The 52,556-nt window shown below is 72.0% G+C and carries 71 protein-coding genes and 2 pseudogenes (2 of these 73 cut by a window edge); 22 read left to right on the top strand and 51 right to left on the bottom strand.

Annotated features, from left to right (window positions below):
• The 5 genes from ACFYNO_RS33205 to ACFYNO_RS33185 all read right to left on the bottom strand — a co-directional run.
• A protein-coding gene (locus ACFYNO_RS33205) for a hypothetical protein (protein WP_388021202.1) crosses the window boundary here: on the bottom strand, positions 1 to 146 show its 5' portion. Its footprint begins 52 nt before the window's first position; the window shows 146 of its 198 coding nt (coding positions 1–146); its start codon is at positions 144 to 146; the stop codon falls past the left edge of the window.
• A 96-nt stretch (positions 147 to 242) separates the two neighbouring features.
• Positions 243 to 983, bottom strand: a complete 741-nt coding sequence (locus tag ACFYNO_RS33200; RefSeq protein WP_388021200.1) for a hypothetical protein — start codon at positions 981 to 983, stop codon at positions 243 to 245.
• The gene (locus ACFYNO_RS33195) at positions 980 to 1,606 is read right to left on the bottom strand and encodes an RNA polymerase sigma factor (protein ID WP_388021198.1); all 627 of its coding nucleotides are present in this window, start codon (positions 1,604 to 1,606) and stop codon (positions 980 to 982) included. Before ACFYNO_RS33195 ends, ACFYNO_RS33200 begins: the two co-directional genes overlap by 4 nt.
• Complete coding sequence (locus ACFYNO_RS33190) at positions 1,603 to 1,779, bottom strand: hypothetical protein (protein WP_388021196.1); 177 nt, start codon at positions 1,777 to 1,779, stop codon at positions 1,603 to 1,605. The genes ACFYNO_RS33195 and ACFYNO_RS33190 overlap by 4 nt, the downstream gene beginning before the upstream one ends.
• Positions 1,780 to 2,092: 313 nt before the next feature.
• Positions 2,093 to 3,316: a hypothetical protein gene (locus ACFYNO_RS33185; protein WP_388021194.1), complete on the bottom strand. Its 1,224-nt coding sequence runs from the start codon at positions 3,314 to 3,316 to the stop codon at positions 2,093 to 2,095.
• Between ACFYNO_RS33185 and ACFYNO_RS33180 the strand changes: the two genes are divergently transcribed.
• The 3 genes from ACFYNO_RS33180 (at position 3,315) to ACFYNO_RS33170 (ending at position 6,721) form a co-directional block, all read left to right on the top strand.
• On the top strand, positions 3,315 to 3,917 hold the full coding sequence (locus ACFYNO_RS33180; protein ID WP_388021192.1) for a hypothetical protein: 603 nt from the start codon (positions 3,315 to 3,317) through the stop codon (positions 3,915 to 3,917). The two genes, ACFYNO_RS33185 and ACFYNO_RS33180, sit on opposite strands and share 2 nt — an antisense overlap.
• A gap of 522 nt (positions 3,918 to 4,439) precedes the next feature.
• Entirely contained in the window at positions 4,440 to 5,723 is a 1,284-nt protein-coding gene (locus tag ACFYNO_RS33175; RefSeq protein ID WP_388021190.1) for a ParA family protein, read from the top strand.
• Positions 5,720 to 6,721, top strand: coding sequence for a ParB/RepB/Spo0J family partition protein (locus tag ACFYNO_RS33170; RefSeq protein ID WP_388021188.1), 1,002 nt, complete (start codon positions 5,720 to 5,722; stop codon positions 6,719 to 6,721). Before ACFYNO_RS33175 ends, ACFYNO_RS33170 begins: the two co-directional genes overlap by 4 nt.
• 255 nt (positions 6,722 to 6,976) lie before the next feature.
• Here the strand turns inward: ACFYNO_RS33170 and ACFYNO_RS33165 are convergent, their stop codons facing one another.
• The 41 genes and pseudogenes from ACFYNO_RS33165 to ACFYNO_RS32965 form a co-directional block, all read right to left on the bottom strand.
• On the bottom strand, positions 6,977 to 7,495 hold the full coding sequence (locus ACFYNO_RS33165) for a hypothetical protein (RefSeq protein WP_388021186.1): 519 nt from the start codon (positions 7,493 to 7,495) through the stop codon (positions 6,977 to 6,979).
• 20 nt (positions 7,496 to 7,515) lie between these two features.
• The gene (locus ACFYNO_RS33160) at positions 7,516 to 7,740 is read right to left on the bottom strand and encodes a hypothetical protein (protein ID WP_388021184.1); all 225 of its coding nucleotides are present in this window, start codon (positions 7,738 to 7,740) and stop codon (positions 7,516 to 7,518) included.
• A gap of 19 nt (positions 7,741 to 7,759) precedes the next feature.
• The gene (locus ACFYNO_RS33155; protein ID WP_388021182.1) at positions 7,760 to 8,470 is read right to left on the bottom strand and encodes a GGDEF domain-containing protein; all 711 of its coding nucleotides are present in this window, start codon (positions 8,468 to 8,470) and stop codon (positions 7,760 to 7,762) included.
• A 27-nt stretch (positions 8,471 to 8,497) separates the two neighbouring features.
• Positions 8,498 to 9,028: a hypothetical protein gene (locus ACFYNO_RS33150; protein ID WP_388021180.1), complete on the bottom strand. Its 531-nt coding sequence runs from the start codon at positions 9,026 to 9,028 to the stop codon at positions 8,498 to 8,500.
• 2 nt (positions 9,029 to 9,030) lie between these two features.
• On the bottom strand, positions 9,031 to 9,888 hold the full coding sequence (locus ACFYNO_RS33145) for a hypothetical protein (RefSeq protein ID WP_388021178.1): 858 nt from the start codon (positions 9,886 to 9,888) through the stop codon (positions 9,031 to 9,033).
• A gap of 5 nt (positions 9,889 to 9,893) precedes the next feature.
• Positions 9,894 to 10,304: a hypothetical protein gene (locus ACFYNO_RS33140; RefSeq protein WP_388021177.1), complete on the bottom strand. Its 411-nt coding sequence runs from the start codon at positions 10,302 to 10,304 to the stop codon at positions 9,894 to 9,896.
• Positions 10,301 to 10,528 carry a hypothetical protein gene (locus tag ACFYNO_RS33135; protein WP_388021176.1) on the bottom strand — a complete coding sequence of 76 codons (228 nt, stop codon included), beginning with the start codon at positions 10,526 to 10,528 and terminating at the stop codon, positions 10,301 to 10,303. Before ACFYNO_RS33135 ends, ACFYNO_RS33140 begins: the two co-directional genes overlap by 4 nt.
• On the bottom strand, positions 10,525 to 10,806 hold the full coding sequence (locus tag ACFYNO_RS33130) for a hypothetical protein (RefSeq protein ID WP_388021175.1): 282 nt from the start codon (positions 10,804 to 10,806) through the stop codon (positions 10,525 to 10,527). The genes ACFYNO_RS33135 and ACFYNO_RS33130 overlap by 4 nt, the downstream gene beginning before the upstream one ends.
• Before the next feature lie 148 nt (positions 10,807 to 10,954).
• Complete coding sequence (locus tag ACFYNO_RS33125; RefSeq protein ID WP_388021173.1) at positions 10,955 to 11,695, bottom strand: hypothetical protein; 741 nt, start codon at positions 11,693 to 11,695, stop codon at positions 10,955 to 10,957.
• A 40-nt stretch (positions 11,696 to 11,735) separates the two neighbouring features.
• On the bottom strand, positions 11,736 to 12,242 hold the full coding sequence (locus tag ACFYNO_RS33120; protein ID WP_388021172.1) for an AAA family ATPase: 507 nt from the start codon (positions 12,240 to 12,242) through the stop codon (positions 11,736 to 11,738).
• Between the two features lie 70 nt (positions 12,243 to 12,312).
• Positions 12,313 to 12,618, bottom strand: a complete 306-nt coding sequence (locus ACFYNO_RS33115; RefSeq protein WP_388021170.1) for a hypothetical protein — start codon at positions 12,616 to 12,618, stop codon at positions 12,313 to 12,315.
• A gap of 157 nt (positions 12,619 to 12,775) precedes the next feature.
• The gene (locus ACFYNO_RS33110; RefSeq protein ID WP_388021168.1) at positions 12,776 to 13,555 is read right to left on the bottom strand and encodes an OB-fold nucleic acid binding domain-containing protein; all 780 of its coding nucleotides are present in this window, start codon (positions 13,553 to 13,555) and stop codon (positions 12,776 to 12,778) included.
• Positions 13,556 to 13,593: 38 nt separating this feature from the next.
• Complete coding sequence (locus tag ACFYNO_RS33105) at positions 13,594 to 13,806, bottom strand: hypothetical protein (RefSeq protein ID WP_388021166.1); 213 nt, start codon at positions 13,804 to 13,806, stop codon at positions 13,594 to 13,596.
• A gap of 108 nt (positions 13,807 to 13,914) precedes the next feature.
• Positions 13,915 to 14,361 carry an NUDIX domain-containing protein gene (locus ACFYNO_RS33100; RefSeq protein WP_388021164.1) on the bottom strand — a complete coding sequence of 149 codons (447 nt, stop codon included), beginning with the start codon at positions 14,359 to 14,361 and terminating at the stop codon, positions 13,915 to 13,917.
• A gap of 131 nt (positions 14,362 to 14,492) precedes the next feature.
• Complete coding sequence (locus ACFYNO_RS33095) at positions 14,493 to 14,978, bottom strand: hypothetical protein (RefSeq protein WP_388021162.1); 486 nt, start codon at positions 14,976 to 14,978, stop codon at positions 14,493 to 14,495.
• Positions 14,979 to 15,107: 129 nt separating this feature from the next.
• Entirely contained in the window at positions 15,108 to 15,347 is a 240-nt protein-coding gene (locus ACFYNO_RS33090; protein WP_388021160.1) for a hypothetical protein, read from the bottom strand.
• Positions 15,348 to 15,442: 95 nt separating this feature from the next.
• Positions 15,443 to 16,138, bottom strand: coding sequence for a hypothetical protein (locus ACFYNO_RS33085; protein ID WP_388021158.1), 696 nt, complete (start codon positions 16,136 to 16,138; stop codon positions 15,443 to 15,445).
• A gap of 62 nt (positions 16,139 to 16,200) precedes the next feature.
• Positions 16,201 to 16,605, bottom strand: a complete 405-nt coding sequence (locus ACFYNO_RS33080; RefSeq protein ID WP_388021156.1) for an RRQRL motif-containing zinc-binding protein — start codon at positions 16,603 to 16,605, stop codon at positions 16,201 to 16,203.
• Positions 16,606 to 16,621: 16 nt separating this feature from the next.
• The gene (locus tag ACFYNO_RS33075; RefSeq protein ID WP_388021154.1) at positions 16,622 to 16,882 is read right to left on the bottom strand and encodes a hypothetical protein; all 261 of its coding nucleotides are present in this window, start codon (positions 16,880 to 16,882) and stop codon (positions 16,622 to 16,624) included.
• A gap of 126 nt (positions 16,883 to 17,008) precedes the next feature.
• On the bottom strand, positions 17,009 to 17,338 hold the full coding sequence (locus ACFYNO_RS33070; RefSeq protein ID WP_388021152.1) for a hypothetical protein: 330 nt from the start codon (positions 17,336 to 17,338) through the stop codon (positions 17,009 to 17,011).
• A gap of 126 nt (positions 17,339 to 17,464) precedes the next feature.
• Positions 17,465 to 17,896, bottom strand: a complete 432-nt coding sequence (locus ACFYNO_RS33065) for a hypothetical protein (protein WP_388021150.1) — start codon at positions 17,894 to 17,896, stop codon at positions 17,465 to 17,467.
• A gap of 71 nt (positions 17,897 to 17,967) precedes the next feature.
• Positions 17,968 to 18,195, bottom strand: a complete 228-nt coding sequence (locus ACFYNO_RS33060; RefSeq protein WP_388021148.1) for a hypothetical protein — start codon at positions 18,193 to 18,195, stop codon at positions 17,968 to 17,970.
• A 23-nt stretch (positions 18,196 to 18,218) separates the two neighbouring features.
• The gene (locus tag ACFYNO_RS33055; protein WP_388021146.1) at positions 18,219 to 18,863 is read right to left on the bottom strand and encodes a hypothetical protein; all 645 of its coding nucleotides are present in this window, start codon (positions 18,861 to 18,863) and stop codon (positions 18,219 to 18,221) included.
• 147 nt (positions 18,864 to 19,010) lie between these two features.
• Entirely contained in the window at positions 19,011 to 19,766 is a 756-nt protein-coding gene (locus ACFYNO_RS33050) for a hypothetical protein (RefSeq protein WP_388021144.1), read from the bottom strand.
• Between the two features lie 88 nt (positions 19,767 to 19,854).
• Positions 19,855 to 20,199, bottom strand: coding sequence for a hypothetical protein (locus ACFYNO_RS33045; RefSeq protein WP_388021142.1), 345 nt, complete (start codon positions 20,197 to 20,199; stop codon positions 19,855 to 19,857).
• Positions 20,200 to 20,266: 67 nt separating this feature from the next.
• On the bottom strand, positions 20,267 to 22,393 hold the full coding sequence (locus ACFYNO_RS33040; protein ID WP_388021140.1) for a hypothetical protein: 2,127 nt from the start codon (positions 22,391 to 22,393) through the stop codon (positions 20,267 to 20,269).
• 22 nt (positions 22,394 to 22,415) lie between these two features.
• A complete protein-coding gene (locus ACFYNO_RS33035; RefSeq protein ID WP_388021138.1) occupies positions 22,416 to 22,550 on the bottom strand; it encodes a hypothetical protein in 135 nt (44 codons plus the stop codon).
• Positions 22,551 to 22,635: 85 nt separating this feature from the next.
• Positions 22,636 to 23,004 (bottom strand): hypothetical protein, encoded by a 369-nt coding sequence (locus ACFYNO_RS33030; RefSeq protein WP_388021136.1) that lies wholly within the window; start codon positions 23,002 to 23,004, stop codon positions 22,636 to 22,638.
• A 44-nt stretch (positions 23,005 to 23,048) separates the two neighbouring features.
• Entirely contained in the window at positions 23,049 to 24,200 is a 1,152-nt protein-coding gene (locus ACFYNO_RS33025) for a hypothetical protein (protein ID WP_388021134.1), read from the bottom strand.
• 16 nt (positions 24,201 to 24,216) lie between these two features.
• Positions 24,217 to 24,762 carry a hypothetical protein gene (locus ACFYNO_RS33020; RefSeq protein WP_388021132.1) on the bottom strand — a complete coding sequence of 182 codons (546 nt, stop codon included), beginning with the start codon at positions 24,760 to 24,762 and terminating at the stop codon, positions 24,217 to 24,219.
• Positions 24,763 to 24,980: 218 nt separating this feature from the next.
• The gene (locus ACFYNO_RS33015) at positions 24,981 to 25,343 is read right to left on the bottom strand and encodes a hypothetical protein (RefSeq protein ID WP_388021130.1); all 363 of its coding nucleotides are present in this window, start codon (positions 25,341 to 25,343) and stop codon (positions 24,981 to 24,983) included.
• Between the two features lie 27 nt (positions 25,344 to 25,370).
• Positions 25,371 to 25,460, bottom strand: a pseudogene (locus tag ACFYNO_RS33010) (hypothetical protein); the annotation flags it as partial.
• A 121-nt stretch (positions 25,461 to 25,581) separates the two neighbouring features.
• Positions 25,582 to 25,851, bottom strand: a complete 270-nt coding sequence (locus tag ACFYNO_RS33005; RefSeq protein WP_388021128.1) for a hypothetical protein — start codon at positions 25,849 to 25,851, stop codon at positions 25,582 to 25,584.
• 127 nt (positions 25,852 to 25,978) lie between these two features.
• Positions 25,979 to 27,586: a hypothetical protein gene (locus tag ACFYNO_RS33000; RefSeq protein WP_388021126.1), complete on the bottom strand. Its 1,608-nt coding sequence runs from the start codon at positions 27,584 to 27,586 to the stop codon at positions 25,979 to 25,981.
• 114 nt (positions 27,587 to 27,700) lie between these two features.
• Positions 27,701 to 28,429, bottom strand: a complete 729-nt coding sequence (locus tag ACFYNO_RS32995; RefSeq protein WP_388021124.1) for an NUDIX domain-containing protein — start codon at positions 28,427 to 28,429, stop codon at positions 27,701 to 27,703.
• Between the two features lie 194 nt (positions 28,430 to 28,623).
• Positions 28,624 to 29,304: a hypothetical protein gene (locus ACFYNO_RS32990; RefSeq protein ID WP_388021122.1), complete on the bottom strand. Its 681-nt coding sequence runs from the start codon at positions 29,302 to 29,304 to the stop codon at positions 28,624 to 28,626.
• A 99-nt stretch (positions 29,305 to 29,403) separates the two neighbouring features.
• A complete protein-coding gene (locus tag ACFYNO_RS32985; protein ID WP_388021120.1) occupies positions 29,404 to 29,694 on the bottom strand; it encodes a WhiB family transcriptional regulator in 291 nt (96 codons plus the stop codon).
• An 18-nt stretch (positions 29,695 to 29,712) separates the two neighbouring features.
• A complete protein-coding gene (locus ACFYNO_RS32980; RefSeq protein ID WP_388021118.1) occupies positions 29,713 to 29,955 on the bottom strand; it encodes a hypothetical protein in 243 nt (80 codons plus the stop codon).
• A gap of 87 nt (positions 29,956 to 30,042) precedes the next feature.
• Complete coding sequence (locus ACFYNO_RS32975) at positions 30,043 to 30,537, bottom strand: ATP-binding protein (RefSeq protein ID WP_388021117.1); 495 nt, start codon at positions 30,535 to 30,537, stop codon at positions 30,043 to 30,045.
• 262 nt (positions 30,538 to 30,799) lie between these two features.
• Positions 30,800 to 31,027 (bottom strand): hypothetical protein, encoded by a 228-nt coding sequence (locus ACFYNO_RS32970; protein WP_388021115.1) that lies wholly within the window; start codon positions 31,025 to 31,027, stop codon positions 30,800 to 30,802.
• Positions 31,028 to 31,129: 102 nt separating this feature from the next.
• Positions 31,130 to 31,711, bottom strand: a complete 582-nt coding sequence (locus ACFYNO_RS32965) for a hypothetical protein (protein WP_388021114.1) — start codon at positions 31,709 to 31,711, stop codon at positions 31,130 to 31,132.
• A 459-nt stretch (positions 31,712 to 32,170) separates the two neighbouring features.
• Here ACFYNO_RS32965 and ACFYNO_RS32960 point away from each other — a divergent pair, with 459 nt between their 5' ends.
• From ACFYNO_RS32960 to ACFYNO_RS32915, 10 genes are all read left to right on the top strand, one after another.
• Complete coding sequence (locus ACFYNO_RS32960; RefSeq protein WP_388021112.1) at positions 32,171 to 32,911, top strand: GntR family transcriptional regulator; 741 nt, start codon at positions 32,171 to 32,173, stop codon at positions 32,909 to 32,911.
• 173 nt (positions 32,912 to 33,084) lie between these two features.
• Positions 33,085 to 33,870: a hypothetical protein gene (locus tag ACFYNO_RS32955; protein ID WP_388021232.1), complete on the top strand. Its 786-nt coding sequence runs from the start codon at positions 33,085 to 33,087 to the stop codon at positions 33,868 to 33,870.
• Positions 33,753 to 34,031, top strand: coding sequence for an HAD family hydrolase (locus tag ACFYNO_RS32950; RefSeq protein WP_388021230.1), 279 nt, complete (start codon positions 33,753 to 33,755; stop codon positions 34,029 to 34,031). The genes ACFYNO_RS32955 and ACFYNO_RS32950 overlap by 118 nt, the downstream gene beginning before the upstream one ends.
• Positions 34,028 to 34,879: a DUF1932 domain-containing protein gene (locus ACFYNO_RS32945; protein ID WP_388021110.1), complete on the top strand. Its 852-nt coding sequence runs from the start codon at positions 34,028 to 34,030 to the stop codon at positions 34,877 to 34,879. The genes ACFYNO_RS32950 and ACFYNO_RS32945 overlap by 4 nt, the downstream gene beginning before the upstream one ends.
• 964 nt (positions 34,880 to 35,843) lie before the next feature.
• The gene (locus tag ACFYNO_RS32940; RefSeq protein ID WP_388021108.1) at positions 35,844 to 37,202 is read left to right on the top strand and encodes a hypothetical protein; all 1,359 of its coding nucleotides are present in this window, start codon (positions 35,844 to 35,846) and stop codon (positions 37,200 to 37,202) included.
• Entirely contained in the window at positions 37,199 to 37,837 is a 639-nt protein-coding gene (locus ACFYNO_RS32935; protein ID WP_388021107.1) for a hypothetical protein, read from the top strand. Before ACFYNO_RS32940 ends, ACFYNO_RS32935 begins: the two co-directional genes overlap by 4 nt.
• The gene (locus ACFYNO_RS32930; protein WP_388021105.1) at positions 37,834 to 38,667 is read left to right on the top strand and encodes a DciA family protein; all 834 of its coding nucleotides are present in this window, start codon (positions 37,834 to 37,836) and stop codon (positions 38,665 to 38,667) included. Before ACFYNO_RS32935 ends, ACFYNO_RS32930 begins: the two co-directional genes overlap by 4 nt.
• Positions 38,668 to 38,760: 93 nt before the next feature.
• On the top strand, positions 38,761 to 39,228 hold the full coding sequence (locus tag ACFYNO_RS32925; RefSeq protein WP_388021103.1) for a hypothetical protein: 468 nt from the start codon (positions 38,761 to 38,763) through the stop codon (positions 39,226 to 39,228).
• A 13-nt stretch (positions 39,229 to 39,241) separates the two neighbouring features.
• On the top strand, positions 39,242 to 39,634 hold the full coding sequence (locus ACFYNO_RS32920) for a hypothetical protein (RefSeq protein WP_388021101.1): 393 nt from the start codon (positions 39,242 to 39,244) through the stop codon (positions 39,632 to 39,634).
• Between the two features lie 48 nt (positions 39,635 to 39,682).
• A complete protein-coding gene (locus tag ACFYNO_RS32915) occupies positions 39,683 to 39,946 on the top strand; it encodes a hypothetical protein (RefSeq protein WP_388021099.1) in 264 nt (87 codons plus the stop codon).
• A gap of 147 nt (positions 39,947 to 40,093) precedes the next feature.
• Here the strand turns inward: ACFYNO_RS32915 and ACFYNO_RS32910 are convergent, their stop codons facing one another.
• Complete coding sequence (locus tag ACFYNO_RS32910; RefSeq protein WP_388021228.1) at positions 40,094 to 41,737, bottom strand: hypothetical protein; 1,644 nt, start codon at positions 41,735 to 41,737, stop codon at positions 40,094 to 40,096.
• Positions 41,738 to 42,099: 362 nt separating this feature from the next.
• On the opposite strand from ACFYNO_RS32910, the gene ACFYNO_RS32905 reads away from it, so the two are divergent.
• The 9 genes from ACFYNO_RS32905 (at position 42,100) to ACFYNO_RS32865 (ending at position 50,542) form a co-directional block, all read left to right on the top strand.
• On the top strand, positions 42,100 to 43,989 hold the full coding sequence (locus tag ACFYNO_RS32905; protein ID WP_388021097.1) for a hypothetical protein: 1,890 nt from the start codon (positions 42,100 to 42,102) through the stop codon (positions 43,987 to 43,989).
• The gene (locus ACFYNO_RS32900) at positions 43,979 to 44,743 is read left to right on the top strand and encodes a hypothetical protein (RefSeq protein WP_388021095.1); all 765 of its coding nucleotides are present in this window, start codon (positions 43,979 to 43,981) and stop codon (positions 44,741 to 44,743) included. The genes ACFYNO_RS32905 and ACFYNO_RS32900 overlap by 11 nt, the downstream gene beginning before the upstream one ends.
• Before the next feature lie 336 nt (positions 44,744 to 45,079).
• Entirely contained in the window at positions 45,080 to 45,835 is a 756-nt protein-coding gene (locus ACFYNO_RS32895) for a hypothetical protein (protein ID WP_388021093.1), read from the top strand.
• A 214-nt stretch (positions 45,836 to 46,049) separates the two neighbouring features.
• Complete coding sequence (locus ACFYNO_RS32890) at positions 46,050 to 46,205, top strand: hypothetical protein (RefSeq protein ID WP_388021091.1); 156 nt, start codon at positions 46,050 to 46,052, stop codon at positions 46,203 to 46,205.
• 662 nt (positions 46,206 to 46,867) lie between these two features.
• Positions 46,868 to 47,077, top strand: a complete 210-nt coding sequence (locus tag ACFYNO_RS32885) for a hypothetical protein (RefSeq protein WP_388021089.1) — start codon at positions 46,868 to 46,870, stop codon at positions 47,075 to 47,077.
• A gap of 45 nt (positions 47,078 to 47,122) precedes the next feature.
• The gene (locus ACFYNO_RS32880; RefSeq protein WP_388021087.1) at positions 47,123 to 47,638 is read left to right on the top strand and encodes a hypothetical protein; all 516 of its coding nucleotides are present in this window, start codon (positions 47,123 to 47,125) and stop codon (positions 47,636 to 47,638) included.
• Between the two features lie 488 nt (positions 47,639 to 48,126).
• Positions 48,127 to 49,092, top strand: a complete 966-nt coding sequence (locus ACFYNO_RS32875; RefSeq protein ID WP_388021085.1) for an SMI1/KNR4 family protein — start codon at positions 48,127 to 48,129, stop codon at positions 49,090 to 49,092.
• Positions 49,093 to 49,364: 272 nt separating this feature from the next.
• Positions 49,365 to 50,036 (top strand): DUF402 domain-containing protein, encoded by a 672-nt coding sequence (locus ACFYNO_RS32870; protein WP_388021083.1) that lies wholly within the window; start codon positions 49,365 to 49,367, stop codon positions 50,034 to 50,036.
• The gene (locus tag ACFYNO_RS32865; protein WP_388021081.1) at positions 50,033 to 50,542 is read left to right on the top strand and encodes an NUDIX domain-containing protein; all 510 of its coding nucleotides are present in this window, start codon (positions 50,033 to 50,035) and stop codon (positions 50,540 to 50,542) included. Before ACFYNO_RS32870 ends, ACFYNO_RS32865 begins: the two co-directional genes overlap by 4 nt.
• Before the next feature lie 244 nt (positions 50,543 to 50,786).
• Here ACFYNO_RS32865 and ACFYNO_RS32860 read toward each other — a convergent pair whose 3' ends face one another.
• From ACFYNO_RS32860 to ACFYNO_RS32845, 4 genes and pseudogenes are all read right to left on the bottom strand, one after another.
• Entirely contained in the window at positions 50,787 to 51,401 is a 615-nt protein-coding gene (locus ACFYNO_RS32860; protein ID WP_388021079.1) for an NPCBM/NEW2 domain-containing protein, read from the bottom strand.
• 297 nt (positions 51,402 to 51,698) lie between these two features.
• Positions 51,699 to 51,983 (bottom strand): annotated as a pseudogene (locus ACFYNO_RS32855) (transposase family protein); the annotation flags it as partial.
• 68 nt (positions 51,984 to 52,051) lie between these two features.
• Complete coding sequence (locus ACFYNO_RS32850; RefSeq protein WP_388021078.1) at positions 52,052 to 52,309, bottom strand: DUF6221 family protein; 258 nt, start codon at positions 52,307 to 52,309, stop codon at positions 52,052 to 52,054.
• A 39-nt stretch (positions 52,310 to 52,348) separates the two neighbouring features.
• Positions 52,349 to 52,556: the 3' portion of a transposase gene (locus ACFYNO_RS32845; RefSeq protein WP_388021226.1), read on the bottom strand. Its footprint extends 203 nt past the window's final position; 208 of the gene's 411 nt are visible here — the last part of the coding sequence; its start codon lies beyond the right edge, outside the window; its stop codon occupies positions 52,349 to 52,351.

Here is a 52,556-nt window from a genome sequence, read left to right as displayed (position 1 = left end):
AGGGCGAGGAGCAGGTAGCGGCAGCGGCGGCCGCGGGGCGGGCGGGCTGCGGCCGCGGCCAGGCCAAGGCCGGCCAGGACGGCGATGTAGCCGATCACGGTGGTGGCCAGTGCCAGTAGCGCGGGTGTCAGGGCATGCAGGAGCACGGAGCGTCCAGGAGTCGGGAGTGGTCGGCGTAGGGGGCGAGGGTGGCCTGCCCCGGATCGGGGCGGGGGCAGGCCGCGGCTCGGTGCGGGCGTGGGTCAGCGGGTGGCGGCGGTGCCGACGGCCAGTTCGCACACCTCCTGGACCAGGGCCGGGTGTGGAAGGGGGATCGTGCCCAGCAGCGGGTCGTGCTCCTCGGTGATGTGCCGGGAGACGTCGGGCAGGGTCTCCACCACCACGGGTGTCGCCGTGCGTTCTCCCCAGCGGTCGGTGGCGAATCCGGTCTCGCGCAGGCGCCGGCTCCAGATGCCGGCGTCGTCGTACTCGCCGCGGCGGGCGTGGTCGAGGAACAGGAAGTACTGCGCGGCGGTCGCCGCCTCACACGGTTCGTCGCCGGTTCCGGCGAGATCGGCGCCGGCCTCGGTCGCGAACTGCCACCAGAAGCGGGCCCCGTCGGCCCGGCCGGTCAGGTAGAGCAGGCAGGCGAAGACCAGTGCCCCGCCGGCCAGCGTGTAGTGCTCCTCGATGAACCGGTTCAGGCTCACCCCGGCCTGGCCGTCGGTGAGCACCACCATGCTCAGCGACTGCAGGTCCCACCACGCCTGCTCCAGGCCCTGCGGGCTGTCGGTGGGCTGGGTCCAGCCGGGCTCGGACGGCGGGCAGTGCTGCGGCGGGACCGTGGGGCGCGAGCACACGCACCCGAAGGCGGCGCCGGAGCGGGCGATCTGGCGCAGGATCAGGCGCTCCTGGGCGTCGTCCGCATCCAGGCGGGCGTACGGGTCGTGGACGCGCAGCCGCTCCAGGAGTTCGTCGAGCCTGGTGGTCTCGTCATTCGTCACTTCTTCTCCCCGGGGTTCGTCGTGTCGTCGTCCGCGTCCTCGCCCAGGCGGGCGGCCAGACGCCGGCGGGCCTGGCTCAGGTGCGAGCGGACGGTGGCGGCCTCTACTCCCATCAGGTCGGCGGCCTCCTCGGTCGTGTAGTCCAGGCAGTGACACAGGGCGACCACGTCGCGCTGACGCTCGGGCAGGCGGCGGATCTCCTCGAACGCGGCCATCCGCATCGTGAGGAGGTCGAACGGGTCGTCCGGCCCCACGTTCGCCGTCTGGAAGGCGGCCATCTCCATCCAGTTCCCGCGCCGGGTCCGCCGGCGGACCTGGTCGAGGATGCGGCGCTTGAGGACCGTCCAGGCATACCCGCGCAGGCTGTCCATCCGGAGCATCTGCCCCCACTTGTCCGCCAGGACGTCGAACGTGGCGTCAACCGCCTCTTCCGCGTCGGCATCCGATCCGAGCTGCAGGTAGGCCACGGTCAGGTACTTCTTGTACACATCGGCGTGGAAGGCGGTGTAGGTCACCTGCCACTCCTGCGACCAGCCCGTGAACGGCACCGGCCCCGGCGGCACACCCAGCTGCGCCGGGCCGGCGAAGTCGTCCTCCTCGGAGGCGGAGTCGGCCCGGGTCACTCGCCCTCCCCGATCCGGCCCGAGGCACCGGCGCGGCGGGCGGCGGCCAGCAGGTCGGCCAGGCCGATCCGTACCCCGGCGCCCAGCAGCCGGCGCAGCACGCGCGCTGCGTCCCGCCCCACCACCCTGGCCGCCACGACCGCTTCCAACACCTGCACGCCTTGATGGGACACGCGCCCCTCCCTATGGAGTGTGTGAACGCCGCCCCCCGGTCCGGCGGGAAGCGCCGCACGCGCTTCCACCTACACAGCGTCCCGGGACGACCGATCGTGCAGAGCAGATCGGAAAATAACTACGGAAAGTTTTCAGATGATCTCAATCAGTTGATCACCAGAAAGACATCTCAACCGGTCAGATACGGTCACCAGCCGCCACACCCCGCCCCGCCCCCGATACTCCCCCGAGGCGGAACGCGCCCCTCCGCGCCCGGCCCGGCCCGGCTGGCCGGCCGAGCCTGCCTGCCTGCCCTTCTCGCTCGACAACCGGTCAGCTCCCGCCCGCCGCGCGGACCGCGGCGGCCACCGTGTGCGCGGCCAGCTCGCTGGCCCGGTGCCACAGCACGGCACCGCTGGCGGAATCGGCCAGCACCTCCGTGCCCGCGGCGGCGAACCACGGGCGGCCCACCTCCCGGTCGGGCCGCTCCACCCACCCCACCACCCGCTGCTCATGAGCGATGAGGTGGACGTGCCGCTGCGCGGCCCAGCTCCACATCTCCCAGCCGGGCCCGATGCTCTCCAGCGGCTGGCTGCTGGTCAGCGGGCCGTATCCGCGCTCGTACGCCGGCACCAGCCCCGCGGCCGGCAGCCACGGCGCAGCGGGGGCGGCCGGCTTGCCCACCACGGCACCGGGCTTGCCCACGACACCACGGGGCTTGCCCACCGTCGGCTTGCCCAGGGCGGCACCGCGCTTGCCCAGCGTGGGTGCGCCCTGTTCAGCGGCGGTTCCGTCAAGTGCGGAGCGCTCCGTATTCAACGGGGTGCCCCCAGCTCCGTTCGCCGGCTCCTGCGGGTCATCAAGGCTGGCGCCGGACCTTGGCGGGGCTTCCGCCACCCTTGGCGGCCTGTCGATATCGGAGCGCTCCGTACTGGGCTGCTCATCACGGTTGGCGCCGGGCGACGCCGCGCCGGCCTGCCCGGGCAGCTCGGCTCTGGGCCCGGAGCGCTTCCCTGTCGACGAGCCGTCAAGGCGTCCGGCGGACCTTGATGGCGACTGCGCCAACCTTGACAGCTCGTCGATATCGGAGCGCTCCGCACTGCCGGTGGGCTCGGCGGCAGCCAGCCGGGCCTCCTCGAGGAGCCGGCCCGCGAAGACGGGCAGCGCCTGCTCCAGCCGCTCCAGCGCCGCGGCCGGATCGCCGTCCCGCTGCTGCAGCGTGGCGACGTAGTGGTAGGCGGCACCGGCGATCGCCTCTGCCAGGGCCAGCACCCGCTGCTGCGGACCGGCGGGCAGCCGGTCGGCCAGCCCCGCCGGCAGCGGCACCAGGCCCAGCACTGCCTCCGCGACCGCTGCGGAGCGCTCCCGTTCAGCAGCCGCCTTGCGGCGGCGCGCCTTCGACTTGCAGGACGCGCTGTCCCGGCAGTACTTCGGCGGCTGCCCCGCACCCGGCCTGCGCTCCAGCGGCTTCCCGCAGACCTCGCACACCAGCCCGGCCGGCGCACCCGCCCCAGCCGAAGGCGTACCCGACACAGTGGGGAGCGCTCCTGAATCCATGAAGATGATCATAAACCGCCCCGTCCCCAGCACCGGGGCGCCCGTGACCGACCCTGCCCCGCAGCTGTTCACCCGTCATGACGATCCCCCATCGCCGACCACGGCCCGCCCCGAACCCGACCTCCAGGAGCCGGACGACGGCCTGACCGCCTCCGAGCGCGACGCCCTCGCCCAGGCCTCGGTCACCGGCCAGCACGCCGCCCACTGGATCCGCTCCCTCGCCGCCCGCCAGCCCGAACCCGGCAACCGGACGGTGCTGGAGCAGTACGCCAGCGCCGTCGAGCAGGTCATGCGGCGCGAGGTCATCCCCGGCAGCGAGGGCCTGCTGGAGCATGAACTGGACTACGCGCTGGACGCCTACGTACTGCTCGGCAGCGCCACCGCCCGGCGCCGCCCGGACCTCACCGCCGCCGAGCGCCTGGCCCTTCTCGCCGTCGGCTTCACCGCCCGCACCGCACCGCGCACCGTCCTGAACGACCTCACCGACCTGGCCGGCTGCCGGGACTCCTCTTCAGCTTCGGCAGCGACACGGAAGAACATGGCGAGCATGTCGGCCGGGAGGACTTCGGCCAACAGGTTGGCCACCCCCATTCCCGCCTGATAGTCGATGGGCAGTTCCTGCCGGAACCGCTCATGCATGAAGTCGCCGAGCCTGTTGCGGAAGTTGATGTAGTCGCTGATGTCATCCATGGAAGTCAGCAAGCCACGGGACGTCTATGCGGGTCGCAGCGGCTCGCTGAGCGGAGCACTAGTCAGATCACCGCATCTTGTGTCCTGGGTAGACGCGATGGGGATTGGGCGGGGGCGGTGCCCATGGACGCGGCCCGCATGTAGTCGCTGCGGGCGGTGGCGTGGCGGGCTTGGGTGGCGATGGCGACTGGGTCCAGCGGGGCACTGGCGGGGCCAGCTCGGCTCGGACGACCTTGCCAGTGTCGGTCGGGTCGCTCCCCCACCGTTCGGTGAGGGCTTCGACCATCAGCAAGCCGCGGCCGGTGACGGCCCGGTCGTCACCGAGGCGGGCCACGGTCTTGGGCAGGGCGCCGCCCTGTTCCTCGACCTCGAAGCCCACCGGGGCGCCGACCGGGTCCAGGCGCAGCAGCGGGGCAGCCGGGCGGGGCCCCGCATGGCGGGTGGCATTGGCGAGCAGTTCGGCCAGGCCGTCCAGCACGGTGTCGGCCGGGCCTCTCCGTTTGCCGTCGCCACCAGCCTGAGCGTGTCCCTGCGTCAACTGATCTATGGCCTAGTAATATTCGGCCTCATGAGCAGCCCTATGGTCAGTCAGAAGCGAGAGAAGCTAATTACTTCTCTCCCGCCCCAGTTGAGACGTCGACTCAAGATCCGTGCATTCGAGCACGGCTTGGACATCCAGGACGCTACCGAGCACGCGATCCGAGCCTGGTACGAGGCATCGGACCGGCCGGAGGTGAACACTGACGGCGCGAAGACCTGGGGCACCTTCCTGGCCGCAGGTGAGCCGGAGAAGTTCAAGACCGCGTGTGCCGATCGCGGCGTCACCTACGTGCAGGGCCTGGCCCAGGCCCTGACACTGTGGCTGGAGAACCACCCTTCCCCGAGCGCTCCCCTGGTGGCGCAGCCCGTCGTGCGGGTCATAGTGGCCAATCAGAAGGGCGGGGTCGGCAAGACTTTCATCTCTTCAGGCATCGCCCAGGCACTGGCCGAGTCCGGCCGCAGGGTGCTCCTGGTGGATTACGACCCCCAAGGGCACCTGACCGCCGAGCTCGGCTTCGAAGAGCTCATGTACGAAGACGGCGTTGAGACGCTGATGATGCACATGGACGGCACGGCCAGGGGCGACATAAGGGACTTGCTCGTCGCCGTGGACGGCGAACGCTTCGGCGAGCGGCTCCACCTGCTTCCCGCCTCGGATGATGCCTTCCTCCGTGATGTTGCGCTGTCCAAGGTCAGCTTCAGCGAGGCGGCGCTCGAACGGGCTCTGGAGAAGCTGGAGGCCGACTACGACGTGATCATCATCGACGGCCCGCCAAGTCTGGGGCTGAACATGGACACCGCCCTGTACTACGTCCGCCGCCGGGACGGCGAGCTGGCCGACCGGTCCGGGGTCATCACGCCGGTCTGGGCGAACAGAGCCTCGCACCGCGCCTTCCGACTCCTGAAGTCGCAGATGGACGACCTGTGCCGCAAGGGCCGTATCCAGGTCGACTACCTCGGGCTGATCATCAACGCCTACGACAGCCGGCGCGGCAAGCTCGTAAAGGAGAACAAGGACCAGTGGGAGAAGAGCAGCTCTCCCGCGGTCCTGGCGGTCATCGGCGACCTCAAAGAAGGCCGAGAGGCAGCAGACGGCGAGATCCCTCTGCTCGAGTACGCACCCGACAGCGAACACGCGCAGGTCATGCGCGACCTGGCTAAGGAGCTCGCGGTATGACGCCGCCCCAGTCGCGAATCACTCGCGGTTTCAGCCTTGGCGACGACGGCCAGGACGACGCTCCCGCCCCCCGGCGTCCGCGCACCCGGCAACAGATCATCTCCGGCGAAGGCCGCCGCCCCCCAGCCGCAGTCGCGTTGAAGCTCCTCGCACACAACCCGTTCAACCCCCGCGATGAACTCACCGACCTCGAGGAGACCGCCGAGTCGCTGAGGCAGAAGGGGCAGCTCCAGCCCGCTGCTGTCGTCCGGCGGGCAGCGTTCCTCGCCGTGCATCCCGGAACTGAGGAAGCCCTGGGCGAGGAGGCCGAGTACGTCGTCATCGACGGGAACCGCCGCTTGGGCGCGGCTCCTCTCGCGGGGCTCGAGGAACTGCGGATCGACGTCAACGACGACCTGGCAGCGAGTGCCGCAGACCTCCTCGAGGGCGCGCTGGTCGCCAACATCCACCGGGTGGACGTGCCTCCGCTGGATCAGGCCAAGGCAATCCAGGAGCTGGTGAAGACCCACGGATCGCAGGGCCAGGTGGCCAAGCGCCTCGGGAAGACCCCGGCCTGGGTTTCGCAGCGGCTCGCACTCTTGGAGCTCACCCCCGAACTGCAGGAAAAGGTGGAGACCGGCGAACTGAAGGTGGAGCCGGCGCGCCGCATCGGCCGCCTGCCCAAGGCGGAGCAGGCCACGGCCGCGGCCGAGACCATTAACGCCGTTAACACCCCCCGCCAGCGCTCTGCACGACGGGAGGGGAGTGGGAGGCGACCCGCTCCGACTGTTAACGCCGTTAATACCTCCGGCGTAGGCATCCGTCCGGAGGCGGTCGAGGGCTCCGGCGTTAACGCCGTTAATACCCCGGAGGCCATGGCGCCGCAGCAGATCATGGTCCCGATGGCCTCGCCGACGGCAATCGTCGACGCCCTGGTGGCCCACCTGTCTCCGGAAACCCTGACGGCTGTCGCGGAGCTGTTGCTTGACCGTGTCGGGGCTGTTCAAGCCGCGTCCTGACGCTCAACCAGCGGCCGTACGGAGGGCCGATGCCCGCCAGATTCACTGGGACGGGCCCTCTGCGAGGATGCAGGCGATTTAAAGCCCAACTGGCAGCCGGTCAGGACGCCCCGGGGCCGGGGCAGTCGAATAGCTACCGTCAAGGCGAGGTAAGAAATTCTGACCTCGCCCAGAACACAGAAGGGCCCGCTCCTCCCCGCTGTCGAAGGCGGGAGGAGCGGGCCCTTCGTTCGAGGTCCGCGGGGGTGGCAGTGGTCAGGCTGCCGGGGCCAGGCCCCGGGGGGATAGGGATGTGGCGGGCCAGATGGTGCGGCAGGAGCGGCACTCGTGGCCGAGCGGTCCGGGGGCGCCGAGGGCGCGCATCTCGATCCGCATGTAGTGGGCGGTGTTGGTCAGGCGGGAGCAGTCGGGGCAGCGGCTGGGGGCGGCCAGGAGCTCGACGTCGCCCAGGCCGGTGATGTCGAGCAGGGTGACCGGTCGGGCGCCGGCCTCGTCGGGAGCGGTGAACTCGAAGGTCCAGCCGCCGCCTTCGCCGTCCTCGTCCACCGGTCGCTGGGTGAGGGTTCCCCACTCGTGGGTGATGCGCGGGAGCTCACCGACGATCGGCCGGTAGCGCTCGAGGCGCTCGGTGCGCAGGAGGCGGTTGGCGGCGGCGGTCATGCGGCGGGTGTCGTGGTGGCCGAGGGCGAGGTAGGCATCGCCGTCCTCGTCGCAGCAGGCGATGGTCAGGCCGTAGAGGGTGGTGAAGCCGGTGGGGACGGTCGTGTCCGTCATGGCGGTGGTCCTCCTGGTGGTCAGTTGGCGTGCCGGCGCAGGTGGCTGCTGACCTCGGGGGTGACGAGGAGCTTGAGGTAGTTGCTGACCGTCTCGCTGCAGGCGGAGCAGGTGGCGGCGTAGCCGGTGCGGCCGGTGCAGTCGCTGGTCGGGTCCTTGGGGTGGCCGGTGCGCTGGTTGACCTGGTGGGTGCAGGGGGTGCCGTCGGCGTGGACGGGGGTGATGGGCATGGTGATGCGGGCCATCGGACGGGGTTCCTTCCGGTTAGGCGGCGAGGGTGTGGGTGGGGGTGGTCTGGCGGCGGCCGCGGCGGCCGCGGCCCTTGTCGGCGTACATCGCCTGGTCGGCGGCGTGCAGGAGCGCCGACAGGCCGAGGTCGGGGTGGTCGGTGGTGCGGGCGGCGGTGCCGATGGAGGCACCGACGGCGAGGACCTGGCCGTCGTGCTCGACGGGCTGCTCGAGCAGGGCGCGGAGCTTGGCGATCCGCTCGGGCAGGTCGGCGGGGTCGGTGTCGAGAACGACAGCGAACTCGTCGCCGCCGAGCCGGCCGCACGCAGCGCCGGGCCCGGCCCAGTCGGCGAGGCGGCTGCCGACGGCGGTCAGGACCGCGTCGCCGACCTGGTGGCCGTAGGTGTCGTTGACCGCCTTGAAGTCGACCAGGTCCACCATCAGCGCGGCGGGCGCCGCCGCTGTGGTGAGCAGCTGCTCGGCGGTGGCGGTGAAGGCGGCGCGGGTGGGCAGGCCGGTGAGCGGGTCGCGGCGCGCGGTCTCCAGGCGCCGGGCGAGGTCGTCGCGTTCGGCGAGCAGCGCCAGGGCGGCGGGCAGCAGGGCGGCGACGTCGCGGTGCAGGATCCAGGCGGCGTCGATCGCCGGGTCGGAGTCCGGACCGGGGCCGAGAGCGTGCCGGTAGCGGGCCAGGCTGGCCTGGGTGCGGGCTATCGCCCCGGGCAGGTCGGCGGTGATGGTGCCGGGCATGGCGGTACTCCCCTCAATGGCGGGCGGTCAAGGCTGCTTGGGCTGCAGGGCGATGAGGCGGCCGACGCGGACCTGGTGGTGGCCGGCCCAGCCGCGGTGCGGGTGGTCCGGGTCGACGGCGAGCACCACGTGCTGCTCGGTGGCGAGCGTCCAGGCCGCCCAGGGCAGGTCGATCACATGCGGGCTGGAGGCGTTGACGCGGGTCGCGGCGGCGATGCGCAGCAGGAACAACGCCATCCGCTGGCTGTAGGCGGCGGGGGACTCGCTCCTGCTGCGGGCCGGGTTGGAGGCGCTGGCGTAGTCGCCGAGCGGCCGGGTCGCGGTGCCGAGCGGGCCGTACGGCCGCTGCTGATGCAGGCCCCAAGCGGGGTCGAGCAGGTCGGCCTCGGGCGGGCAGTAGCCGATCACGGCCTCGCTGCCGCCGCCGGCGAGGGGCCGGGAGGTGTAGAGGAGGGCGTAAGCGCCCCAGTCAGGGCCGGCGCCGCCACCGGTGCGGGACAGGGTGACCTGCCCCGCACCGGTGACGTAGCCCGGCCCAGCGGTCGGGCGGCCGGCCATGCTCAGCCGGCGAGCGTGTCAGGGTGCGCGGCATACCAGTCGCGCAGCACCGCCTGGGGGATGGAACCGCGGCCCGCGACCAGGCGGCCGTTCTGGTTGGCCCAGGCGCGGATGATGTCGCGGGTGGCCTTGTCGGCGGGCTGCGCCAACTCGGACCCGCCGGACGCGGCGGCCGGAGCCGCGGTGGTGGACTTGCCGGACTTCGCCTCACGCAGCGCCTGCTCCGCTTTCGCCAGCTGCGCCCTGAGGTTGGCGACCTTGGCCTCGTAGGAGGCCACGGCCTGGTCGGCGGTGCGCTGCGCGGTGAGCTTCTCCAGCGCCTGGCGGGCCTGGTCGGCCAGGCGCTGGACCTTGGCCTGCGGGTGCTGCGCGGCCCAGGCGAGGAGCTCGTCCACGGCGGTGCCGAACGCCGAGTCCGGCCCGGCCTCGGTCTGTTCGGCGGTGAGGGCCTGCAGCTCGTCCTCGGTCAGGCCGGTGGCGGCGAGAATCTTGAGCGGGCTGTCGCCCTTGGCGCGCATGGCCAGGGCGACCTCGCGGGTCACCGGGTCCACGGCCGCCAGGACGTCGGCCTGCTCGCCGGTGGTGGTGAGGGTGTCGGACACGGTGGTACCTCCGTGGGTCTGGTCGGGACGACCGGCGGTCCCGGCCTGGGTGGCGAGGTGCGGTGCGAGCCGGGCGAGGTCGTCCTCGCCGTGGGGCAGGCCGAGCGCGCCGAGGAGCAGGACCAGGTCGTGCTCGTCGCGGGCACTTCGGGCGGCGTGTACGGCGGCGTCGGCGTCCTGCTCGGTCGTGGTGGGGGAGCAGTCGAGGGACTCGGCCGCGGACCGGATGGCCGCCAAGCCGGCGGTGTCGGACGGCATCGCGGTCAGCCGACGGCAGTAGTGGGTGCGGTGAGGAAGCGGACGTCCCAGGACGCCAGCACGTACAGCTCCAGGACCTCCAGGAGCAGCTCGTCGATCTCGGCGTCGTCCCCGGCGTCCGCGTCGGAGACGTAGACGCACGGCGGCTCGCTCAGGCGCAGGTGGACCGCCAGGCGGCGGGCGGGCGCGTCGTCGATGTCCACCTCCGGGCGCAGCTCCCAGATCTGTCCGGGGGCGGCCAGGACCAGGGGGTCGCCGTCGGTGGCACGCTCGCACGCCAGCCGCAGCGCGACGTCCCCGGGCAGCAGGTCGTCGCGCTGCAGGCCGGTGGCGATGCGGCGGATGACGGTGGCGGCCAGGTGCGGGCCTAGGATCAGGTCCAGCGGCACGGCCTGGCCGTGGTCGTCGGTGCTCATGCTGCTGTGGTCTCCTTCGGGCTCGGCGTGCTGGTGGTGGGGCGGCGGAGGGCGGCGAGGAGTTCGGCGCGGTGCTCGGCCGCGCGCGGGTCGGGCATCACGGCGGCGCCGAGGGCCCGGGCCGGGGCGGTTCGGCGGCGGGCCGGCCGGAGGGCGGGGCACTGGGGGACGAGCTCGGCGGCCAGGCGCCGGTCCAGCTCGTCCGGGAGCTGCTGACCGGTCACCGGGTGCCGGCCTTCGGGGCGCGGGGCAGGACCGGGGCCAGCAAGAGCCGGTGGAGCCAGGAGACGTCGTCGCTGGCGTGGGTGGCCGGCAGGCCGCAGCTCCAGCAGTCGGCCTCCGGGCCGGACCAGGCCGTGGAGCAGGAGGCGCAGGCGTAGCGGGCCCGGTGCGGGCGCGGGGCCAGGTGTCCGATCGAGCGGATCACAGACGCCGCCAGGCGGCGCTGGTCCGGGGACGGGGTGCGGGGAAGAGCGGGACGGGGCAGGAGCGCGGTCGCCATACTGAGCTGTCCTTCGGTCTCGTGTCGGAGGGAGCGCCCGGGTGCGGCCGGTCGGCTGTGAGAGGTCGTGGCCGGCCGTGCCCGGGAGCGGCCGAGGCCCGCCCGACGTGGTCGCCGGGCGGGCCTCGGTGCTGCTGCTGGTGGTGGGTCAGAACGGGCAGTCGTCGGTGACGGTCTTCGCGATGCTGTCCCAGGGGTCCTCGTCGGTCGGCGGGAGCGGCTGGGGCGGGGTGGTGCCGAGGCAGAGGTGCCGGTAGCCGCCCTCGAAGGTGAAGCCGCTGCCGCCGCACTCGCACGTCTCGCCGTGGACGTAGTGGTGACGGCCGACCGGGCAGTCGACGGGCTCCTGGTGGACCGGCACGTAGATGCCGTCGCCCTGGTCGTCCCAGGTCATGATCTCCATGACCTCGCCGGTGCCGCCGCACCCGCCGACGCAATCGGCGTCGTGTGGCTCGTCCGGGCACGGCGAGCCGTCCTGCTCGTAGTCCCTCTCGCCGAGCGCGGCGGCGGCCTGGCGCAGCAGCCGCTCGGCCTCGCGCAACCGGTCGGCCGGCTCCCACTGGCTCGCCGCGTCCAGGTCGGTGCTCAGGTCGCGGACCAGGTCCGAAAGGAAGAAGCAGGGGGCCTGCTCGCGCAGCGCGTCCAGCACCTCGGTCGGATCCGACCAGGTGCCGGAGGCGAGCCAGTCGTGCAGCTGCTCCACCCCGCCGCTGAACACGCGCGGGCCGTACGGTCCCAGGTCCTTCTGGCTGATCGGCTCGGTCGCCTCCAGGAACGGGGCGGGGGCGGGGGCCGCGGGGGCCTTGGTGCTGCGGCGCAGGCCCAGGGCGAGGCCGGTGGTGGCCAGCACGGTGACCGTGCAGGCCGCGGTCAGCAGGGTGGTGCGCATGGTTCGTCCTCCGGTGGCTGGTGGGCGGGTTGTCGGGTGGTCAGGTCCAGACGCCGGTGGGGTCGTCGCTCATCCCGGTGTCGTCGCCGACCCGGATCTCCTCGACGTGGGCGAAGCCCTCGCCGAGCAGCTGCTCGGCGGTGGGCAGGAGGCGGTGCTGCTCGACCAGGACGTGGTCGGGCACGACACGGTCCCGGGCGGCGTTGCGCTCCCGGCACAGCTGGAGCGGGGCGGTGAACAGCAGCGCGGCGGCCGGGCGCTGCCAGTAGCGGGCGCGGGCGAGCAGGCCGGCGCGCACGTGCGGCATCAAGTCGGTGTTGTCCACAACCGTGGTCAGGTTGCGGGACAGGCGGGCGTCCAGCAGGAGCGTTTGGACCTGGTCCGCGACGGGGGTAGCGGACTGGTCGGCCTCGGTGTCGGTGGCCATCGCCCGATAGGAGTCGAGGTTGAGGCGCCAGCTGCCCGGCCAGTGCTTGGTGGCGTAGGTGGTCTTGCCGGCACCGCTGCCGCCGATCAGGACGATCAGGGTCCCGGGCTCGTAGTTCACGGTTGGTGTCCTCCTGGGAATGGGGCCGGCCCGGACACAGGTCACGTCCGGGCCGGCGGCTGGCGGAAGGTCAGGCGAGCTGCTGGGCGGCGGCGTTGACCAGGCCCGAGGCCGCCCCGGTGGCCTTCGTGCGGGCGTCGTCGAGCGCGGCCTGGTCGGCGGCGCCGCGCATCGCGTAGGTGGCCCGCTCGGCGGCGGTGGCCGCGCCGGCCAGATCGGGCGCGAGGATCGACAGGGTCACCAGCGGCGCGGTGATCTCCGCCCGGGTGCGGTGGCTCTCGGAGCGGGCCTCGGCGACCAGGCCCTCGTCGGCACCGGTCAGGCGCAGCCGCTCGCGGATGTACATCGAGCGGCGGTGCGCGGCCAAGGCGGCCATCAGGGCGGTGACGGCCTGGACCAGCTCGCGCCGCCGCTCCTGGGTGGCGCCGGCCTTCCGGTCGGTGCGGGCGGCCCACTGCTGCAGCAGCGCGGTGCCGAGCGTGCCGATGAGGGTGCCGCCGATCCGACCAGCGCCAGTGCGAGCTCGCCGGCCATCAGCAGGCCTCGCTGCGGGGGGCGTCCGCGCAATCCTGCGCCTGGCCGAGGTGGCGGGCCGCGAAGGCGAGCAGCTGCTGGTGCTCGCCGGCCGCCGCGGGGACGGCCCGCAGGTACTGGCCCGCCGCGAGGAGGTGCTGGCCGGCCTCGTGGAGCCGGGTGTCCAGGAGCAGGTGGGCGGTGTCGCGGACCAGCGCGGTGAACGCCGCCGGGGTGAGGGTGGTGCGCTCGTCGGTCGCGGCCAGGTCGACCAGCGCCGTGGCGTGGCGGCCGATCATCATCTCCATGGTCACCAGGTCGCTGTCCTGTGGCGGCAGCGCCTGCGCGGGGGCCGGGGCGAGGTCGTTGCAGTAGATCTCCACCAGGTCGCGGCCGGGCGCGTTGATCCGGCCGGTGACGGCAACCGGCTGCCCGACCTGGACGACGTCGCGCTCACGCAGCGGCATCCAGGTGCGCGGGAAGACGCGGACGTCGATCTGCCCGGTGGTGTCGGTGAGCGTGAGGGTGGCCCACTGGTTGCCGGCTCGGTTGGCGTGCCGACGGGAGTGGGTGATGGTTCCGACCAGCCGGACCTCCCCCTCGGTGCTGCCCGAGGTACGCAGGTCGGCGATGGTCGGACGGGTCGGCGTCTGCGGTGGGCGGACGGCCTGAGCGATGATCATGTGGTCCTCCGAGGCGGTCTTCGGTGTCGGCCGGGTGGCCGCGCCGCGCACCAGGGCGCCCCGCCGGCCCGGCTGGCGGCCGGGGGCGGGGCGCGAACTGGTGGGCAGCGTGAGCACCGGGCACAGGCCAACTGGCCACGTGGTAGCGGTGGTCTTCAGGAGGCGTTACCGGGGCGGTTGCGCAGGTGCTCGTGCCAGCTCCCGGGCTGGACGCCGTCGCGTTCTGCGACGAACAGCGCGACGTTGGCCACCAGGACGTCGGCCACGTTCGGCTTGTGGCCGGCCTCCACCTGGTCCAGCACGGTGTCGACGGCAGCCGCGACCCGCCTGGCAGTCGCGGTCTGCTCGACGGATTCCTTACCGTTCATCGGGTTCTCCTTCGGTCGTTGGTCCCGGCCGGGTGGCCGCGCCGCGCACCAGGGCGCCCCGCCGACCCGGCTGGCGGCCGGGGGCGGGGCGCGAACTGGTGGGCAGCGTCAGCGCCCGGCGGCGGGTCCGGCGGCCGGTTCTCCGCGCAGGGCGGTGGCGAGGATGGCGGCGTGGTCGAACGCCAGCTGCTCCGGGAGGCCGTCGAACGGCCACCAGCAGGCATTGCGGGCGTCGTCTCCGGCGGTGATCGGGGTGTCGTCCGGGACAACGGCGAGGTAGGCGACGGTGACGTACCGGCCGCGGGGGTCGCGGCCGGGGGTGTCCCAGGCGCCGAGCTGGAGCAGTTCCGCGGCGTCCACGCGCACGCCGGTTTCCTCGGCCAGCTCCCGGGCTGCTGCCTGGCGGCTCGTCTCGCCGGCGTCGACATGGCCGCCGGGCAGCGCCCAGGCACCGTCGAAGGGCGGCCAGCCCCGCTCGATCAGCAGGACGCGGCCGTCCGGCGTGGTGGCGACCACGTCGGCGGTGAACCGGATCGACTCGAAGACTTCGGTCATCTCAACTTCTCCTGAAAGGTGTGCGGTGGGTCCGGCCGGGTGGCCGCGCCGCGCACCGGGCCCCGTCCCGGCGCCGGCTGGTGGCCGGGTCGGTGCGGGGTCCGGTGGGCAGCGTGATCACCCGGTTCGGGTCAGCGGGCCAGGACGAGGGCGGCGGCGGCTTCCCATCCGTGGTGCCAGGCCTGGTCGAGCTCGAAAGATCCACAGATCGGGGTGAGGCGCTCGTAGAAGGCGCCCTTGCCGGTGGCCTTGGCCAGGCGGGCCAGGGGAAGTCGCCTGTCCGCGACGTAGTGGGTGGCGAAGGAGACGGCCAGGGCGGCGGCGACGCGGCCGGGCTTGAGGCGCAGGCCCAGGACGCGCGAGCCGACCAGGAGGGCGGCGGCCTGGGTGGCGGTGTAGGTCGCGCAGTGGTGGAGGCAGGCGAGCTGGCCCTCGCGGGTGCCGTGCACGGTCTGGGTGCCGGCCTTCTCGTCGCGGTCGATGACGGGGTTGGTGTCGGTGGCGCCCTTGATCCGGGCGCAGGTGTCGGTCTGGACCCACATGTCGCCGATCGCGGCGGCGGCGTGCAGGAGGGCGTAGCCGGTGGCGAAGTTGGCGGCGCGGTCGGTGGCGGTCATCTGGTTCTCCGTTCGTTGCTGGTGGTGTCCGGCCGGGTGGCCGCGCCGCTCACCAGGGCGCCCCGCCCCCGGCCGGGGTGGCCGGGGGCGGGGCGCGAACTGGTGGGCAGCGTCAGTGCCCGGATCGGGTCAGCTGGCGAGGTGCCACAGGAAGAGGGCGACCAGGCCGAGGAGGACGAGCAGGAGCCGGGGGTCGATGCCGCGGGAGCCTTCGAGTTCCTTGATCTCGGCGTAGATGGTGTTGACCTCCTTGGTCATGCCGTCGTGGGCGGCGGTGCCGGGCGGCAGGTTGCCCAGGACGGCGGCGCGTTCGGCCATGAGGGCGCGCAGTTCGGTGAGGCGGGCGTCGCGGGATATGGCCCAGGTCATCGGGGGGGGTTCCTCTCGGGTCCGGTCGGTGCGGGGGAGTCGGTGGTGCGGGCCGGGGCCGCGCGGCTGGCGGCCCCGGCGGGGGTGTCGGTGGGTCAGTTCTGGTCGTCGCCGCCGTTGGTGAGGCGGCGGCCGTTGATGTCGACCTGCAGGCGCTGGACGTCCACGACCACGGGCGCCGGGATCGGGGCCGGGGCGGGCTGGGCGGGAGCGGGGGCGGGCTGGTTGACGACGGTGAGGTGGGTGGTGATCCAGCTGCCGGTCAGGGCCAGGGCGGCGAGCGCGGCCCAGGCGAGGGCGGCCAGGCCGGCGGCGACCGGGCGGGCCTGGGTGTCGGTGCCGGACCAGACCATGGCGACGGTCAGCGTGCCGAAGACCAACGCGCCCAGCTGGACGCCGACGGTGGCGCCCTGGCGCAGGGCCCGGATCAGGATGAATACGCCGGCCACGGCCCAGGCGGTGTAAAGGGTTCGGGGCCCGGCCGCCAGCCCGGTGCTGTGCTGGGCGAGGTACCGGTGGATCGGGGTGTTGATCGTGCTCCACAGCCGCTGCGCCGGGATGGTGGAGTGCTCGGGCTGGATGATCCACCGCAGGGCGTGCAGCACGTAGGGGCCGAGGCTGAGGACCAGCACGGTCAGGATGGTCAGCGAGAAGAGCGCGAGCACGGCGGCCGCGCGCCAGTCCAGCTCGTCGTAGGCGGCGCGCAGCCGGTTGGGGTGCGGGGTGTTCCAGGTCAGGCCGGGCTCCTCGGTGTCGGGCTGCTGGGCGGCGGTGAAGCACTGCTGGGACATCGGGCTGGCTCCTTGTCAGGACGAACTGGCCGACGGCGGGTCGGCACGAAACGGCTGGGCGGTCAGGAAGTGGTGGCGGTGAGGGCGGCGAGCTGGTCGCGCTCGGCGTCGGTCAGCTCGGAGCAGGGCAGGCAGCTGCCGAGGGTCTTGAGCGGCAGGCAGATCGGATAGCGGGTACGGCAGACCGGACAGGTCTGGCGGGCGGCCATCGCCCGGTCCAGGGCGGCGGCCCGGCCCGGGGTCATGGCCCGCACCGGCAGGGCCTGGTCGACGCGGAACAGGAAGCCGACGCGCTTGCCGCGCCGGCACACCACCTGGGCGACGACGTCCTGGCCGCCCGGGCGAAGGCCCATCGCGCGCAGCTGGCGCCGGGTGGCCAGGACCGTCCTGGCCGGGCCCTTGCGCCAGGAGTAGGTCGGCGTGCCGCCGTGCTTCTCGCCGGTCGGGTCGAGGTCGGATGCGCGCACTGGCCGGCCCGCCGGATCAGTCGCGCTTGTCGATGCAGGGCTTGCAGTTCAGCGACTGCGGCTCCTCGCTCTCCCAGTCGCCGTAGTAGAGGTGGCGGGAGCAGAAGTAGCCGCCGCAGCCGTCCTCGGGAGTGCCGGGCCAGGAGCCGCACAGCTGGTCCAGGCCGCGGTCGATTTGCTCGGTGCAGCCGTCCTGCTCGCAGACGGCCTCGACGGCGTAGCCGGCCTCGATCTCGATGCCGTCGTGGCGGGTGACGGTGTAGTGGGCGTAGCCCATCGGGTCCTCCAGGGCGGTCGGGTTGCGGCCGGTCGGCCGGCTCCGTCCCCGAACGCGCGCCGCCCACCCGGCCAGTGACGGCGGGGTGGGCGGGAGACAGGCTCGGGGGCGAGGCCGGTCGGCCGGTCAGCGGCTGAGCCGCAGGTCCTCGGCGGCGATGGCGGCGACGTCAATCGAGCCGGCGGCCTTGGCCAGGAACACGCCCTGGTTGTCGGGGTCGGAGCTCAGCGCGTCGCCGAGGTAGCGGGCGGCCAGCTCCAGTTCCTCGGCCCAGTCCTGGTAGGGGGCGTAGGTCGAGGTGTTGTCGGCGGCTTCCCCGACGAGCCGGGTGAACTGCTCGGGCGTGATGCCCTCGGCCGGCAGGCCGGTCGGGTCGTCGAGGTGGTAGCTGGCAAGGTAGGCGATGTCGGCACCGAAGCGACCGATCAGGTTCTCGAACGTGGCGGTGGTGGTCATGGTGGTGTTGCCCTTCTGTCTGGTTCGGCCGGTCGGCCGGCCCCGTCCCCGGACACGGCGCCGCCCACCCGGCCAGTAGCGGCTGGGTGGGCGGCGTGCGGGCCGGGGGCGAGACCGGTCGACCGGTCAGCAGTCGGTGTCGCGGCGGTGGGCGGCGAGCCAGGCGCCGGCGGCGGAGAGCGTCTGGCCGCCGTCCAGCGTGTTCAGGGGCGCGGTGTCGATGTCGTGCATGATCTCTGCCGGGTCCAGCACGCGCAGGTAGGCGAGCGGGACGCCGGTGATCTGCTCCTGGGTGCGCAGGTCCAGCAGGGACGAGCGGCCGGCGGTGAGGTAGTCGGCGGGGTGGTCGATGACGCGGCAGGCCCGGGTGTGGTCGCTGTGCCCGGCGAGGTAGCGGTCGACATCGCGGTACAGCACGTAGGTGCCCAGCGGCAGCGCCGGCCCCAGGTCGCTGGGAGCGGGGTTGGTCAGGTCGATGCGGAAGGGCTCGGCCATGGTCGGGGTCTCCTGGGTCTTGGTCGTGGTGTCGGCCGGTCGGCCGGCCCCGTCCCCGGACACGGCGCCGCCCACCCGGCCAGTGGCGGCTGGGTGGGCGGCGTGCGGGCCGGGGGCGAGACCGGTCGGCCGGATCAGGAACCGCTCGCGGCGGCGCGGAGCCGGTCGGCTTCGGCGGCGGCGGCTTCCTGGAGGTGCCGGACGAGAGGGCCTGCGGTGCACCAGACCGGTTCGCGGTCCGGATCGGGCGCCGGCGGCTCTTCGCCGGCGGGCAGGTAGACGCTGGGCAGGTCGTCGTCCTCCCACAGCGGGGCGGGGCGGCGGTTGAGGAACTGGCGCAGGCGGGCGAGTCGCTGTCGCAAGGGGTCTCCTTCGGTCGGTTGGCTCAGCCGTTGTGGTTGGTGATGGAGCCGCGCCACCCGGCGCTCTGCTTGCCGATGTTGGTCTGGTGGGTGCGGTGGACCAGGGCCAGGACAGTGCCGGTCGCGGTGGCCCCGTCGCCGGTGGCCGTGGCGGAGGCGCCGTTGCCGCTGGTGGCGCCGGAGGTGACGGCGCGCAGCTTGCCGATCAGCGCGGCCACGCCGATGACGACGGCGCCGACCAGGACGGCGGCGTACTTGAGAACCTCGCCGAGCTTGTCGGCGTGCGGGGCGACCTCGGCGACGGCGGCGCCGATCACCCACACCGCGCCGCTGGCCGCGAGCGCCGTGACGGAGCCGACGAGCAGGTACTGGCGTACCGCCAGCGGCATGCCCTGCTCGGCCACCGGCTGCGCCGGGGCGGCGGGCTGCGGGGCCGGCTGCGGGTGCGCGGCGGCCGCGATGGCGAGCGGGTTGTGGACCGGCACCGCGACGGCCTCGCCGCCCACGATCGCGGGCACGAACTCGGGGCCACCGGGCGCGGGGCGCAGCGGGACGGCGAGGATCTGGCCGTCGAGGATGACCGGGGTGTAGCCGGTCTCCAGGATGTTGATCTGGGGGTCCGCCGCCCGGTCGGCGGCGGTGTGCGAGGCGTTGGCGGGGATGTTCACCGGGGGCTCCTTCAACGGGTGTGGCGGGGCGGGGAAGCGGGGTGTGGGGGGCGGCTCGGCGCCTTCCAGGGCCGCCGGGCCCGGCCCGGGTGGCGGGGCGGTCCGGCGGCCCCAGGAGAGGCCGGGAGACAGGCGTGTGAGGCCGGGTCAGCGGGCGGCGGGCGCCCAGGTGCGGAACGCCCGGGCGGGGGCGGCCGCGTGCGGGGCCAGGGTTCCCTGGCCCGGCGCGGACCGGACGGTGAGGTGGATCCGGGTGGCCCGGGTCAGGCGGTGGTTCAGCGCGGCGCCGTCGATCAGCCGCACCGACCAGGTCGCCACCCGCAGCCCGACGCCGGCGCTGCGGCCCATCACACAGATGGCGTGGGCCAGGCGCGCGATCTCCTCGTCGGCGGCGATCTCCGGCCAGTCGGTCAGGGTCAGGGTGATCAGCGGCCGCTGCGGGGTGGGCGCGTAGGGCAGCTCGGGGTCGGTGCTGGAGCGGCGCCGGCCGATGGTGTCGAAGACGTCGCCGAGCATCTCCAGGGCCTGGCCGCGCTCGGTGGCGGTGCGGACGCCGTGGTCGGCCGGGCCGGCGGTGCCGAAGCCGTGGGCAACGGCGCGGCCGTCGATGAGGCGGGACTCGATCAGGGGCGTGGTCGCCTCGGCGGCGGCCACGTGGTCGAGCAGGGTGCTGGTGCCGGAGCCGGTGGGCGCGGCGATCAGGGAGTGGGCGGCGCCGTACCGGTTCCACAGCGGCAGCAGCGCGGGGGTGCCGTCGGTGTGGCGGCCGATCGCGACGGTGCCGGAGGCGGTGTCGATGAGCTGGTCGGCCGGCGGCCGGGGCGCCGGGGTGGCCAGGAGAGCGGCCTCCTCGTGCTGGAGGGTCAGGTCGGCGTAGCGCTGGGTGGCGTGGGTGGAGGTCAAGGCAGGGATTCCCTTCGAGACGGGCCGTGCCCGCCGCCCGAGTGGTGGGCGGCGGGCACGGTGCGGTGACGGATGCGGTGACGGCGGATCAGGGGTTGGTGCGGCCGACGCGCAGCAGCGCGGTGCGGGCGGCGTCGCCGGCCGGGCCGGCAGCGGCCAGCAGGTACGGGGCCTCGTCGATGACGACGACCGGCTGCCCGCTGCCCCGGGCCGTGCCGCGCAGGGCGACGAGCGCCTGGGCGATCATCAGACTGGCCGTGGCGTCGGCGTACCGGTCGTCTCGACCGGCGGCGGGCAGTGCGGGTGCGGCGGGCTTGCTCTCCCCGGTGACGGCGCCCGAGGCGCGGGCCGCCGCCTCGGCCTCGAGGATCAGGCGCAGGCTGGTCTTGCCGCTGGTGGGGGTGCCGGTGATGAGCGGGTGGCGGATGTCCATGGCGTGGTCCTCTCGGAGTGCATGGGCCCGCCGCCCCGGGGTCGGGGCGGCGGGCAGGGTGGGCGGGTCAGGCGGCGGCCAGGGCGGTCAGGGAGCCCCAGGCGCCGTGGCCGAGGTCGATGACCTCGCCCTTCTCGGCGGCGCGCTTGAGGGTGGAGGAGACCGTGGACAGCGGCATCTTGAGCTGGGCGGCGATGATGCCGGTGGTGGCCTGCTCCTCGCGCTCGAGGAACGCGAGGATCGCCTTCTTCTTGTCACCGCGGGCCGGGGTGCTGCCGGTGGTGACCGTGGTGGTGACCAGCTGGTCGAAGGAGACGGCGGGGGCGGACAGCTTGTCGAAGGACACCTTCGCCGCAGCGACGGTGCCGGCGCCGCTGCCCTTCTTCTGCGGCTTGCCCTTCCCGGCCGGCTTGGCGTCGGCGGTCTCCTCCTGCGGCTCGTCGGTGACGCCCGGTACGGCCGGGAGCTCGCCGCGCCGGCGGGCCGCCAGGCGGTCGCGCCACTCGGTGTACAGCGGGCCGATCTCCTCGGCGGCCTCGGCGGAGACGACCGCCGGGGTGCCGCGCTTGGCCCACCGGGTGGCGATCCCCGACCGCTCGGGGGACCAGCCGCGGAACATCGCGGCCCGCTCCTCGACGCCCTTGAGGTAGCCCATGCCGGAGGTCGGCACCCCGGGCTCGTCGGGCCACACCGCCGGGATGTCGTTCGGGTCGGCCGGGAGGTTGATCACGTACCCGGCGGAACGCTCCGTCGTCCGGAAGGCGATGTTGTTGCCCGCGGTCAGCGGCTGGCGCAGCTTCGGCGTCCCCAGCGAGTCGAGGGTGGGCAGGTGGGTGACCAGGCGCAGCTTGATGCCGACCTTGCGGCCCAGGATCGCGATCCGCACCGCGTAGTCCAGGGCCTCGGGGTAGTTGCCCCACACGTCCTGCCACTCGTCGATCGTCACCGAGATCAGCGGCTCCTCCGGGGTGGGAGACCAGTCGGTGTCGCCGAACATCAGGTCGCCGTCCTCGTCGTACCAGACGGTCAACGCCGAGGCCTTGGAGCGGCGGGTGAGCTCGGCGTCGGCGGCGATCAGCATGCCCATGCACTCGTCCACGCCGGGCGCGAAGTAGGACAGGTAGTCCTGCCAGAACCCGAAGGACTTGCCTTCCTGCGGGTCCCCGCCCCAGGAGGTGACCAGGCCGGAGTGCCGCTCGATCGCGAACAGCGAGCGCAGCAGGGCGGACTTGCCGGAGCCAGTCGCACCCGAGATGTGGGTGTGGACCGCGCCCCAGCCGGGCCGCCACATCTGGTACTGGGCGGGGCCGCCGTCGATGTGCAGGCCGAGCCGGGCGATGCCGGTCTTCACGTCCAGCGCCTCGGGCCCGGGGAAGACCGGCACCTTCTTGAGCGGGTTCTTGTCGTAGACCAGCAGCTTGGCCTTGTCGGCCGCGCCGCCGGGCACGCCGTCGACCGCGATGGAGGAGATCGGCAGCCCGTAGGCGGAGGCGATCATCGTGGTGGCGGAGATCGCGGTCGCGGTGGTCTGCCGGCCGCCGTCCAGCTCGATCACCGCCTCCCAGGCGCCCTCGCCGGTGTCGACCGGATCGACCAGGGTCGAGCCGGGCAGCGCGCCGCGGCTGGCGCCGACCTTCTCCGCCCAGCGGGCGATCCGCTCCTCCTGGCCGAGCGGGGCAGTCTCGGTGGTGGCGCGGATCCGGCGCCGCCACCACCACGGGATCGCGGTGGCGGGGGTGAGCGCCAGCCACCACCAGCCCACCATCGGCGCCTCGAAGGGGCCGGTGTGCGTGATCGGCATCGCGGTCAGCAGCAGCCCGCAGGCCGTGGCGGCCGCCGAGGTGCGCACCAGCTCGGCGCGGCGCATCGGACGGTCCGGCGGGGTCGGCAGCGCCCGGTGGCGGTGCAGGAACTTCGTGCTGCGCCGGGTGTAGGGCTTCTTCGCCCGCCAGGCGCGGGCGGCGAAGACGGCGGCGGGCAGGGCGGCGTCGGCGGCGATGGCGCCGATGACGCCGTGCGGGGCGTTGGTCAGGGCCTGGCCGTAACCAGCGAGGACGAGGGAGGCGGCCAGCGGGGGCAGGTGGCGGCGGTTGCGGTGCAGGCGCCGCCAGGCGCCGCGCGCGAGCCGGCTTCTCAGCGGTGCGCCCTGCTCGGCGGTGGTGTCCGTCCCGGCCGGGGCGGGGGTGCGCTTCATGGTGTGCGGGTTCCTTCCGGGTTCAGTGGGCGAGCAGGATGACGAGCAGGACGATGACCGGCCCGAACATGCCGAGCAGGTAGATCAGGTCCATGGGGTTGCGGCGCATCGGCCTCTCCCTTTCGTGTTCGGCGGGTGCGGGTACCGGTTGCGGCACCTCGGCCGGGCACCAGGCCGCCCGCCCCACCTGGCTGGTGGAGCGGGCGGTGTGGTGCCCGACCGGGGTGTCACTCCTGCGGGCGCTACCGGTTGTAGGCCTCGCGGTTGGCGGCCGGGACCGGGGCGGAGGCAACCGCCTGGTCGATGGCACCGTGGCGGTGCTCGATGTCGCGTCCGGCGGTCAGCGCCATGGCGTTGAGCTCGATCGCGGTGTTGGCCGCTTCCACGACCTGGGCGGCCTGGGACACCAGCGCGTCCCCGACCAGCCGGAAGTCGTTCAGGGTGAGCGGGTCGAACCCGAGGGCGACGGTGACCTGGTAGTTGCGGTCCGCCTCGACCACCTTCGCGATGACGCGGGAGTGGCGGTCGCGGGCGGCCTGCTCCTCGACGGCGGTGGCCCGGGCCAGCGCGATCAGCAGTGCTCGGACCTGGCTGTAGGTGATCTCCGCCATGCGGATCCCCTTCCTGAAAAGTGCGGGTGAACGGGGCTGTGGACTCAGTCGCCGTAGGTGGTGGACTCGGCCATGTCGACCGGTGCGGCGTCCACGGCCTCCTGGATGGAGCCGTGGCGCGACCACACGTTGGAAGAGGCCGTGGACGCGTTCCGCTCGGCCAGCTCGGAGGCCTTCAGGTCCCCCTGCCGGCTCAGCCGCAGCTGGCCCAGCTGCTCGGCGATCGCAGCCAGCTGGCCCAGCGTCGCCGCGTCGTACTTCGCCGCGGCAGCAGCGGCGTAGGCCGCTTCGGCCTTGGCCTCCAGCTGGGTGAGCCGCTGGACCGCCGCGGAGGCGTCGTCGCGTTCCATCCGAGCCCAGCGCGCCATCTGGGCCAGGTACTTCATCAGCGACTCGACGCCGGTCACCTCGGTGACCAGCGCGGTGGCGGTGGGCAGGTTGGTCATGGTGCTCCTCGGTGCGGTGGCAGTAGCAGTCCCGCCACCACCAGCGGCGGCGGGGGCAGGAGGTGCCGCGGGCTGTTCCTGCGGGTCCTTGACGAGGCGCAGCCCGGGCCGGTGGGGTGTGGGGTCGTCCGTGCCCGGCCGTGCGTACTGCAGGTGGTCGGGCGGGGGTGCCCCGGGCCCCGGAGGCGCTGCCTGAGCGGCGGGCGGGGTGGGCGGTGCCGGCGAAGCCGGGGCCGGGGCGGGGGCGGGGGCGGGGGGCGGCGGGTCGGTGTGGACGTGGACGTGGACGGTGGCGTCGGCCTTCGCGTCGGCGTCGGCCGCCTCCTTCGTCTTCGCCTCGGCGATCGTCTCGGCGCTCGGGGCCTTGGGACCGGAGGTGTTGACGACCTCGTCCTCGACGATCTCCGCGTCGACGATCCCGTCCTCGTCCGGCTCCGGCTGCCCGGCCGCCTTGGCAGCCTTGGCCGCCTTCCGTTCGGCCTGGTCGGCCTTCACCTTCGCGCGGCGCTCGGTAATGGCCGTCTTGGTCTCCGGCCAGGCCTTGCGCCAGCCCTCCTTCGCGCCGGAGGTGAAGGTGTAGACGCGGGCGATCGAGTTGATCGCACCCTGGGCGATCTTCTTGCCCGTCTCGGTGCGGTCGATCGGCTTCGGCGGCTTGGGGGTCTTGGTGTGCTGGGCGGCGGTCTCGCGCCCGGCGGTGACCCCGCCGCCGAGCGCGTACGCGATCGCCATCATGATCAGCAGCTCCATGGAGGGTGCTCCTCTTTCACTGCATGCCGAAGGCGGAGGCCACCAGGTGGCCGACGAAACGGGCGATGACGCTGATCGCGGTGGCCGCGCCGTGGCCGACCTTGCCGGGGATCGCCGTCACGAAGAACGGCATGGTCGCGGCGAGCGCCAGGGTGCGCGGGGTGCACCGGTCGTCGCGGATGTCGATCAGCAGGACCACCGCCGCGCCCAGCGACACCAGCCAGCCCAGCCCGACGCCGACCCAGTCGGTCATCAGGCTCGCGGCCGTGTGGTTGGCCCAGGTGGTGGCCGTCGAGATCAGGTGGCCCAGGCCGGTGCCGGCCAGGCCCACCCCGCCGGCGGTGAACATCGCGATGTGCAGCCGGGGCATCTCCAGCTTCGCCAGCGCGCCGTTCAGCGCCCCGGACACCCCGCCGCCGGTACGGCCGGCGCCGCCGCGGTGGCGCCGGCCCATGCCGGCGGTGACGGTCTGCCCGCCGTTGGCGAGCACCTGCATCGCCGCGGACAGGGCCATGCTCGCGACGCCGACTCCGGCGCCGACAACAGCCTCGATGACAGCCATGATCGTCCCCTCCCAAGGGGGTGTTGTGGATCACCAAACAGGGCTCGTGGGCCGCCTGGTGACGGCCCGGAAGATCGGGTGCAGCCGCCGCTGGCGGCGACTTGCGGTTACGCATAGTGGGCGGGTACTCTCGCGCGCGCCCGTGCGCCCGCCTACGCGTTAGGGGCGGGCAGATACGCGTACGCGGATTCGCATCCATGCGTAATTCGCGATCTCAGCTACGGTGCGTGTTCCTCAGCAGCGGCCCAGAATCCGTGCGCGATGTGCGACGCCAAGCCGTCCTTCTGCAGCCGACGAAGGGCCGTCACAACCGTCGAGTGATGGGCGTTCAGCTGATCGACGACCATCGCCGTTGTGACTACTCCCCGATCTTCGAGGAGCGTCAGAATGCGGTCTGCGGTCGAGACCTTGGCGGCCGGCCGCTTCGGCGAGCGGGGCCACGGCATGCCAGCCGCTGCTGTCGTTCGGACTCGTGTCCCCAGGCTCATCCGCGGCTGGGTCCGCAGTTTCGCCTGCCGTCCAGGCCCGGCCGCCGCAGGGCCGCCGACCAGCGCCTGGACAGCCCCGGCGACGATGCCCACCGGGTCGCCGTCACCGAAGTCGAACCACTCGCCACGGACTCGAAAGCGCTCGAGCCGCCGGTGAATCCGCAGCTCAAGCGCCCTGTCGCCCTCGGCCGCCCACAGGACTTGCAGAGCGAACGGCGAGGCTCCTGCAGAGCCCTCAGACGCAGGGACAAGTCGTTGGTCGTGCCGATCTTCACCGGGCGGAACTGGTCCGACCCGATGACGTACACCACAGACTGCGGGCGCTCAGGGCTCACCACTTCTGACCTGCGAGTTTCGCCGAAATCTGACGCAGGACAGCGGTGATCTGCATCCACTCCCCGCCCTGCGCCGCCTCCGGCAGCCGATTGATCGTCAACCGCAGAATGTTCCACTCAGCCGCAGCGACGTCCTGCGGCCTCCCGGCCGCGGCCGCCTCGGACCGCAACCGCGCCACATGCGCCTCGACCCGAAGTTTCCGCTGCTCACTGCGCTTCTCGGTCCGCTTGCGCCGCCAGGCCGGCGGCTGGACGGTACCGCTCACCGCTCCCTCCCTCATCTCGATTCCAGCGGCCAGCGGCCGCTACGGTGGTGCTCGGCGCTTCGGCGCCTTCGCCGGTCACCAGGGCGCTTGCTTCGCCCTGGTGACCAGCGGAAGAGCCGACGGCCTGTCAGGCAGCTGCTTCGCCGCCGTCCTGGTCGCTGTTCTTCGTCTCGTCCGAGACCGGCATCTCGTCCTCCAGCGCGGAGGCGATGACCTCGTCCCCGAACTGCGAGTCGTCCGCGAGGCGCTTCTTCGCGTTCCGGATGCGGTCTCCGACCCACGTCTCGCCCTTGCCGTAGCGCTCGCCGATCGCGACGTTGTCGATCTGCGAGCCCTCCAACATCAGCCGCGCGACCTCGCGCTCGGCCTGCTCGCGCAGCTGCGAGCGCAGTTCGCGAGGGACCGTGCCGCCGTTTTGCGAGGCGATTTCCGAGGGGAAACGCGAGGCGCCGGTGCGGGAGGTGCGAGCGTTCTGCGAGGACAGCCGCTGCTGCCTCGCAGCGGCGCGCTCCTCCGCCTTGCGGCGCTTCTCCTCCGCCTCCGCGGCCTCCTTCTCCCGGCGCTCCTGCTCGGCCACCTGCTGCTGCCTGACCTGCTCTTCCGCCAGCAGGATCTTGGCCTGAGCCTCGCCCTCGGCCTTGATCCGCAGCACCTCGGCCTCCGCCTCGACCCGCTTGCGAGCCTCCTCGGTTTCCCGTGCGAGGCGCTCGCGCTCGGCCTCGATTTCCTGCTCGCGGCGAGCCTTGGCGTCCTCGTTTTCCTGAGCGAGCCGGGCCTGCTCGGCCTCGCGCTGAGCCCTCGCGTTCTCCAGCGCGGTCTGCTCGCGGAGTCGCTCGATTTCCGCATCGCGCTCCCGCTGAGCAGCCTCGGCTTCACGCTTGGCCCTCGCGTCCTCGATCGTGGCTTGCTCGCGAAGCCGCTCGATTTCCGCCTTCGAGGCGCGCTCGGCCTGCTCGGCCATCGCCGCGATCCGCTCGCGTTCCCGGCGCTCCTCGTACTCGCGGTCCTCGCGAAGCCTGCGCGCCTGGCGCTCGGCACGCTCGGCCTCGACGCGTTCGGCCTCGGCCTTCTCGCGCTCGGCCCGGGCTCGGTCCTCGCGCTCCTTCTTGGCCGCCTGCTCCTGGTCCTCGTAGGCCTGGATCACCTGGCGCAGCTCCGCCAGCCGCCGGGCCAGGTAGGCGCGGTAGCCGGAGGAGGCCTCGGCCAGGGTGATCAGCAGGAACGGGGCCACGGAGTGGAGCAGCAGGCCGCCGGCGTCCGGCTGCTGTGGCACCACGTGAAAAACGCCGTCCGGGAACAGGCTCGTCCAGGCGTTCATGGACCACGTGGACAGGCCGGCGAACCAGCGGAGCAGGAACGGCCAACCCTTGGCCCGCTCGCCGCCCTGCTCGGTGAGCACACCGTCCACGTAGAGCACGGTGATCAGCGCCAGGGAGGCCAGCGGGTCGAGCATCCAGGCGATCCAGCCCGGGATGTCGTGCGACATCGCGAACAGCGTGACGTTGACGCAGGTGAAGATGAGAGCGCCGCCGCCGATCGTCATCAGCGACCGGGTGATCAGCTCGCCGAGGCGCTCCAGCTTGGCCAGCGCCTCCTTGGCCGCCAGGTACTCCTGGCGGGTCACTACGTGGACCAGGCCGGCGGCGGGTGCCGGGGCCGGGCCGCCCGCGGGGGCGGGGTGGCGTGCGGCCGGCACCGGGTGGGTGCGGGCCGGGTTGTCGACGGTGATGGTCACCTCGTCTCCTCTCTGTACGGCGGCAACGCCGGGGTGCGTCGGGCACCGTCGAACGCCGCCGCCTCGCACCCGGTCGTGCTGGGCGGGGGTGGCGGCGAACGACGACAACCGGGGCTACTTCAGCTGGTTGAGGTAGTCGACCGCTCGCTGCAGCAGCGGGCGGTGGGCGGCGTACAGGGTGCGGCCGGCGGCGCCGATCGCGATGTCGAGCTGGTTGAGGGAGCCGAACGGCCACCAGCCCGCGCCGACCGCGTCGTCGGCGGCCACCGCCGTGACCTCGACGGGCAGCTGGAACAGCGCGCTGGTGCTGCTGACCCAGGCGTGGTCCGTCTGCCGCCAGTCGTCCACGATGTCGCGGCCGAGGATGATCGGGTGGTGGCCGGCCAGGTCGACTCCGGTCTCCTCGCGCAGCTCGCGGACCAGTGCCTGCGGGGCGGTCTCGCCCGGGTCGACCATGCCGCCAGGAATGGCTTCCACGCCGATGTCGCCGCGGGTGATCAGCAGCACGACGCGCGACCGGCCGTTGCCCGCGACCACGATCGGGTCGGCGGCGCTGTTCTCGCCCCACCGGCCGAGGTTCCGGCCGGTGGAGCCGGTGCGGCCGCGCGGGTGCAGCGGCCAGCCGCGGGCGTCCAGCTCGAACGGCACGAGCGCGCAGCGCCGGCGCTCGTCCCAGTCGTGGACGTCGGCCGGGGTGGCTGCGGCCTCGGCCCAGCCGGGCACGGCGGTGGCCAGAGCTGCTGGCTGCAGCTCGGCCGGGGTCACGTCCACCGGCTGGTACTGCGGCCAGTGCGTCGACCAACTGCGCAGTTCGGCGGGGACGGTCTGCGTGCTCTCATTCACGGGGTCTCTCCTGGTCTCGTGCCGGGTTGGGGGTGGTCAGCGGGTGGGAGCGGTCTGGACGACGGCGAGGGTGGGGTCCTCCCATATAGGGGAGAGGGGGCAGGTGCGCCGGGCACCGTCGAACGCCCCCGCGCCCCGCACCCGGTCGGTCCTGGGCAGGGCGCGGCGGCGAACGACAACTGGCCGACGGCTGGTCAGACGGAGCGGTCGCCGGTCAGGGCGGCGACCGTGCGCAGGTGCTCGCGCTGCGCCTCGATGGCCACCGTGACGTTGTGGGTGAGCGGCCCGCCGTCGTAGGGGTCGTAGTCGTCGATGTGGTCGACGGCCCAGGAGTCGGCCTCGATGCCGGCGCGCTTGTAGGCCACGCTGAAGCTGAGGTCGCTGTGGCGGTGCGCGTGGTGGATGCGGGCGATCTCAAAGCCCTTGCGGTCCCACGACTTGGCCGCGGCCAGCACCAGCTCCTGGGCGTCCACGAGCTTGGAGACGCAGGCACGCCAGTGGGTGTCCGGGGTAGCGCGCAGCTGCGAGAACAGGGTGTCCATCTCTTGGCGGGCCTGGACGTAGGTGGTCCAGCGGCTGGCGGTGCCGGTGTCGGCCGCGGCTCGCTTGAGGGCGCTGACGTACCGGGCGTCGCTCCACTGCGCGTGGGCGTCCGTGTACTCGCCGGCCAGGATCTCGCGGGCCTCGCGGGTGAGCGAGGCGTCCTGCCAGATGCCGGTGGGCGTCACCGGCTCCTCCTCGGTGCCGGTGAACGGCTTGAAGGTGAAGACGACGTTGTTGTACTCGGTCTTCGCCATGCCCTGGAAGTGCGGGTGGTGGCGGCCCTCGAGCTGCTGGGCGACCTTGTCGAAGTCGCTGAGGCTGATCACGAGCATGATGACCTCCGTGGTGGTGTACGGGTGCGTCGGGCACCGTCGAACGCCCCCGCGACCGGCGGTTCCGGGGCGGGGGCGAACGGCAGCAACCGCTGCTGGTCAGGCGGTGCGGGCGCGGTTGCGGGCGGCGCGGCGCTTCATCGCCCGCCGCTCGTCCTCGCTCATCCCGCCCCAGACGCCGGCGTCCTCACCGGTCGTCAGCGCCCAGGTGAGGCACTCCTCCATCACCGGGCACCGACGGCAGACCGATCGTGCTTCCTCGATCTGCAGCAGGGCCGGACCGGTGTTGCCGATCGGGAAGAACAGCTCCGGGTCCTCTTCGCGGCACGCCGCGCGCATCCGCCAGTCGGTCTCGGCGGCGGTCGTCGGCCTGGTCGTGGTCGTGGTCATGGTGCGGGCTCCTCTCGATCAGCTGATCCGGGCGGTGTGGGCGAGGTGGTGCAGCGCCGCGACGGTCTCCGGGTGAGCGGCCTCCGCCAGCAGGTGGCGCTGCTCCAGGAGCGCGCCGCCGGCCGCCGGCTTGGCGAGTGTGGTGTCGGCCCAGGCGGTCAGGGCGGCCTGACCGAGCCCGATCGCGAGCTGGTCGCTGCGGTGGCTGGTCTGCTCTCGCCCGGTGATCAACCCGGTGATGGTGGTGATGTCGTTCTGCATGCCGGCCTCCAAGCCGTGAAGCACGCTGTGGCGCCGCTACGCACCGGTACGAGGCCCGGGCGCAGCGGCGGGGAAGGAAGGTGGCCGTCAACGGGCCGCGGTGATGCGAGCGCGGATTCCCTTGCCGATCGGGGAAGGCTTGACGGTCCAGCCGGGGGCGAGGACGTCGAGGAGGACCAGGCCGCGGCCGGTCTCCGCCTCGTCGCTGTCGACGGCGGTGTCGGCGCGGCGGGGGCCGGCACCGACGAGCGGGTCGTGGACGGCAACGACCGCGTCGTGCTCGACGCGGTAGACCTCCACGACCAGCGGAGCGTGCTCACCGCAGGCGCGCACCGCGTTGCCGATCAGCTCGGACAGGACCAGCTGCGCGGACTCGGCGGTCTCCAGGTCGACGCCGTGGGCGACCAGGACGGTCAGCGCCAGGGCCCGCACAGTCTGCACGGTGTCCTGGTCGGCCGTCAGGTGCGCGGTGATCCCGCCGAAGCGGTGCACCAGGTACAGGCCGAGACGCGGGGCGGGCAGGATCGGCTCCTGCACGGTCAGGTCGGGCGCGGTGCCAGTGCCGAAGACGGTGGCGGCCATCACCGGCCACCTCCCGGGGCCCCGCGCAGCGCCTCGTCCATGTCGGGGTCGCTGTCGCCGGGCGCGGTGTTCAGCAGCGCGGGGCGTGCGATGATGTTGTGCAGCAAGGTCGTTGCCTCCAGTTCAGGCGACGTGGACGGCCCCAGGACTCGCATTCCTGGGGCCGTCGCTGTTGGCGGGGCACTGTTCCTGCCGTCCCCCCGCCGCCTCCGCACCGGTCCGGGGCGGAAGCGACGGGCAGCGTCGCAGGAGAAGCTGCTGTTCAGGCGTGGACCGGGGCCGGGGCGCCGGAGGCGTAGAGCATCGGCCGGCGGAACACCCAGCGCGGCCCGGACCGCAGCGGGCTGCGGGCCGCGACCAGCCGGTCCTCGGCGGGCGTACGGCGCTCGTCGCTGCGGAGCGGCTCGGCGCCGGCGTTCTTCTTCACCTTCGGGGTGCTGATCTCGATGAGCTGCTCAAGCAGCGCGCGGGGAACAATGGCGTAGCGCACGGGGATCTCCTGGGATGCGAAGCGGCGGCCCGGAGAGTTCCGGGCCGCCGCGGTTGGTGGTGAGGGTGATTCAGTTCTGGAAGCGGGCCCGGCCCAGTGGTGTCAGGCGACGGACGTCTGAGCGGTGCGCTTCTTGGCGAGCATCTGGGACTGCTCCTGGGTGTTGCGCTTCTCGGTCGGCACGCCGGCACCGCGGATCGGGCCGATGGCGCCCTTCAGCGGCTCCGCCCGGCGGTCGTTCGCGTCCTTGACGGCGGACTCCAGGTCCTTCCACTGCTGGGTGCGCTCCCTCGCCGTGAGCTCGACGGCGGGCCGGGGGGTGGCCATGAGGTGGACCGGGCCGGGCACGGCGGGCAGCGGCTTGAAGTGCTGGCGGGCCGCGCGGCGCGTCTGCGCCGGCAGCGCCTCCAGCTGCTGGCGCCGACGGCGGGCCAGCCACTGCTCCGGCGTGATGTCGATCCGGACCTGCCGGTTGCCGCCCGGGCAAGGTTCGCCGTTGCCGAGTCCGTGCTGGACCACCCTGCGGTCGGTCTTGCCGACGACGCGGTGCCAGCTGAGGCACTTCCGGCAGAGGATGGAGATCTGCAGGCCCGGCAGCATGTCGATGTCGGCCGGGTTGAGCTTGCTGAACTGGAGGGGCTCGCGGCCGTAAGTACGGCGAGAGCGGGTGCGGTAGATCGACATCGGGGTCCTCCCGGGGCAGGTCGAGGGGGAGAAGGGCGAGAGGCTGCTGCTCTCTCCGCCCGCCAGGACCGGCCCGATGTCGGATGGTCCTGGCGGACAGGCAGCGCAGCACGCTGCTCAAAGGTCGTTCGGTGTTGCTATGAGGTACAGCCGTCCGGCGCTTGGGGGAGCTAGAGCTCAACCCCTCGACCTCGCCACCGCCCGAAGGCGGCTGACAACCGCTGTTTTGCTCAGTGCCGGCATCCGACGCCCACGAGGGCACCGACTACCTGCGCAAACGTCGCAGTAAGTGATCTCTCGGTTTGGGAGAGTCACTGTCTTGCGACGAGACCAGTTGAGCATGTTGCTACGTAGCAGTCAAGCTTTGCTATGACGCAAGACGATTGGTAGCCTCGCTGCTCCAGAGCAATAAGCCCCTGCTGTATAGGGACCGTAAGATCGCCGGGAAGGAGGCTTCCAATGACGAGCAAGTACCAGCTGCTGGCAGACACCCTGCGAGCCGCGATCGCCACTGGTGAGTACGGTCCTGGTGCGCAGCTCCCCCCTGAGCGAGCACTTGCTTCTCAGTTCGGGGTCTCTCCGGGGGTCGTTCGCCAGGCACTCGGGCTACTCAGAGACGAGGGGCTGGTGGAGGCCCGCGCAACGGCTGGGATCTTCGTGCGCGAGCCGTTCGCCCCCATCCGCCGACACGGTATTCAGCGTCTCGCGCAGGACCGGTGGGGCTCTGGCGCGTCGATCTGGTCGACGGACGAGAGTCGTAGCCTTGTAGTCGACCAACTGATGGTTGAGGAACATGCCTCTCCCCCAGCCTCAGTTGCCACGGCCCTCGAGCTGGCGGGCAATGGTGATGCCTGCCTTCGGTCGCGCCGTTTCGTAGTGGCAGGCCGACCGGTACTGCTCTCTTGGTCCTATCTCCCTCAGAGCCTCGTGGCCGGATCCCAGATCACGCAGCCCGACACTGGTCCAGGTGGCACATACGCACGACTGACCGAGCTTGGCGCAATGCCTGTGCACTTCCGTGAGGAGCTGCGCTGCCGACCGCCGCAGCAGGAGGAAGCCGAGCGCCTCAGCCTCTCGAGGGGCGTGTGGGTCATTCAGATCGTGCGCACGGCCTGGGCCGAGAACCACCGGCCAGTCGAGGTGAACGTAATGGTCCTCGACAGTCAGGCCTACGTCCTCGACTACGAGTTCGACTCCTGACATCCCCATGCACCACGAGCTCACGTCCGACCTCCGAATCATGACTGACTGTGATGACCATCAAAGTCGGCCAGCCGTGAGTGGAGAATCACGTAGAGCTACAGCAGTTTCTCAATGCAGTTCAACGTCCAGCTACACACGGGTTTTGACGAGCCGCTCGTAGGCTCCGAGACATGACGATGAAGGCGGTGGGGGGCATGGCCAAGGAGCACCCGGGCTGGCAGCCGTACAAGCTGCGCGAGCAACGGGAGGCGCATGGGCTGACGCTGGATCAGGCGGGCGAGAAGCTGCGTACAGTCGCTGAGCAGGCGCGGTTGAGCGTGCCGGCGGGAAATCCGCAGACCATCTCGATGCACGAGCTCGGCGAGGCGTACCCGACTCCGCACTACAGGCGAGCGTACGCGTTGCTTTACGGGGCGACGGACGTGCAGCTCGGTTTCCGGAATCCGCTCCCGGGTGAGGAGCCGGCTTCGTTCGCGCTGACTCCGATGGACCACAAGCACAATGGCAGTCATGTCCTGGCGGTGGAGCGGGCGTTGATGCACCTGACGCCCGGTGACGGTGCTATCGACGCGATCGGGTTCCAGCAGCGGGTGATGGACGCGTGGAAGCGTCGGCATACGGGCGGCGATACGAACTCCACCACGCTCGTCCTTGTCGGCGGCTACGCCGGGACCGGGAAGACCGAGCTTGCGCGGTTCCTGTCGGAGCTCACGGGGTGGCCGCTGCTGGACAAGGACCCGTTGTCACGGGCGCTGGTGGAGGCGCTGTTGGTGGAGCTGGGTTCGGAGCCCAACGACCGGCAGTCGGAGCTGTACCGAACGAGGGTGCGGCCTCCGGCATCGCCGCCGTTGCCGACGCAGTCTGCATCTCCGAGGGCACCCGAAAGCCCGACCAGCGCATCTTCGAGGCCGCGGCCGTCGGCGTCGGCCGGCACCTCTCCCAGGGCGGGTGGATGATCGGCGACAACGCGGAGCTGGACGTCGTCGGCGGCCGCGAGGCCGGGCTGCGCACCGTCTGGATCTCCCACGGCCGGCCCTGGCCGGGCGGCCCGGCACCGGACTTCATCGCCCCCGGCATCCTGGACGCCCTGGAGCACGTACTCGGCGGTGCCCAGTGACGGGCCGTCAACCGGCTCTCGGCGTGCTGCACCCGGGCAACATGGGCGCTGCCGTCGCCGCCTGCGCCGCGTCGGCTGGCGCCGAGGTGCTGTGGTGCTCGGCCGGGCGCAGCGCGGCGACGATGCGGCGGGCCGAGCAGGCCGGGCTGCAGCCGGTTGCCGAGCTGGGCGAGCTGCTGGACCAGGCCGAGGTGGTGCTGAGCCTGTGTCCGCCTGCTGCGGCCGAGGACGTGGCCCGCGAGGTCGCCAGCCACCGGTTCCTCGGCGTCTTCGTCGAGGGCAACGCCATCAGCCCGGGGCGGGTACAGCGGATCGGCGAGCTGGTTGGTCGCAGCGCGTCGGCAGTGGTCGACGGCGCAGTGATCGGCTCGCCCCCAGTCGGCACGAAGCGCTGCAGGCTGTTCCTGTCCGGCCCGCCGGCCGCGACCGAGCTGATCAGCAGGCTGTTCGTCGGTACCGCGGTGTCGACGCCGGTCCTAGGCGCCAAGGTGGGTCAGGCGTCCGCGCTGAAGGTCTCCTACACCGCCTACCAGAAGGCCAGCCGGGTGCTCGCCGCGCTTTCTTACGGCTTGGCGCAGCATCACGGGGTCGACCAGGCGCTGCTGGACGTGGCCAGCAAGCGGCAGGGCAGTTACCTCGTCGAGACCGACTACATCCCCAAGACCGCATCGCGGGCGTGGAGGTGGGCGCCGGAGCTGGAGGAGGCCGCCGACACCCTGCGGGCAGCAGGCATGCCGGACGAACTGCTGCGCGCGACGGCCGCGACGCTCCGACGCTGGACGGATGCGAAGGACGACCGTGGGCTCTCGGTCGAGAATGCCCTCGAGATCCTGCGGGAGGCGGAGTGACCCCGTCCGTATCCCGCGTTCTGGTTCGCCGTCAACGTGTCGCTGCATCAGTTCGACACGGAGGGTGGGGACTCGAGTGCGCCGTGTGCCGAGGGAGTAGTCTGATCCCCGACAACGATCAATACATGGTTAACCCCCGCGAGGCGGCACTCCGGGGGCACGGCCGACGACCTAACTGGGCTGGTCTCGACATGCATCAGGGTACCCAATCCCACTCTCAGACACACAGGCGGCACCCCGCCGTGGAGGCGACTGCTTCTGAGTCGCTCCGGCGGGGTGCCGTCGTCGTTGTGTGCGGCCGTACCTCTCCCCCTGAGGGGGTTGTTGAGGTGACGTAGCCGACTGCGGGCGGCTCCTGACCGGTTCCACCCGGTCTACACCGCCCGGCCGCTTCCCGGTCCTGGTGTTCCACCACCAGTCCTACGCGGCCTTCACTTCACCGCTCTCCGAGCTTCCCAACTCGTTGAGCGAGGGCCCGACCTCCGGCTTCCAACCGGGTGGTCAGGCGAATTTCTTGGGTTTCGAGGCCCAGCACCCACGAAGGGCGCCTTTTTCGTGCCCACCTATCGCTAGGAGGCGTTGTCATTTTGCAGCACCGCTCTGCGGGCTGCCAGTCTCGCCGTATCCGTGGTGCCGTTGTCGGCTCCACTGGTTTCGGTGTCCCTGGCCCCGTGTTCAGTCGGCCCGAGGGCCGTTTTCCCGTTCCCTGCCTGGCCTCTCGCAACGGACCGGTTAGCGGACCGGTTGTCGGACGCCCGCCGCGCCGTCAGCCCTGCGTGACGCAGATCACTCTTTTGGATGAGGCTGTCGTGTCACACGGGTGGGGGTTCTCGGCCCCTGTATGTCGCGTGCGATCCGTCAACGTTCCTACCTCCGCCCCGCTCCCGCTGTCCTCCGCCGTCCCGGCGGTGGCGGCCGCGCCGTCGTGCCCGGGTGCTTCCGGCGTCCGATCGGGAGGTGTCCGGTGAGCGCGGCGGTCGCGGTGGTGCCGGGTCAGCGCCAGGAGCCGGCCGACGTCACCGCCGTGGTCCCGGCCCGGACGGCATGGGTGCCCCTGGAGCACCAGCTGGTGTCGGGGACGGCCGGACGCATCGCGCTGGACGGGTACTCGTGGATGCAGGCGGTCCACTGGGTGCACGGGGCCGGCCTGTACGTCCCGCCGCCGCGCCGCCCCCGGTTCTGCGAGACGACGCTCCGGCTGGCGGAGGTGCTGTCGAAGCTGACGCCGTGCCGGCCGTCGATCGCGTACCTGATGCGCGAGCTGAAGTGCAGCCGGCGGACCGTGCAGTACCACCGGGACATCCTCCAGGCGACCGGCCTGCTGGCCTGGCGCTTGGTGGGCACCCGGCTGCCGATGACGGCCGGTCAGAAGCGGGTCACCTGCCTGGCGTCCGAGTACGAGCGCCTGATCCCGGTCAGCTACGACCAGGCGCTGAGCATCCGGACCGCGGGCGAGGGCGTGCAGCGGCGGATGACCGGCATCTCGGAGGAGGGCCGGGGCCTGATCGCGGAGCTCGGGAAGAAGGCCGCGGCACGCCTTCGCCGTACCCGTCGCACCGTTCGTCACAGCCGTACCCGACAGCCCGTCAGCACCACCCGTTGCACCCCAATGCAGGTCGGTACCACTGACTGCCTTGGCTCTCCCTCCGTAGATGGTTCAAAAACTACGGGCGGGGCCCGTGTCGAGAAGTCCAGCACCAGGAGGAAGCGGGCGACCAAGCAGGCCGGAACGACCGGGCAGCGGCGGACCACCGTGCTCGGGCAGGTCGTCACGGCCGCGATGATGGTGGCCGGTGACCGGCTGGCCCGGGTCGCGTACCGGCGGGTTCCGTGGGTGCGGCAGGCCTCGCACGACCAGTTGCGGTGGGTGCTCAACGACGTCGCGGCCAGGGGCTGGGACGAGCAGCGCGCCATGACCTGGCTGGGCGAGATCGCAGCTCAGTACGGGTGTGCCGGGGTGCTGTGGCGCCCGGAGCGGCCGCACTCGCTGATCGCGCACGCCCTGCGCCAGGACGTCGAGCAGGAGCAGCACGACCAGGCGGTGGCCGAGCGGGCCGCCGTCCGGGTCGAGGACACCTCGGTGGCCGCCGTCCGCGAGCTGACTGGCGAGCTGGAGTTCATGGCCGACCTGTTCGGCGCGGCCGTTACCACCGCGCCCGCGACCAGGCAGGACCTGCAGCAGGCCGCCTACCTGCCCGCGGCCGCGCTCGCCCAGATGGAAGCCGCTGGCGACCAGGCCTTCGACCGCTTCGGCGCCGAGCTGGTCGCCCAGTACGCCCAGCTCGCCGCCAACCCCAACATTCAGCTGGGAGTGACCCGATGACCGACGAGCTGCGCGCCGCCCTCCAACGGGGCTTCCCGTGGTGGGGGATCGTCGCTCCCGCGCTGGCGCCCCGCACCGTGCCCGTCTACGACCGCGAGACTCGCGAGCTGGTGCTGCTGTGCAGCACCAGGGCCCACCTGACCATGGTCAAGCTGGTCGGCCGGTCCCTGCTCGCCAAGCTCGGCCGGCTCGAAGGAGCGCCCGACATCGCCGGCTTCCGAGCGAAGGTCGTCTCCGCCCGGGTCGTCGTCACCGGCCCGGCCGGCTGGGTCGATGAGCAGCTGGTCGAGGACGTGCTGCTGGAGACGTGGCACGACATCGTCCAGGACCGCGGCCCGCTCCACCAGCTGGCCGTGCGCCGCGTCGAGGCCGCCGGCGAGGTCGGCGACCTGGCCCGCCGCTGGGCTGAGGCCAACAGCCAGCCCACCGAACCGGTCTACCGCGACGGTCCGTGCGGCTGCCTCGACATCGGCGCCGACCACAGCCACCCGCCGCTCACCGACGAGGACCTGGCCGCCCGGCTCATCAAGGACGCCGACCTGGTCCTCGCCTTCATCGACCACCGGGCCCTGGACGCGCAGATCGCCGGCGCCGCCGAGCACGCTCGCATCCCGGTCAGGAGGTTCACCGCATGACCAGCACCACCCCGGAGCCCGGCGGCGCCGACCTGGCCCGCACCGCGCTGCGCGCCGCCCGCCGCACCGCCCGCCTCAACGGCAACGCCCCGCTGAAGAAGACCGTCCCGACCCGCCAGCAGATCGCCCGCGCCGGCCGGGCCGCCCGCGAGCCCTCCACCCTTGCCGCCGTCGTGCCCGCCATGGCCTCCGCCCAGGGCTGGGCGCTCGGCACCGCCCAGGGCACCATGCGCACCAACTGGGCCCAGCTCGTCGGCACCGAGGAAGCGCTCCATTGGTCCCCGGCCGGCTTCAACGCCGACACCCGCACCCTGCGCATCACCTGCGACTCCCCGGCCTGGGCCACCAAGCTGCGCCTGGAACAGCGCCAGCTCCTCGCCAAGCTCAACCACGCCCGCCCCGACACCGTCCGCGCCATCGACATCCGCGTCGGCGCGGCCGTCGTCCCCGCCCCGGCACCCGACGTCGAACCGACCCCGGCCCGGCAGCACACTGCCCCGGCAACCACTCCGAGCGCGCCCCCGCTCGCCGACAACGCCGTCTATCAGCAGCTCCGCCAGCAGATGCGCGACCAGGCCCAGGCCCGCCAGGCCGCGCTCGACGAACAGGCTGCCGCGAAGGAGGAGATCCTGCGCCAGCACTACAACCGCCTGCGCGAACCCGAGGCAGCTCACCGCCCCTGCGTCCAAGATGAGGAGGCCCTGGCCGAAGTCGCCCGCGCCCGCGAAGCCCTTGCCCGCCACCACGCCGCCCTCGCTGTCACCCGCGGCCACGCCGTCCCATTGCGGATCAACCGTGCTCAGCCGGCCACCCTCTCCGGTGCCGCGTGACCAGGACCGCTCCGCCCCCGCCCCCGCCCGCCGACCGCTACCGTCGACCCTGCCGTCCGTCCCCACGGCGGCCGCCATCGAGGAGAGATGACCATGACCACCAACGGCACGACTGGCAACACTCAACAGATGGCTCTCGACGGACCGATCAGGGAGTACATCGGCGAGCTTCTGTGCGCAAACCTGGCCGCTGAGGAGGCGCGGGAGGAAGAGATTCGGCGCCTCGAAGAGGCCGGGCACCGGATCGTGAACGGCGGTCAAACCGGAATGGACTCGTGGGAGATCACAGACTGGCGCTCAGATGCGCTGATTGAGGCCGGGTCAAATGGCCTCGACGGTTACGACGCTGCGGCGGCCCGCCTGGACCCCACGGGCACCTGGTTCCACATCGACCATGTTGGCGAGGACGTTGACGAGGTCCCGGTGAACACGTTCGGCCTGCCCGACTCCCTGGCCGAGGCGCTGCGCGAATGGCTCTCGCTGCGTTCGACACCGGACAAGGACGTGGCGGCCGTCACCGGATGGAGTGCGGAAGAGATTCAGCGACACCGAGTCGATTGAGAGGGATAGCGCAGTGGGGATCAGCGGAGAGGTGAGCGTGGTTGTTCCGGGAATCGAGATGCCCGACGTGCTTGTCACCTTCGGAATCGACTTCCCACGTCAGCGTGAGCGCCCGCTGCGGGAAGGCTACGGCCAGTCGGTAGAGCTACCAGCGATGATCGACCTCGTCGCCGCCATCGAGACCGGCACCATCACGGCCACGGCGGCGCGCGAGGTGCTTCTGCGGCTCGCCGATCACCTCTACGACCGGTGGGACCTGCGCCAGCACGAGCAGCACGACGACCTTCTCGCCTGGTGCGTCCGAGACGGCGGGTGCCCCGACTGTGAGAAGTACGGCGACCGCTTCGAGCCGCACCTCGATGCCCTGGCCGAGCGGTGGCGCCGCTACAACAGTCCGGACGAGTAGCCGTTCACCGCGGGCCGCTCCGCAGGACTGCACGAGACCACCTGCCCTGTGGTGCGGCAGGCAATACCGCCAGAGTGGAGCCGACCGATCGGCGAGGAATACGTCCAAGAGCGCCGGCTCTTCTGCCACCGGCAGGACCTGCGTTACGGCGGTACCGAAGCCGACTTCGAGTTCGAGATGGCGGCGACGACGACAGACAGCGGCTGGACGGTCATGACCATCGAAGAGACCCGGTTGTGGGAAGCTCAGCACACCGGCCCGAAGGGCGGCCGCAAGTATCGGCGCTGCCGGCGCTGCGCACCGACGCCGTAGAACTGACCGACGGCCGCGCTGTCTCACAACCAGCCCGTGGCTTCGCGCGTCGCGCGCGAAGCCACATGTACGGAGCGGGGCGATCCCGCTGCGCACCGCCCGCCAGCGCGGACGGATCCCCTGCTCAGGGAAGCAGCCGGACCGGTGTTACAGCAGCCCGCCCAGGGGCCAGACCCGCTCGGCGAGCCGGCCGTGGAGCAGGCCGTCGGCGGTGTCGGCTTCGGTGAGCCAGTCGGCGGCGACCAGCTGGCCGGCGTGCTCGCTGATCTCCTCCATCGGCAGGGCGCAGAACGCGGCCGCGGTGTCGAGCGGGATTCCGCCGGCCTCGGGGTGGCCGAGGTGGCCGTCGGAGCGGGTGTGGGCGGCGGTGTACAGGGCGAGGAGCCGGGTGGCGGCGTCCGTCTTCTTCTTGCGGAGTTTGCGGTCGCCGATGGTCTTCTGTGCCCAGCCGGAGAGCTTGGGGCGGGTGGACTTGCCGAAGGTGAACGGGTACGGGTCGCGGGGCAGCAGCGAGGGCACGGTGACCAGGGTGGGGCTCTCGGGGCGGGAGTCCAGCGCCTCGGTGACGGTGCCGGGCAGGTGCAGCCAGTCGGCGGCGATCAGCTGGTCCAGGACCCGTTCGGTGTCGCCGGCGAGCCAGCCGGTGAAGTCCTGGCCGGTGACGTTCCCGGTGCCGGTGCGCGCGGTGCGCAGGGTGAGCATGAGGACGGCCAGGTGGACCTGGGGGTCGTGGTGCGGGGCGTGGGCGGTGACGTGGTCCAGGATGGTGCGGGCGCAGGCGGCCTGTTGCCGGGTCAACAGCCGCTCCACCGCGACCTCGGTCGCGCCGTCTGTGCTGGCGGTCACCTGTCCGGTGCGGTTGCGGTGCGTCTCCCGGCTGGTCTCGGCTGCCTGCCGGGCGCGCCGCGCCTCCTGGCGCAGGTTGGTGTCGCCGGTGACGTCGGCCCACAGGTCGAACGCGCGGGCCTTGCGCTCCTGGAGCTCGGCGAGCAGCGCGTGGTCGGGTTCGGTCCGTTTCTGGAGATCCCGGAAGGCATCACCGAGCTCGATGAGTTCGGTGCGCAGCACCTCGGGCTCCAGGTCGTACGGCACGATCCGCTGGGCGATCTTCCCCCACCGCTTCGAGCGCCGCGAGGCGCCCGCCGGCGAAGCGGCGCGGGCACCGGGCACGGTCTGAGCGGCAGCGGGGGAGGGCGGCTCGGTCGCGGGCGCGGTGGCGCGGTCGGAGAACGCCGCCACCACCTTCCGCTCGACGGTGCCGCCCGGGTGCTCCCCTGCCTGGCCCGGCTTCCCGCTGACCATGGCCGCCTCGGTGGACGCGGTGCGGGCCGCCGGCACGGCGCTGGCCAGCACCCGACAGCCGGCAGTGGCGGCCGCGCAGCGCGCACACGTCTCCGCCAGCCGCCACAGCCGCCCCGTCCGGTCCGCGTACACCGCCAGAACCACCGCGCCGCCGCACCTCACCGCGCTCATCACCGCCGGCGTCCCGCCGTGCCGTCCGGCGCTCGCGTCGGGATCGGGGACGTGCCACGCGCAGCGGCCGGCCAGGCAGGCGCAGTACGCGTGAGCGCGGGGCCCGCCGGCCGTGCGGATGCGGGCCACGTGCAGCTTGACGTGCTCCACCGCCGCCTGGCGTCCCTCGGCAGCGCTGGGGAAGCGCTGGTCGGCGCAGGCTGCGGCGGAGCAGGACAGCCGGACGGTGCCGGCTGTGGGGCGGCCGTAGGGGTCCAGGCGCACCGTGAACGCCCGTCCCATGACGCGTTCCTGCTGCGTACCGGTCTCGGCCTGCATCGTCACCTGCGACTCCCCGCGCGGTTGTGGGCCCGTTGTTCTGGGCGGATCTCATCATCGTGGATCCGCTGTATCGCGCAGGGCGGTCCGCGACACGCCTCGCCGAACGGATCGGCACGGCGCGGCGGGCCCGCCGGCCCGGCTCACGGTGCACCGGGCCGCTTCCGGGTCGTGTTCGCATCGGCCGGCGGGAGGTCCGGTACGCGTTTGGATGCGCCAATGGTGACCGCGGGTCAATCTGATGCCCGGGATGCCGCTCGATGGGCTGGCGTCGTGGCTCTTCCCGTGTCGTGGTTCGGAACTGCTCGTTGCCGTCGGTGGTTGCGCTGCGTGGTGCGGTGCCGCGATGGGGGTGGGGCCGTATGCCCGGCAAGTTCCGGATGGTCCGGCAGGAGTTCCTGATCGACGGGGTCTGGGACGGCCGCAGCCACGACGCGGTTCTGCGGCAGTTCCGGGCGAGCATCGGGGCCGGGTGCAGCACGGCCGCGGAGTCGGCCTTCGCCGCCCTGGGCGCAACCGGCCCGGTGCTGACCGGGGTGATTGTCGACCAGGTCCAGGCGATCCGGGACACCGTGGAGGTCGACTCCGGGACCTGGACGGTCACTCTCGACCTGGCCGGCAAGGAGGTCGAGTTCCTCAACACCGCGACCGGCGAGGTGCGGGTCCTGCCGGTCAAGCCCGAGGGCGGCGAGCAGAGCGCCGGATCCTTCAGCCTGGAGCTGATGGGTATCCCGTCGGTGGAGACCTCCCGGGGCCGGGTGACCATCGACAGTGTCATGGCGCTGCTGTACCTGCAGCAGGCCTACGCGGGGCTGCGGGCCTTCGGCGGCGCGAACGCGCAGGACCTGGCCGTCACCATCGAGGTCGTCTTCGGGCTGCTGGACGAGAAAGCCGCCAAGCTGAAGGCGCAGGCGGCGGCCGCCAGCCGCAGGGCGACCCGCGCGGCATCGGAGCTGCGCAAGGCCACCGAGCAGCGCCTGTCCTACGGGCTGCCGACCGCGGCCGACCTGGACACGCAGGCCGCCGTGGCCGCCAAGGCTGCGGATGCGGCGGGCGCCGAGGGGCAGCGCCTGCGCGGTGAGCTCGAGCAGCACCGCGCGGTGCTGACCGGCCGGGAGCAGGAGGCGGGGCGGGCCCGCACCGTCATGGTGGAAGCCGCCGCGGCGGGCGACCGGGCCCAGCAGGCGATGGGCCCGCTGTACGAGAAGCGGGGCCTGGCCCGCCAGGCGCTGCAGCGCGCCAAGGAACGGCTGCGGCCCCTCACGCACTGCCCCGAGTGCGAACAGAAGCTGCAGAGCCGCACCGGGCCGGGCCCCGTCTGTCCGCTGTGCGGCCAGCCCGATGCCGGCCGCGATGCGCGCATGGCGCGCCTGGCGAAGGAGCTGGAAGCCGCCGAGAAGGCCGCCGCCGCCACCGAGGAGTCGCTGAAGGCCGCGGGCGTGGCGGTCGAGAAGGCGGTCGCGGGCCGGCGCCGGGCGGAGGAGGAGGCCCGCCGCGCCGCTGGCAGGGCGGAGGCCTACCGGGTGGCGGAGATCGCTCCGCGGGAAGCGGCGCTGGCGCAGGCCGGCGCGGCCGAGCGCGAGGCGCGGGCCAGGTGGGCCGCCGCCCGCGAGCGGCGCAAGGAACTCGCCCGGATCCAAGAGCTGGAGCGCGAGGCCGGGCAGGCGAAGGAAGAAGCCCAGCAGGCGCAGGACGCCTGGGCCGCCGCCGAGGGCGATGCCCAGGAACGCCGCGCCACGATGGCCGCCGACCTGTCGCTGCTGTTCGCCGAGAAGCTGATGGCGATGGCACCGGACAGGGTTCGCAGCGCCAGCATCGACCCGAAAACGTTCACCCCCCGGGTCAACGGCCGGCCACTGCGCAGCCTGGCCCGCTCCGCCGGGCTGATCAGCATCGCCAACACTGCCCTGCACCTGACGCTGCTCGAGGCCGCCGCGACGATGCCGGACGTGCTGCTGCCCGCATTCCAATGGGTCGACGCCCCGCTGGACGGGATCGGCGGTGGACCGCAGGGCGAGCGCCTGGTCGCCGCGGCACTTGCGGTGCTCGCCGACACGACCCGCGTCGGCGCGCAGGTCATCCTCTCCACCCCTCAGGACCTGGCCGCCGTGCCCGGCACGGTGACCACCGATCTGGACAGCGACAACCGCTTCATCCCGCACGCCCGCCCCGAGACCGACGAGGCCGGCGGTCTGGACCACGTGCCCGCGCAGTCAGCGGCGCGGGACGAGGCGGGCAGCCGTGTCGACTGACGCCCAGACGGTGGCGCTGGACCTCGGCATCGACGACTTCATGCTCGTCCACACCAGCCAGCAGCGGATCGTCCCCTACCTCGACGACGGCGTCGACCAGTGGGAGGTGGTCATGTACACGGTGTACGACTCCAGCCCCGACACCCCGGTCGGCACCGCGAGGATCACCACCATCGACAGCTACTGCCCCGACCCGGTGGCCGCCCTCGACGAGCTGAGCGCGGACCTGTTCTCCGTCGGCAAGGCCCTGTTCGGCGAGGACGGGGAACTTCGTGACGACCTCCGCGAGCAGATGGCGATGCCCTACGGGCGGATCGTCATCGTCGACGAGGTGACCATCGACGAGCGCCTGCGCGGCCAAGGGCTCGGAGTCTTCCTGACCGGCATGGCCCTGCGGCACCTGAGCGACATCTCCGGCGTCTTCGCCCTCTTCCCCGGACCGCTCGAACGCGATGACACCCCCTACGAGGTGGCGGTCCAGCAACTCGCCCAGGCATGGTCCCGGCTGGGGTTCGAGCACTACCGAGACGGCACCTGGGTCCTCGACCCGGGGACGACCACGCTGCGCGCAGCGCTGCGTGCCGGGTACGAACGCCTCGCGAGGTGGCGCTGGCACTGCTGCTTCCGCCTCCAGCCCGGTCAGGCCGAGAGTGAACTCGTCAGCGTCACGGCCGTTCACGCGGATACCCCCGCCGACCAGCCCGGTCCCGAAGACCCTGCCCTTGGAAACTCCCGGGTCCTGCGGGCTGGCTGACCCACCCGACGACGCCTTGCCAACATGGCTGTGCGTCAGCGGCACGCTGCAAGAAGCCCAGAACGCCGCGCGCCGCACCACCTCCGGCGACGCGGCGAGCGACATCCCTGTGGTGGTACATCGCGCTGCTGCACCTGGACTACGCCCACGCTCTCTGGAAGGACAGCATCGGCCCCGCGCTCCGGCGGTAGAACCCCGTCGCCCGGCTCGTACACGCGAGCCGGCCCGCGCCTGCCGGGCTTTCCGGATTCCGGTACGAGGCTGGGCTGGCGTTCGTACGATCGGCTCGGCCCGGGGGCGCCTGGCCGGTGCAGGACGAGGGAGAGGGAGGAAGCAGTGGGGTTCGTGGCCTGGATCGTGATCGGCGTGCTCGTGGCCGCGGGCGTGGTGGTCTGGCGCATGGGTCGCTACCCCGGCGGCTGGCGGTACGCGTTCGGTGCGTTGTACGCCGCCGACCGCAGGGACTTGGACGCGGCCCGCAGCGCGCTGCGCGGGCTGCGGGACCAGGCGGCTCGCGAACGCGAGGCGGCCACCGGAGACGTCGCGCTGGCCGAGCAGGCCTACCAGAGCCGGGTCGCGCTGGCCCGGGCGCACCTGGCCGCGCTCCGCGACCCCGGCACGGGCCTGCTGCGGTCCTCGGTCGGGGGACTGTGGCTGTACGAGCACGTGCTGGAGGTTCACGCGGAGGGCCGCGTCAACCGGTACCCGCTGAACGAGGTCTCGATCCGCGGCGAGTACTCGGGCAAGGCCGGCCACGTCTACCTGGCGCTTCCGACGGGTCGCCAGCAGATGGTGTCCGTCGAGCTGGACGAGGCGACGTCCGAGGCCGACGTACGGGCGTTCGTCGTGGAGGCGTTCAACGCAGCCGCCGACGCCAAGGTGTCCAGGGCCGAACGCCTGGCGAAGGTGCCGCAGGCCGAGGCCGAACTGCGCAAGGTGATCGCCGACACCACCGGCCCGGAGCAAGCCCGCCGACGTCTTGCCGATGTCACGTCCCGTCAGAAGTCAGATGCGCGCATCCCGCAGGCCCGCCGCGAGCTGGACGAGGCACGCGACCACTGGGAGCATCTCACCGGCCGCCGCCCGGAGTAGCCCAGCGGCGAGCGTTCGGTCAGCCGGCGTCGGGGAGGAACTGCCGCCAGGCCGTGAGCTGGGCGATCGTGCGCTGCAGGCAACTGCTCTCGGCGCTGCGTGACCACATGACGAAGTCGGCGGAGGCCGCGATGCGTCTCCGGTCGACTTCGTCGCTGTTGTTGAATGCTCAGGCGCGCCCGAGGTGGAAGACGGTGACGGTTACCGTCTGGTCGTGGACCTCGTACTGGACGCGGGCACCGACCCCGAGGTCGACGACTACACCGCCCGCACCGACCCGGCCGCCGACTCCGGCGACCGCATCAGCCTCTACCGGGTGCACGAGACGATGGCCAGCGTCTTTGTGGCCTGGATCATCGCCGGACCCTGACCCGGCATCAGCACCACCCCGGGACCCGGCCGGGCCCCTCACGCTCGAATCGTGAGGGGCCCGGCCGTCAGCGTACGGGGCGAACCGTTCCGGGCTGGTCGATTGTGTCGTTCCCCAGCCCGTGGCCGGACCATGGTGGCACAACGTCTTCGTCTCACTCGCCTGCAGCCTCATCTGCTGGCGACGACTCAACACCCACGGCCAGTGATCGTGTTACGAGTTCTAATTCGGCGACGGCACTCACTGTTGATCCGGAATGGCTTCCCTCAGTTATCAAAGGCCGTTGTGATCAATAGGTTCGAGCGCGTAGCTTGGTGAGCCGGGTGGACTCGACCTTTCCTGGGGGGAAAATGAAGTACCGCTCCGCTATTCGCCGGTCAGTGGGCTTGGCGGCCGCATCATCGGCATTTCTTTTGATCGGCGCCGGGACGTCCCAGGCGCAGCCGGCGCCTTCGTCTCAACAGCATGGCAGTGGGCCCGCGGTCCTGCGTCTTGTCCGTCCCGGTGCTGCAGGAACGGCGTCCCCGCAGGACGTGGTGACGTGCAACGGGAGCGCGCTGCGCCCCTTGTACAGCGGGAGCGCCATCACGGCGAGCGGCACGTTTTCCTGTGCCCCCCACGCCCCATACTCCTGCACGCTGGACGTCCAGCTCCAGGTCTACATGCTCTACCAGGAGAAGTGGGAGACCGAGGCGGACAGCGGCACGAACTACAACTGCGCGCCGCCCACGCAGTCTGCGTGGGCCACCGCTCACTGCGACCCGATCTCCGACACCTACAGTTACCGCACGTATCTGTACTTCACGGCCTCGTACAACCAGACGGTGAGTGAAGAGGCGACCAGCGACACCCTGAACATCAACTGCTTCTAGGTCCCAGTCATCGCCCCGCACAGGTTTTCCCGAAAGAAAAACACCGTGGACAATTGGGAACAGGCATACGCTCTCGCGCGTCGCATTTCCGGCGACGCTATGGCCGACAGCGGATTCGCCGATACCGCGAACCGGCGCTACGGCATCTGGTCGCTCGACCGGAAATGGGCGGAGGAGCGGTTCACCCTACTGATCGGACTCGCCGTCCACGATCTGATGGCCGGAAACGCCGCCGACGGGCAGCCTGTGCTTCCCGAGCTGCACAACGTCGTCCTCGCCATCAAGGGCGGTAACCACCGGGAGATGCTGAACCGCGCCGCCGCGACCCTCTCCCCGGAGCACCTGCGCGAACTCGATCTCCTCGACCGGGTGTTTCGGAACGGGGAGCCTGGAGCCGGGATCGCATGGATGCGAGTCGCGCAGATGGCGATGGACGCCGTGCGGCAGGCGGACGGCACACTACCCCCCGCCATCGAAGTCCGCTCCACCTATTCGGGCGGCGACGCCCCGGCCGTTGCGCGCATCGAGCTCCGCGCAGACGATCCGGCCACCGGCCCCTGACGCGGCTTCAGCCGTGCGGGTCGGGCCGCACCTGCCCTCTGGAGGGGATCTGACGGTGGGGCCGCTGCCTGAGGGTCGGGGTCGTCGTGCCGGGCCGAACCGGGGCCTGCACCTCCCCACGGCCGCCCGTTGTCGACCCGACCTCGACCTGGCCGACCTGCCCGGTCCATGGCAGCTCCACAGGCAAGAAGTGGCCGGTCCCCTCGAACCTGAAGGTCTGCCGGGCCATCCGGGTAGGGTGCAGTCCCCGAACCACCCCGCTGAAGGAACGCCCGCTCCCCGTGGACATCCACACTTCATCGGTGCAGCCATGGCAGAGGCTCCCTTCTCACGACCTATCAGGTCATGTCCGGCGACCTTCCGCACCTCGGGGGAACCTCATTCCCGCACCAGCGCTCACCGAAGTCGCGGCCTGACCAGTAGCTTCACTCGCCGGGAGCGCTGCACAGCCTCGGCCGTTGACACCCCGGTGAGGCAAACTGCCCGCCATGACAACGGCTGATCACGTCCTGACCTCCTGGAGCCGCATCGGCACCTGGCTCACCGCGCACACTCGACGAGGCCCGGCGAGACCAGCGCCGGATGCCGCCCGCCTGGACGCGTTCGAGGCAGACCTCGGCCTGCCCCTGCCCGCCGAGCTGCGGATCTGGTGGCTGCTGCCCGACGTCGCCGCGAGCTACTGGATTCCGGACGCGTTCGCCCCGGTCTCGCTGGACGAGGCCCTGGAGACCCACGAGATCTGGCTCCTGGTCGCAGAGCAGGAAGGCGCCTCATTCGACGAGAACGGCCAGCCCGAGAGCCGCTACCAGCGGGAGTTCATGCCGATCGCGCTGAGCCCCGGCGGCGACGGACTGATCGTCGACATGCGCCCCGGTGACACCCACGGCACCGTACTTTTCTGGGACCACGAGACCTGGACCCTGGACGTCCCCCAGTGGCTCTCGGTCACCTCAATGCTCCAGGACATCGCCCAAGCCCTGGAGGCCGGCACGCCCGCGCTGCTGGGCCACACAGCCCACGGCGGCTCCCGGGGACCCAGCACCGCCGCAGTCGACGACTCACTCGACCTCACCTGGCAACCCACCCACCACGTGACCCGCCAGAGCACCATGCCCCAGCCAGCCGCAGCGGTCGATCATGCACGGATGAGACCAGAAGTGCAGGCGTTCGTAGCCGACGGCCCCCTCCCCGACTGGGCCGCCGAGGGCGAGGAGATCGACCGGCGAGTCGAGCAGCTCGAAGCCATCGCCAAGCCCGTCACCGGCGAGGAAGCCCAAGCACTGGTCGCCTGCTTCGGCCCGGACGACTGCTACGGCGTCGCCTGGACCCTGCTACACCTCATCGAGACCGGCCCGAACCCCGTCCTGACCACCGAGCCAGCTCCCAACGCCAACGAGTGGCACCACACCCTCTGGGCCCGCATCGTCAACAGCGGACTCGCCCCCTCAGCTTGACGCGCTAACACCGTGCGATGTCTGCGGTGGGGAGTTTCGCCCCGGGGCCGCCGGTTAGTTTCACCCCGGCCGCTGGTGAGTTACGCCTCGGACCCGGCGAGTTTCGGGTGTCGTCGCAGGTCAGCGGCTGGTTAGAACGCACTGCGGTACGCCGTGGCGGCGGGGCTCGGCGCCGCGGCGCGGTGGGGCAGAGCCTTCGACATGTCCTGCCCGGTGCCGCCGTCACACCTTCGAGCGGACTTCCCGGCCTCGCCGCCGGGAAGGCTTGCCCCGTGACCGACACCAACCTGTTCCAGCCCGGCACCACCGTGCTGCGCCGCGACGTCCACGCCGACCGCGTGTGGACCGCGATGCCCCAGCGGGTGATCGACGACACCGGCCACGTGCTGACCCTGGCCTACTGGCCGGGAATCGAGAGCCTGGCCCCGACGACCTGGATCACCGCGACGCGCACCGGCGACGAGACCACCCGCAAGCAGGGCCTGGAAGACCTGGCGGCCGGCACCTGGACGCTCGGCCGCTACCGGTGGACCGGCACAGAGCTGCTGAGCCACTTCCTGGCGGGCGAGTGGTTCTCCGTGCACTGCTTTCAGGACGCCACCACCCACGAGCCGCTGCGCTGGTACGTCAACTTCGAGAAGCCCTACCAGCGCCGCCCCGGCATCGGCATCGACACCATGGACCTCGCCCTCGACCTGGTCATCACCCCCGACCTGTCGGGGCACCACTGGAAGGACCGCCACGAGTACAGCCAGCTGCGCCGCCTCGGCCTGATCGACGACTACCTCCACCACCAGGTCGAGCAGGCCAAGGGGAGGGCAATCGCCATGCTCGACAACCGCACCGGACCGTTCGCCGACGGCTGGCACACCTGGGCACCGGACCTGGCCTGGCCACTGCCGACCCTGCCCGATCACGCCGACGACTCGACCACCGGACGGTGACCGCGCCGATCCCCGTGCGGGTGTGCGCGGTCCTGGTCCACGACGGCCGGGTGTGTCTGATCCGCCGCCAGCGTTCGGCCGGCCCCCAGCACTCGCTGCCCGGCGGCGTGGTCGAGGACCAGGACGGTGAGGAACCGGCCGACGCGCTGCGCCGGGAGCTGCTCGAGGAGCTCGGCCTCGACCTGGCGGTGCTGCCCGCGCCGCCGGTGCTGCGCTTCGTACAGGGCCAGGAGACCGACCGGCCGGGCGAGAGCGTGCCGTTCCGGCGCCGGCACCTGGTCTACGTTGCCCACCTGCCCGACCACCTGGTCCAGGCCGTCGCCGCAGCCGAGCAGGACGCTCCCGACGAGGCGCCGGTGGTGTGGCTGCCGGTGGCCGACGCGGCCGGCCTCCACCTGTACCCGGACGTCGGCGCCGTCCTCGACCAGGCCGTCCGGCCCGACACCGTCGCGGGCGGCCCGGTGCTGCTCCCGGCGATGACCGGAGCGTCCTACCGGTGGCGCTGACCTCCCGTGTGACTGTGCACCATAGATGGCCAGGGTTTTCGCGCTACTTGGCCAACGGGCGGGCACTCGTTTACCAGGGCGAATCCTGGGGCCCATCGACGGAGACGGGTTCGCTGCGCCTGCGGCGGGCCTCTTCTTCCTCGCGTTCAGCTGGTGCCAGCCGCTTGCAGCGGGGCGGGCGGGGCGCGGCCAGAAACCGTCAGGCTCCCTCTGCACCCGCCCAGCCGCCGCTGGAGCGCCTTGGCTATGTGGTGAGGCGGGGGTTCGCGAAGACGATCGTGGGATTCCCGGTCAGGCACATGGCTCCGCCGTGAGCATCGGTCCAGTAGGTGATAGTGAGGCGCTGCACCCCAGTGACATTGATGTCGACGGGAACGGTGTGGTCCAGGGCGAGGTGCGCCAGCTGGACGTGTTGGCCGTCGGCGTCGATTTGGACGTCGCCGCCGACGTTCTGGGAGGAGTCGTCGATGCCGAGCAGGCCGGTCAGCTGCTTGTAGGAGCGGTTGAGGTCGTAGACGCTCGTGTAGGGGGCACCGCAGGGGTTACCAAGGAGCGCATCGCTGTAGGACTGGGTGTTCATCGTCGCGCTGCCTCCCGAGAGGGGATGGTCGCTTTCCCGTGAGGGGCGGAGTCCTGTGAGGGAGCCTCCGCCCGGCGCGGCGGCAGGTGACTGGGGGCTGGCGGAGTCCGACGCAGCGACCGTAGAAGCGGCGGTCACTGTGATCGCGGGACCGGGGACGGTCACGGTGACCGTGGGGCGGGCAGCGGCGGTTGGCGAGGCGACACCTGCGGCGGGCAGCCCGAAGAACCCGAGCGCCAGGCCGGCGACACCTGTCAGTGCCGAGATCATGGCGGCCATTTCGCTCATGCTCCGCTTGGGTGCCGCCGGGACTGCGGGTGGGTGCGCAGGCGGTGGCGGTACCTCGGCGCGTGCTCCGCGTTCCAACTCGTCCCCCAACTCGAAATCCTCTGGCTCCTCTTGACGGGAGCTCCGCCATTCAAGCAAGGCTCGGTGGCGTTGAACAGGCTGCCTCGTACCCGGGCTTCGCTGCCTGGACACGGTGCCTGGAGAGCCCCCAGAAGGCCGCTAAGGGTTGTCCCGCAATTGATCTTTGAGGCGAGCGAGAAACAGCTCGTGGATCGGTGACGGCCTTGTCTACGTGGCCTGGAGAAGGTTGTGCAGGCGGGCGATTCCGAGCATTGCGTGGTGGACGCCGTCGCCCTTGAGGCGGCAGTCGCGAAGGATCTTCCAAGTCTTCATGCGGGCGAAGACGTGCTCGACTCGGGCTCGGACCTGCTTGTGCTCGCGGTTGTGCTGAGCCTGCCACTCGGTCAGTTCTCCGCCGCGTGGCCGGCGGTGCGGGATGACCAGGCCAGTGCCCGGGTAGCCGCCGTCGGCGATCGTGATCGTTGTGCCGACGGCGGCCTTGGCCCCGGACGTGTCGACGGTCACGTAATTCGGCTCTGGCGAAGATCTTGTGGCACCCCAAGGTCTTCCGCTTAAACGTTCTAGGGTCGCCACTCCGCCTGGTAGTCGGGGTGCTCAGCGTACGACTGTGCGAGCACCCGGAGGGCATACCTGAGACCGGTGAACCGTGCGTCGGACGGATCCATGGCCTCGTAGTCCCGAGCCAACATATCGACCAGGTCGAGCATCGGCAGATGGCTGTCGAGGAGAGCATCACCTCCGAAGCGGTAGGCCACCTCGGCGTAGGCATGGTTGTCCGCCTCATTACGGGCGTGAAGGAACTTCAGGAGGTTGTCCACGAGGTGATTTTCTCCCACCTCCGGCGATGCCGACCCGCCTTAAGGCCGGAGGAGGACGCGGATGCGGAGGAGGTCGAGTTTGGCCCGGCCGTAACCGGCGCGCTTGAGGAGCTTCACTCGCGTCACTTGGCCTTCGACCTGGCCCGAGCTCCAAGGGCTGGACAGCCCTGCGACCACGGCGTCCTGGTCCCGGCGAAGGCCGGCGACGAGCGAGTGGGGCGCGGGTAGGTCGTCGGCGAGGACGCGG

It is taken from the genome of Kitasatospora sp. NPDC006697 (assembly GCF_042869935.1).
GTDB lineage: Bacteria > Actinomycetota > Actinomycetes > Streptomycetales > Streptomycetaceae > Kitasatospora.
This window is presented reverse-complemented; position numbering and strand designations above follow the sequence as displayed.

Bases quoted from the DNA above. Each gene is read 5' to 3' on its own strand.
- ACFYNO_RS32925 (WP_388021103.1), top strand. From the start codon at position 38,761: ATGACCACCAACGGCACGACTGGCAACACTCAACAGATGGCTCTCGAC.
- ACFYNO_RS33040 (WP_388021140.1), bottom strand. From the start codon at position 22,393: ATGAAGCGCACCCCCGCCCCGGCCGGGACGGACACCACCGCCGAGCAG.
- ACFYNO_RS32885 (WP_388021089.1), top strand. From the start codon at position 46,868: ATGCTCTACCAGGAGAAGTGGGAGACCGAGGCGGACAGCGGCACGAAC.
- ACFYNO_RS32965 (WP_388021114.1), bottom strand. From the start codon at position 31,711: ATGTCGATCTACCGCACCCGCTCTCGCCGTACTTACGGCCGCGAGCCC.
- ACFYNO_RS33105 (WP_388021166.1), bottom strand. From the start codon at position 13,806: ATGAACGGTAAGGAATCCGTCGAGCAGACCGCGACTGCCAGGCGGGTC.
- ACFYNO_RS33180 (WP_388021192.1), top strand. From the start codon at position 3,315: ATGAAGATGATCATAAACCGCCCCGTCCCCAGCACCGGGGCGCCCGTG.
- ACFYNO_RS33130 (WP_388021175.1), bottom strand. From the start codon at position 10,806: ATGGCGACCGCGCTCCTGCCCCGTCCCGCTCTTCCCCGCACCCCGTCC.
- ACFYNO_RS33185 (WP_388021194.1), bottom strand. From the start codon at position 3,316: ATGGATTCAGGAGCGCTCCCCACTGTGTCGGGTACGCCTTCGGCTGGG.
- ACFYNO_RS33125 (WP_388021173.1), bottom strand. From the start codon at position 11,695: ATGCGCACCACCCTGCTGACCGCGGCCTGCACGGTCACCGTGCTGGCC.
- ACFYNO_RS33045 (WP_388021142.1), bottom strand. From the start codon at position 20,199: ATGGACATCCGCCACCCGCTCATCACCGGCACCCCCACCAGCGGCAAG.
- ACFYNO_RS33170 (WP_388021188.1), top strand. From the start codon at position 5,720: ATGACGCCGCCCCAGTCGCGAATCACTCGCGGTTTCAGCCTTGGCGAC.
- ACFYNO_RS33140 (WP_388021177.1), bottom strand. From the start codon at position 10,304: ATGAGCACCGACGACCACGGCCAGGCCGTGCCGCTGGACCTGATCCTA.
- ACFYNO_RS32980 (WP_388021118.1), bottom strand. From the start codon at position 29,955: ATGCAGAACGACATCACCACCATCACCGGGTTGATCACCGGGCGAGAG.
- ACFYNO_RS33070 (WP_388021152.1), bottom strand. From the start codon at position 17,338: ATGACCACCACCGCCACGTTCGAGAACCTGATCGGTCGCTTCGGTGCC.
- ACFYNO_RS33100 (WP_388021164.1), bottom strand. From the start codon at position 14,361: ATGACCGAAGTCTTCGAGTCGATCCGGTTCACCGCCGACGTGGTCGCC.
- ACFYNO_RS32990 (WP_388021122.1), bottom strand. From the start codon at position 29,304: ATGCTCGTGATCAGCCTCAGCGACTTCGACAAGGTCGCCCAGCAGCTC.
- ACFYNO_RS32860 (WP_388021079.1), bottom strand. From the start codon at position 51,401: ATGGCCGCCATGATCTCGGCACTGACAGGTGTCGCCGGCCTGGCGCTC.
- ACFYNO_RS32960 (WP_388021112.1), top strand. From the start codon at position 32,171: ATGACGAGCAAGTACCAGCTGCTGGCAGACACCCTGCGAGCCGCGATC.
- ACFYNO_RS33075 (WP_388021154.1), bottom strand. From the start codon at position 16,882: ATGGGCTACGCCCACTACACCGTCACCCGCCACGACGGCATCGAGATC.
- ACFYNO_RS33020 (WP_388021132.1), bottom strand. From the start codon at position 24,762: ATGGCTGTCATCGAGGCTGTTGTCGGCGCCGGAGTCGGCGTCGCGAGC.
- ACFYNO_RS33150 (WP_388021180.1), bottom strand. From the start codon at position 9,028: ATGGCCGGCCGCCCGACCGCTGGGCCGGGCTACGTCACCGGTGCGGGG.
- ACFYNO_RS33025 (WP_388021134.1), bottom strand. From the start codon at position 24,200: ATGGAGCTGCTGATCATGATGGCGATCGCGTACGCGCTCGGCGGCGGG.
- ACFYNO_RS33175 (WP_388021190.1), top strand. From the start codon at position 4,440: ATGGCGGGTGGCATTGGCGAGCAGTTCGGCCAGGCCGTCCAGCACGGT.
- ACFYNO_RS33160 (WP_388021184.1), bottom strand. From the start codon at position 7,740: ATGGCCCGCATCACCATGCCCATCACCCCCGTCCACGCCGACGGCACC.
- ACFYNO_RS32975 (WP_388021117.1), bottom strand. From the start codon at position 30,537: ATGGCCGCCACCGTCTTCGGCACTGGCACCGCGCCCGACCTGACCGTG.
- ACFYNO_RS32985 (WP_388021120.1), bottom strand. From the start codon at position 29,694: ATGACCACGACCACGACCAGGCCGACGACCGCCGCCGAGACCGACTGG.
- ACFYNO_RS32955 (WP_388021232.1), top strand. From the start codon at position 33,085: ATGACGATGAAGGCGGTGGGGGGCATGGCCAAGGAGCACCCGGGCTGG.
- ACFYNO_RS33165 (WP_388021186.1), bottom strand. From the start codon at position 7,495: ATGACGGACACGACCGTCCCCACCGGCTTCACCACCCTCTACGGCCTG.
- ACFYNO_RS33030 (WP_388021136.1), bottom strand. From the start codon at position 23,004: ATGGCGGAGATCACCTACAGCCAGGTCCGAGCACTGCTGATCGCGCTG.
- ACFYNO_RS33085 (WP_388021158.1), bottom strand. From the start codon at position 16,138: ATGTCCCAGCAGTGCTTCACCGCCGCCCAGCAGCCCGACACCGAGGAG.
- ACFYNO_RS33090 (WP_388021160.1), bottom strand. From the start codon at position 15,347: ATGACCTGGGCCATATCCCGCGACGCCCGCCTCACCGAACTGCGCGCC.
- ACFYNO_RS32875 (WP_388021085.1), top strand. From the start codon at position 48,127: ATGACAACGGCTGATCACGTCCTGACCTCCTGGAGCCGCATCGGCACC.
- ACFYNO_RS32935 (WP_388021107.1), top strand. From the start codon at position 37,199: ATGACCGACGAGCTGCGCGCCGCCCTCCAACGGGGCTTCCCGTGGTGG.
- ACFYNO_RS32910 (WP_388021228.1), bottom strand. From the start codon at position 41,737: ATGCAGGCCGAGACCGGTACGCAGCAGGAACGCGTCATGGGACGGGCG.
- ACFYNO_RS33155 (WP_388021182.1), bottom strand. From the start codon at position 8,470: ATGCCCGGCACCATCACCGCCGACCTGCCCGGGGCGATAGCCCGCACC.
- ACFYNO_RS32930 (WP_388021105.1), top strand. From the start codon at position 37,834: ATGACCAGCACCACCCCGGAGCCCGGCGGCGCCGACCTGGCCCGCACC.
- ACFYNO_RS32905 (WP_388021097.1), top strand. From the start codon at position 42,100: ATGCCCGGCAAGTTCCGGATGGTCCGGCAGGAGTTCCTGATCGACGGG.
- ACFYNO_RS33095 (WP_388021162.1), bottom strand. From the start codon at position 14,978: ATGACCGCCACCGACCGCGCCGCCAACTTCGCCACCGGCTACGCCCTC.
- ACFYNO_RS33115 (WP_388021170.1), bottom strand. From the start codon at position 12,618: ATGGCCGCCTTGGCCGCGCACCGCCGCTCGATGTACATCCGCGAGCGG.
- ACFYNO_RS33145 (WP_388021178.1), bottom strand. From the start codon at position 9,888: ATGCCGTCCGACACCGCCGGCTTGGCGGCCATCCGGTCCGCGGCCGAG.